This window comes from Acinetobacter sp. NBRC 100985, from assembly GCF_000241225.1.
Lineage (GTDB): Bacteria > Pseudomonadota > Gammaproteobacteria > Pseudomonadales > Moraxellaceae > Acinetobacter > Acinetobacter venetianus.
In genome coordinates this window covers 1-56,940 of the sequence record NZ_BAEB01000025.1, presented here as the reverse complement: position 1 = coordinate 56,940, position 56,940 = coordinate 1, and the positions used below count along the sequence as shown (strand labels likewise).

63 protein-coding genes and 2 pseudogenes (1 of these 65 only partly in view) are annotated in these 56,940 nt (G+C 38.2%); 46 read left to right on the top strand and 19 right to left on the bottom strand.

All coding sequences use genetic code 11. The features are described 5' to 3' along the window. Both ACT4_RS10145 and ACT4_RS10140 read left to right on the top strand, forming a co-directional pair. Window positions 1–206: the final stretch of a formylglycine-generating enzyme family protein gene (locus ACT4_RS10145; protein ID WP_007481973.1), read on the top strand. 1,225 nt of this gene lie to the left of the window's left edge; the window shows 206 of its 1,431 coding nt (coding positions 1,226–1,431); the start codon falls outside the window, past its left edge; the stop codon is at window positions 204–206. Window positions 207–369: 163 nt separating this feature from the next. After that, the gene (locus tag ACT4_RS10140; protein ID WP_007481971.1) at window positions 370–1,830 is read left to right on the top strand and encodes an aminoacyl-histidine dipeptidase; all 1,461 of its coding nucleotides are present in this window, start codon (window positions 370–372) and stop codon (window positions 1,828–1,830) included. An 18-nt stretch (window positions 1,831–1,848) separates the two neighbouring features. On the opposite strand, the gene rtcA is transcribed toward ACT4_RS10140, so the two are convergent. From rtcA to ACT4_RS10115, 5 genes are all read right to left on the bottom strand, one after another. Continuing rightward, window positions 1,849–2,910, bottom strand: a complete 1,062-nt coding sequence (gene rtcA, locus ACT4_RS10135) for an RNA 3'-terminal phosphate cyclase (protein ID WP_007481970.1) — start codon at window positions 2,908–2,910, stop codon at window positions 1,849–1,851. Between the two features lie 261 nt (window positions 2,911–3,171). Next, on the bottom strand, window positions 3,172–3,630 hold the full coding sequence (locus ACT4_RS10130) for a DIP1984 family protein (RefSeq protein WP_007481968.1): 459 nt from the start codon (window positions 3,628–3,630) through the stop codon (window positions 3,172–3,174). A 26-nt stretch (window positions 3,631–3,656) separates the two neighbouring features. Beyond that, window positions 3,657–4,202 carry a hypothetical protein gene (locus ACT4_RS10125; RefSeq protein ID WP_007481966.1) on the bottom strand — a complete coding sequence of 182 codons (546 nt, stop codon included), beginning with the start codon at window positions 4,200–4,202 and terminating at the stop codon, window positions 3,657–3,659. Between the two features lie 29 nt (window positions 4,203–4,231). Further along, window positions 4,232–5,503: an RtcB family protein gene (locus ACT4_RS10120; protein WP_007481964.1), complete on the bottom strand. Its 1,272-nt coding sequence runs from the start codon at window positions 5,501–5,503 to the stop codon at window positions 4,232–4,234. A gap of 249 nt (window positions 5,504–5,752) precedes the next feature. Continuing rightward, on the bottom strand, window positions 5,753–6,043 hold the full coding sequence (locus tag ACT4_RS10115; protein WP_007481962.1) for a hypothetical protein: 291 nt from the start codon (window positions 6,041–6,043) through the stop codon (window positions 5,753–5,755). Window positions 6,044–6,151: 108 nt separating this feature from the next. On the opposite strand from ACT4_RS10115, the gene ACT4_RS17525 reads away from it, so the two are divergent. Beyond that, window positions 6,152–6,442: a hypothetical protein gene (locus tag ACT4_RS17525; RefSeq protein ID WP_081105939.1), complete on the top strand. Its 291-nt coding sequence runs from the start codon at window positions 6,152–6,154 to the stop codon at window positions 6,440–6,442. Between the two features lie 19 nt (window positions 6,443–6,461). Here ACT4_RS17525 and ACT4_RS10110 read toward each other — a convergent pair. Beyond that, window positions 6,462–7,424 (bottom strand): annotated as a pseudogene (locus ACT4_RS10110) (ribonuclease Z). 67 nt (window positions 7,425–7,491) lie between these two features. Between ACT4_RS10110 and rtcR the strand changes: the two are divergent. Then, the gene (gene rtcR, locus ACT4_RS10105; RefSeq protein ID WP_007481954.1) at window positions 7,492–9,090 is read left to right on the top strand and encodes an RNA repair transcriptional activator RtcR; all 1,599 of its coding nucleotides are present in this window, start codon (window positions 7,492–7,494) and stop codon (window positions 9,088–9,090) included. Here the strand turns inward: rtcR and ACT4_RS10100 are convergent, their stop codons facing one another. Together ACT4_RS10100 and ACT4_RS10095 are read right to left on the bottom strand one after the other, a co-directional pair. Next, window positions 9,091–10,161: a DUF2157 domain-containing protein gene (locus ACT4_RS10100; protein ID WP_007481952.1), complete on the bottom strand. Its 1,071-nt coding sequence runs from the start codon at window positions 10,159–10,161 to the stop codon at window positions 9,091–9,093. 89 nt (window positions 10,162–10,250) lie between these two features. After that, window positions 10,251–10,880: an alpha/beta hydrolase gene (locus ACT4_RS10095; RefSeq protein WP_007481950.1), complete on the bottom strand. Its 630-nt coding sequence runs from the start codon at window positions 10,878–10,880 to the stop codon at window positions 10,251–10,253. Between the two features lie 124 nt (window positions 10,881–11,004). Here ACT4_RS10095 and yaaA point away from each other — a divergent pair, with 124 nt between their 5' ends. Genes yaaA through ACT4_RS10075 form a run of 4 tightly spaced genes read left to right on the top strand, consistent with a single transcriptional unit; the run spans window position 11,005 to window position 13,182 of the window. Beyond that, on the top strand, window positions 11,005–11,787 hold the full coding sequence (gene yaaA / locus ACT4_RS10090; RefSeq protein WP_007481947.1) for a peroxide stress protein YaaA: 783 nt from the start codon (window positions 11,005–11,007) through the stop codon (window positions 11,785–11,787). An 18-nt stretch (window positions 11,788–11,805) separates the two neighbouring features. After that, window positions 11,806–12,069 carry a hypothetical protein gene (locus tag ACT4_RS10085; RefSeq protein WP_007481945.1) on the top strand — a complete coding sequence of 88 codons (264 nt, stop codon included), beginning with the start codon at window positions 11,806–11,808 and terminating at the stop codon, window positions 12,067–12,069. Window positions 12,070–12,079: 10 nt separating this feature from the next. Continuing rightward, window positions 12,080–12,697, top strand: coding sequence for a hypothetical protein (locus ACT4_RS10080; RefSeq protein WP_007481943.1), 618 nt, complete (start codon window positions 12,080–12,082; stop codon window positions 12,695–12,697). 29 nt (window positions 12,698–12,726) lie between these two features. After that, window positions 12,727–13,182 (top strand): NUDIX domain-containing protein, encoded by a 456-nt coding sequence (locus ACT4_RS10075; RefSeq protein WP_007481941.1) that lies wholly within the window; start codon window positions 12,727–12,729, stop codon window positions 13,180–13,182. A 55-nt stretch (window positions 13,183–13,237) separates the two neighbouring features. On the opposite strand, the gene ACT4_RS10070 is transcribed toward ACT4_RS10075, so the two are convergent. The 5 genes from ACT4_RS10070 to ACT4_RS10050 all read right to left on the bottom strand — a co-directional run bounded on the left by ACT4_RS10070 (window position 13,238) and on the right by ACT4_RS10050 (window position 15,968). After that, on the bottom strand, window positions 13,238–14,023 hold the full coding sequence (locus ACT4_RS10070) for a thiazole synthase (protein WP_004653899.1): 786 nt from the start codon (window positions 14,021–14,023) through the stop codon (window positions 13,238–13,240). Between the two features lie 23 nt (window positions 14,024–14,046). After that, window positions 14,047–14,244 (bottom strand): sulfur carrier protein ThiS, encoded by a 198-nt coding sequence (gene thiS / locus ACT4_RS10065; protein WP_004879934.1) that lies wholly within the window; start codon window positions 14,242–14,244, stop codon window positions 14,047–14,049. Between the two features lie 10 nt (window positions 14,245–14,254). Continuing rightward, entirely contained in the window at window positions 14,255–14,620 is a 366-nt protein-coding gene (locus tag ACT4_RS10060; RefSeq protein WP_004879931.1) for a DUF423 domain-containing protein, read from the bottom strand. A 107-nt stretch (window positions 14,621–14,727) separates the two neighbouring features. Continuing rightward, on the bottom strand, window positions 14,728–15,597 hold the full coding sequence (gene rpoH / locus ACT4_RS10055; protein WP_007481934.1) for an RNA polymerase sigma factor RpoH: 870 nt from the start codon (window positions 15,595–15,597) through the stop codon (window positions 14,728–14,730). A 131-nt stretch (window positions 15,598–15,728) separates the two neighbouring features. Further along, on the bottom strand, window positions 15,729–15,968 hold the full coding sequence (locus ACT4_RS10050) for a sulfurtransferase TusA family protein (protein WP_004879926.1): 240 nt from the start codon (window positions 15,966–15,968) through the stop codon (window positions 15,729–15,731). Window positions 15,969–16,323: 355 nt separating this feature from the next. On the opposite strand from ACT4_RS10050, the gene ACT4_RS10045 reads away from it, so the two are divergent. The 3 genes from ACT4_RS10045 to fba all read left to right on the top strand — a co-directional run bounded on the left by ACT4_RS10045 (window position 16,324) and on the right by fba (window position 19,031). After that, window positions 16,324–16,536, top strand: coding sequence for a cold-shock protein (locus ACT4_RS10045; protein WP_000126912.1), 213 nt, complete (start codon window positions 16,324–16,326; stop codon window positions 16,534–16,536). A gap of 101 nt (window positions 16,537–16,637) precedes the next feature. Next, window positions 16,638–17,789 carry an ATP-dependent RNA helicase RhlB gene (rhlB, locus tag ACT4_RS10040; protein ID WP_004879923.1) on the top strand — a complete coding sequence of 384 codons (1,152 nt, stop codon included), beginning with the start codon at window positions 16,638–16,640 and terminating at the stop codon, window positions 17,787–17,789. A 204-nt stretch (window positions 17,790–17,993) separates the two neighbouring features. After that, window positions 17,994–19,031 (top strand): class II fructose-bisphosphate aldolase, encoded by a 1,038-nt coding sequence (fba, locus tag ACT4_RS10035; protein ID WP_004879920.1) that lies wholly within the window; start codon window positions 17,994–17,996, stop codon window positions 19,029–19,031. A gap of 91 nt (window positions 19,032–19,122) precedes the next feature. Here fba and ACT4_RS10030 read toward each other — a convergent pair whose 3' ends face one another. Both ACT4_RS10030 and ACT4_RS10025 read right to left on the bottom strand, forming a co-directional pair. Then, window positions 19,123–20,439 carry a peptidylprolyl isomerase gene (locus ACT4_RS10030; protein ID WP_034604922.1) on the bottom strand — a complete coding sequence of 439 codons (1,317 nt, stop codon included), beginning with the start codon at window positions 20,437–20,439 and terminating at the stop codon, window positions 19,123–19,125. Next, window positions 20,439–22,892: an LPS-assembly protein LptD gene (locus ACT4_RS10025; protein WP_007481857.1), complete on the bottom strand. Its 2,454-nt coding sequence runs from the start codon at window positions 22,890–22,892 to the stop codon at window positions 20,439–20,441. Before ACT4_RS10025 ends, ACT4_RS10030 begins: the two co-directional genes overlap by 1 nt. 118 nt (window positions 22,893–23,010) lie before the next feature. Between ACT4_RS10025 and ACT4_RS10020 the strand changes: the two genes are divergently transcribed. The 27 genes and pseudogenes from ACT4_RS10020 to ACT4_RS09890 all read left to right on the top strand — a co-directional run bounded on the left by ACT4_RS10020 (window position 23,011) and on the right by ACT4_RS09890 (window position 44,944). Continuing rightward, window positions 23,011–24,024 (top strand): aminoglycoside phosphotransferase family protein, encoded by a 1,014-nt coding sequence (locus ACT4_RS10020; RefSeq protein ID WP_034604920.1) that lies wholly within the window; start codon window positions 23,011–23,013, stop codon window positions 24,022–24,024. Continuing rightward, window positions 24,024–24,713 (top strand): N-acetylmuramate alpha-1-phosphate uridylyltransferase MurU, encoded by a 690-nt coding sequence (gene murU, locus ACT4_RS10015; protein WP_007481855.1) that lies wholly within the window; start codon window positions 24,024–24,026, stop codon window positions 24,711–24,713. Before ACT4_RS10020 ends, murU begins: the two co-directional genes overlap by 1 nt. Before the next feature lie 175 nt (window positions 24,714–24,888). Beyond that, window positions 24,889–25,524 (top strand): 16S rRNA (guanine(527)-N(7))-methyltransferase RsmG, encoded by a 636-nt coding sequence (gene rsmG, locus ACT4_RS10010; RefSeq protein ID WP_007481854.1) that lies wholly within the window; start codon window positions 24,889–24,891, stop codon window positions 25,522–25,524. An 18-nt stretch (window positions 25,525–25,542) separates the two neighbouring features. Further along, window positions 25,543–26,325, top strand: coding sequence for a ParA family protein (locus tag ACT4_RS10005; protein ID WP_004879909.1), 783 nt, complete (start codon window positions 25,543–25,545; stop codon window positions 26,323–26,325). Next, complete coding sequence (locus ACT4_RS10000; protein WP_004879906.1) at window positions 26,322–27,209, top strand: ParB/RepB/Spo0J family partition protein; 888 nt, start codon at window positions 26,322–26,324, stop codon at window positions 27,207–27,209. The genes ACT4_RS10005 and ACT4_RS10000 overlap by 4 nt, the downstream gene beginning before the upstream one ends. A 47-nt stretch (window positions 27,210–27,256) precedes the next feature. Further along, window positions 27,257–27,886, top strand: coding sequence for a MotA/TolQ/ExbB proton channel family protein (locus ACT4_RS09995; protein WP_004879905.1), 630 nt, complete (start codon window positions 27,257–27,259; stop codon window positions 27,884–27,886). Between the two features lie 15 nt (window positions 27,887–27,901). Further along, the gene (locus ACT4_RS09990) at window positions 27,902–28,330 is read left to right on the top strand and encodes a biopolymer transporter ExbD (protein WP_007481852.1); all 429 of its coding nucleotides are present in this window, start codon (window positions 27,902–27,904) and stop codon (window positions 28,328–28,330) included. Further along, window positions 28,327–30,054 carry a lipid A export permease/ATP-binding protein MsbA gene (msbA, locus tag ACT4_RS09985; protein ID WP_007481851.1) on the top strand — a complete coding sequence of 576 codons (1,728 nt, stop codon included), beginning with the start codon at window positions 28,327–28,329 and terminating at the stop codon, window positions 30,052–30,054. Before ACT4_RS09990 ends, msbA begins: the two co-directional genes overlap by 4 nt. Before the next feature lie 2 nt (window positions 30,055–30,056). Further along, on the top strand, window positions 30,057–31,064 hold the full coding sequence (gene lpxK, locus ACT4_RS09980) for a tetraacyldisaccharide 4'-kinase (protein WP_007481850.1): 1,008 nt from the start codon (window positions 30,057–30,059) through the stop codon (window positions 31,062–31,064). Between the two features lie 9 nt (window positions 31,065–31,073). Further along, window positions 31,074–31,835, top strand: coding sequence for a 3-deoxy-manno-octulosonate cytidylyltransferase (gene kdsB / locus ACT4_RS09975; protein ID WP_007481849.1), 762 nt, complete (start codon window positions 31,074–31,076; stop codon window positions 31,833–31,835). Between the two features lie 6 nt (window positions 31,836–31,841). Continuing rightward, window positions 31,842–32,825 carry a DNA polymerase III subunit delta' gene (locus tag ACT4_RS09970; protein WP_007481848.1) on the top strand — a complete coding sequence of 328 codons (984 nt, stop codon included), beginning with the start codon at window positions 31,842–31,844 and terminating at the stop codon, window positions 32,823–32,825. Window positions 32,826–33,137: 312 nt separating this feature from the next. After that, window positions 33,138–33,482, top strand: coding sequence for a PilZ domain-containing protein (locus ACT4_RS09965; protein WP_004879891.1), 345 nt, complete (start codon window positions 33,138–33,140; stop codon window positions 33,480–33,482). Between the two features lie 25 nt (window positions 33,483–33,507). After that, the gene (locus ACT4_RS09960; protein ID WP_007481846.1) at window positions 33,508–34,281 is read left to right on the top strand and encodes a TatD family hydrolase; all 774 of its coding nucleotides are present in this window, start codon (window positions 33,508–33,510) and stop codon (window positions 34,279–34,281) included. A 40-nt stretch (window positions 34,282–34,321) separates the two neighbouring features. After that, window positions 34,322–34,930 carry a TetR/AcrR family transcriptional regulator gene (locus ACT4_RS09955; RefSeq protein WP_017196661.1) on the top strand — a complete coding sequence of 203 codons (609 nt, stop codon included), beginning with the start codon at window positions 34,322–34,324 and terminating at the stop codon, window positions 34,928–34,930. Window positions 34,931–35,236: 306 nt separating this feature from the next. Further along, entirely contained in the window at window positions 35,237–35,812 is a 576-nt protein-coding gene (locus tag ACT4_RS09950) for a type II secretion system protein (RefSeq protein WP_007481844.1), read from the top strand. Further along, complete coding sequence (gene gspI, locus ACT4_RS09945) at window positions 35,802–36,308, top strand: type II secretion system minor pseudopilin GspI (RefSeq protein ID WP_004879884.1); 507 nt, start codon at window positions 35,802–35,804, stop codon at window positions 36,306–36,308. The genes ACT4_RS09950 and gspI overlap by 11 nt, the downstream gene beginning before the upstream one ends. After that, window positions 36,308–37,045 (top strand): type II secretion system minor pseudopilin GspJ, encoded by a 738-nt coding sequence (gspJ, locus tag ACT4_RS09940; RefSeq protein WP_007481843.1) that lies wholly within the window; start codon window positions 36,308–36,310, stop codon window positions 37,043–37,045. Before gspI ends, gspJ begins: the two co-directional genes overlap by 1 nt. 2 nt (window positions 37,046–37,047) lie before the next feature. Continuing rightward, window positions 37,048–38,004, top strand: a complete 957-nt coding sequence (gspK, locus tag ACT4_RS09935) for a type II secretion system minor pseudopilin GspK (protein ID WP_007481842.1) — start codon at window positions 37,048–37,050, stop codon at window positions 38,002–38,004. Window positions 38,005–38,111: 107 nt separating this feature from the next. Continuing rightward, window positions 38,112–38,708 carry a 6-carboxytetrahydropterin synthase gene (locus ACT4_RS09930; protein WP_007481841.1) on the top strand — a complete coding sequence of 199 codons (597 nt, stop codon included), beginning with the start codon at window positions 38,112–38,114 and terminating at the stop codon, window positions 38,706–38,708. 44 nt (window positions 38,709–38,752) lie between these two features. Further along, a complete protein-coding gene (gene ung / locus ACT4_RS09925) occupies window positions 38,753–39,466 on the top strand; it encodes a uracil-DNA glycosylase (protein ID WP_004879875.1) in 714 nt (237 codons plus the stop codon). Continuing rightward, window positions 39,466–40,587, top strand: coding sequence for an enoyl-CoA hydratase/isomerase family protein (locus ACT4_RS09920; protein WP_007481840.1), 1,122 nt, complete (start codon window positions 39,466–39,468; stop codon window positions 40,585–40,587). Before ung ends, ACT4_RS09920 begins: the two co-directional genes overlap by 1 nt. Before the next feature lie 6 nt (window positions 40,588–40,593). Then, window positions 40,594–41,102: pseudogene (gene tadA / locus ACT4_RS09915) on the top strand (tRNA adenosine(34) deaminase TadA). Window positions 41,103–41,168: 66 nt separating this feature from the next. Further along, entirely contained in the window at window positions 41,169–41,609 is a 441-nt protein-coding gene (locus ACT4_RS09910; protein WP_007481838.1) for an SRPBCC family protein, read from the top strand. Between the two features lie 13 nt (window positions 41,610–41,622). Next, window positions 41,623–42,303, top strand: coding sequence for a (d)CMP kinase (gene cmk / locus ACT4_RS09905; protein WP_007481837.1), 681 nt, complete (start codon window positions 41,623–41,625; stop codon window positions 42,301–42,303). A gap of 114 nt (window positions 42,304–42,417) precedes the next feature. Then, on the top strand, window positions 42,418–44,100 hold the full coding sequence (rpsA, locus tag ACT4_RS09900) for a 30S ribosomal protein S1 (protein WP_004879865.1): 1,683 nt from the start codon (window positions 42,418–42,420) through the stop codon (window positions 44,098–44,100). 157 nt (window positions 44,101–44,257) lie between these two features. Next, entirely contained in the window at window positions 44,258–44,560 is a 303-nt protein-coding gene (locus ACT4_RS09895; protein ID WP_004879864.1) for an integration host factor subunit beta, read from the top strand. A gap of 18 nt (window positions 44,561–44,578) precedes the next feature. Then, on the top strand, window positions 44,579–44,944 hold the full coding sequence (locus ACT4_RS09890) for a lipopolysaccharide assembly protein LapA domain-containing protein (protein ID WP_004879862.1): 366 nt from the start codon (window positions 44,579–44,581) through the stop codon (window positions 44,942–44,944). A 70-nt stretch (window positions 44,945–45,014) separates the two neighbouring features. On the opposite strand, the gene ACT4_RS09885 is transcribed toward ACT4_RS09890, so the two are convergent. After that, a complete protein-coding gene (locus ACT4_RS09885) occupies window positions 45,015–45,341 on the bottom strand; it encodes an AzlD domain-containing protein (protein ID WP_007481834.1) in 327 nt (108 codons plus the stop codon). Next, a complete protein-coding gene (locus tag ACT4_RS09880; RefSeq protein WP_007481832.1) occupies window positions 45,338–45,994 on the bottom strand; it encodes an AzlC family ABC transporter permease in 657 nt (218 codons plus the stop codon). The genes ACT4_RS09885 and ACT4_RS09880 overlap by 4 nt, the downstream gene beginning before the upstream one ends. Before the next feature lie 89 nt (window positions 45,995–46,083). On the opposite strand from ACT4_RS09880, the gene ACT4_RS09875 reads away from it, so the two are divergent. Both ACT4_RS09875 and pyrF read left to right on the top strand, forming a co-directional pair. Then, entirely contained in the window at window positions 46,084–46,632 is a 549-nt protein-coding gene (locus ACT4_RS09875; RefSeq protein WP_007481830.1) for a helix-turn-helix domain-containing protein, read from the top strand. 108 nt (window positions 46,633–46,740) lie between these two features. Then, window positions 46,741–47,421, top strand: a complete 681-nt coding sequence (gene pyrF / locus ACT4_RS09870) for an orotidine-5'-phosphate decarboxylase (protein ID WP_007481828.1) — start codon at window positions 46,741–46,743, stop codon at window positions 47,419–47,421. 72 nt (window positions 47,422–47,493) lie between these two features. Here the strand turns inward: pyrF and ACT4_RS09865 are convergent, their stop codons facing one another. Next, window positions 47,494–48,411, bottom strand: a complete 918-nt coding sequence (locus ACT4_RS09865; RefSeq protein WP_007481827.1) for a lysine exporter LysO family protein — start codon at window positions 48,409–48,411, stop codon at window positions 47,494–47,496. A 47-nt stretch (window positions 48,412–48,458) separates the two neighbouring features. Then, window positions 48,459–49,973 carry an NAD(P)/FAD-dependent oxidoreductase gene (locus ACT4_RS09860; protein ID WP_007481825.1) on the bottom strand — a complete coding sequence of 505 codons (1,515 nt, stop codon included), beginning with the start codon at window positions 49,971–49,973 and terminating at the stop codon, window positions 48,459–48,461. Window positions 49,974–50,130: 157 nt separating this feature from the next. Here ACT4_RS09860 and ACT4_RS09855 point away from each other — a divergent pair, with 157 nt between their 5' ends. From ACT4_RS09855 to ACT4_RS09830, 6 genes are all read left to right on the top strand, one after another. After that, window positions 50,131–51,150 carry an AraC family transcriptional regulator gene (locus tag ACT4_RS09855; RefSeq protein WP_026094098.1) on the top strand — a complete coding sequence of 340 codons (1,020 nt, stop codon included), beginning with the start codon at window positions 50,131–50,133 and terminating at the stop codon, window positions 51,148–51,150. A gap of 118 nt (window positions 51,151–51,268) precedes the next feature. Further along, window positions 51,269–52,414 (top strand): cell division protein ZapE, encoded by a 1,146-nt coding sequence (gene zapE, locus ACT4_RS09850; protein ID WP_004879846.1) that lies wholly within the window; start codon window positions 51,269–51,271, stop codon window positions 52,412–52,414. Window positions 52,415–52,709: 295 nt separating this feature from the next. Further along, window positions 52,710–54,872 carry a malate synthase G gene (locus ACT4_RS09845; RefSeq protein WP_007481823.1) on the top strand — a complete coding sequence of 721 codons (2,163 nt, stop codon included), beginning with the start codon at window positions 52,710–52,712 and terminating at the stop codon, window positions 54,870–54,872. Window positions 54,873–55,050: 178 nt separating this feature from the next. Beyond that, complete coding sequence (locus ACT4_RS09840) at window positions 55,051–55,425, top strand: hypothetical protein (RefSeq protein ID WP_252316389.1); 375 nt, start codon at window positions 55,051–55,053, stop codon at window positions 55,423–55,425. A 91-nt stretch (window positions 55,426–55,516) separates the two neighbouring features. Continuing rightward, window positions 55,517–56,137 carry a 2OG-Fe(II) oxygenase gene (locus tag ACT4_RS09835; protein ID WP_007481818.1) on the top strand — a complete coding sequence of 207 codons (621 nt, stop codon included), beginning with the start codon at window positions 55,517–55,519 and terminating at the stop codon, window positions 56,135–56,137. A gap of 68 nt (window positions 56,138–56,205) precedes the next feature. Next, a complete protein-coding gene (locus tag ACT4_RS09830) occupies window positions 56,206–56,868 on the top strand; it encodes an SOS response-associated peptidase family protein (RefSeq protein ID WP_007481816.1) in 663 nt (220 codons plus the stop codon). The last annotated feature ends 72 nt before the right edge of the window (window positions 56,869–56,940 follow it).

Here is a 56,940-nt window from a genome sequence, read left to right as displayed (position 1 = left end):
ATTGCTGGCATTCAAATTATGAAAATGCACCTGTAAATAACCGTATTTGGGGTGAAGAAAATAACGGACAGTGTAATTTCCCTGTATTGCGTGGAGGTGCATGGATATACAACACCTATAATGCTCGAACCGCTTATCGAAATGCTTATGTAACATCACAAGCGCGTTCGATCATGTGGGGATTTCGTTTAGTTCGTGAAATTTAGTTTAGCGTCTTTAATTCTATAGGAATTACGATCCTTTATTAATAAAAATCAGCGTAAGTTTTCACCTGAAATTTGAATAAACTTACGTTGATGGAATATTTATTTTTAAATGATCTAAGTATACTCAAATGTATTGTATGAATTAGTTCGAGAGTATAACTGTATGATGCAGTTTGATTTTTCTAAATTATCTCCCCAAGTGGTTTGGCAGCATTTTGAAACACTATGCACGATTCCTCGACCATCAAAGCATGAACAACAATTAAGACAGTATCTAAAAGCTTGGGCGGAACAGCGCAATTTGGAAACTTATGTCGATGACATTGGTAATTTGATTATTCGGAAAGCTGCCACAGCAGGCAAAGAACAAGTTGCAGGTGTGGTTTTGCAAGGGCACTTAGATATGGTGACTCAGGCAAATCGCGGTACGCAACATGATTTTTTTAAAGACCCTATTCAACCTGTCTTAAAAGATGGCTGGCTAATTGCTGAAAATACCACTTTGGGTGCAGATAATGGCATTGGTGTCGCATTGGCGCTAGCGGTATTAGAATCAAATGATATTGCACATGGTCCAATTGAAGTATTGCTTACCATTGATGAAGAAGCAGGAATGAGCGGCGCTCGTTTGCTTGAGTCGGGTGTTTTAACAGGGCAATGGCTATTTAATATTGATACTGAAGAGTGGGGTGAATTATATCTTGGTTGCGCGGGAAGTATTGACCTTGAAGTGGGACAGTCACTTGAATATGAACCAGTACCTGAAAATTTGATTTATGTTGATTTGTTGGTATCTGGATTAAAAGGTGGTCACTCTGGCGTTGATATCCATCTTGGTCGTGGTAATGCCAATGTGATTTTAGCCAATTTCCTGAATGATTATTTGGCGCTTACAAATGGTAGACTGGTTGAATTTGTCGGTGGGTCGGCACGAAATGCCATCCCACGTGAAGCTTTGGCAACTATTGCAATTAAAGCAGAGCAATTACCAGAGCTAGAAAATGCCGTTGCTGTGATACAAGCTGAATGGCAACAAAAATTAAATGGGTTTGATGAGCAGTTACAAATCACCGCACAGCAAAATACCAATCAGATAAATGAAGTGATTGCCTTGCAGCAACAGCAAACTTGGTTAAAAGCATTGACAATTTGTCCATATGGCATTGCTCAATGGAGTAGCACTTTACCCGATGTGGTTGAGACTTCGAATAATATTGGTGTGGTCAAACTGACTAAAGATGAAGCGAAAACTTTAATTATGGTTCGTTCGATGGTGAACCAAGAAGCAGTGACATTTGCACAAAATATTCAACAACACTTTGCAAATTTCCAGATTCAATCTGAATTAACGCCGTTGGTATCGGGTTGGACACCAAACCCAGATTCGGCTGCATTGAAATGTTTGCAGCAAGCTTATCAATCTGCATTTAAGATCGAGCCAAACTTGAAAGTGATTCATGCTGGTTTGGAGTGTGGCATTATCGCTGAACATTATCCGAATTTACAGATGGTGTCGTTTGGCCCTGATATTCAAGGGGCGCATGCGCCGGGTGAGCGGGTTAAAGTGGATACCGTAGAGAAATGCTGGGCGTTGTTGGTGACAGCTTTGGAATCGATTAAATAAGCTCTCAATAAAAGAAGCTCATGAATGAGCTTCTTTTACCTTAACAGTGACCTGAAACAGGTTTTTGTTTAGTTCGATAAACTCAATTTCACAATCAACAAATTTTTCAATCATAGAGGCCTGAGTACGGGTGTGTTCACTAATACATTGTGCGGTAAATTCACCGCCTTGACCCAATGCCAAAGGTAACAAGAGCTGATCTGTTAGATACTCATCAACGGCTGCTTTTGAGTTCAGATAATATTTGACTTCCTCACCTAAATTGTTCGCAATTTGTTCTGCACTTTTACGCATTTCACCTAAGGCTGTAAATACTTGGGTGTGATGCTGATGTTTAACTTTGACATATGCCGTATTGCCTTGGCTAATGCCATTTAGGTGGAATTGCTGCTGTGTATCCAGCTTTAGTCTTTTGTTTAAAGTCGCTAATTCGCGTTGTGCAATTTGTGCTTCTTCTGAAAGGTTTAATACCGCTGCAAAAGCCTCAGTACTTTGTAAAGCGCCACGATCTAATAGATTTAACTTGTTTCGATGTAGCCATGGCTGAATCTTGATTTGAATTTCACCTGCACCAATTGGGAAGAAGCCTGCTTTATTTAACTTGAATTCACTTTCGATCCCCAGCTTTGTGAGCGTAGGCAAAAAGCAATGCTCAATAAAATCAGCTGTTGGTGCAAGCGGATTGTGAGTCCCACCTGTGATGGTGAGTTCACTGGCGTCATTTTGCAATAACAAAGCAGGTAAGAGGGTTTGCAAAACCAGTGTTGTGCTTCCTGCCGAACCAATCTGGAATTGGTATTTTCCACTTTGTACATGCTGTGGTGCAAAGTATAAACGCTGGCTATGGAGCTCAGCACCTTCTACATAAGCTTGGCTGATGTCTTGAGATGCCTGTACACAGACTAAATGCTGACGCATTAAGCCTGATTTTTTACGCCCAGCACGAATATTGGTTAATTCAAATGCTTGACCTGTAATCATCGAAAGGGCAAGGGCGGTTCTTAAAATTTGCCCACCACCTTCACCTTGTGAACCATCAATCTGGATGGTCGCTGGCATATTTGCCAAAGCTTTATTCACTTCAATTTTCCTTATTTTCTAATTTAATGAACATACTGTCAGTACATGGTAATGCTAAGTAACGCGTGACTTTGCTTTTGGCAAAGGTTTGCTAGGTACATGGTGCTGAGCCTAATCAGTGAATATTGATGCACGGCTCACATGCTGCCATAGCCGCCTGAATTATTTTCAATCCCTCAGATCGGAGTAATGCAGGATCTTGTACTCGCCCAGTATGTCCAAACTGGTATTGTGAAATGATTTCACAAAATCTTTTGATGTCTATTCAACTAAATCAATCTGCCAATTGGCAGCCTGAATTTTAATATTTAAATCGCGTAGTTTCGCGCTGATATTATCGGCTTGTTTTTGCAAGCTAGAAACAGGGATAACTTTTTGCCATTTAATCTCACGTGAGCTATAACGATCAGGTTCACGATGGGTATTGGCAATCGCATCAACCAGAATCTTATGCTGTTCAGCATAACTATCACGCAAGCTTAATAGGGACAGCAGAATTTTTCCATCTTCCAACTTTGCTTGCGCATTGGTCAAATGAATACGACAAATCAATTGATTGCTTTCTTGGGTTAAAGCAAACACTTGTTTGATCAGTTCATTTGGATCTTCGCTTGGTTCATCACCATCTTGTACCAATACATTAGCGTTGATCCGTTGTTTTAATGAAGCGAGCTTTTTTTGTTGATCGCTTCGCAGTAAAAGTGCTTCTGCGAGTTTCATTTTTTATTTTCCTAAAAACTTATTCTTTAATCTGTTGAGCTTGCAAGTAGTAAACAGCCTTTATTTTGCTCTGGTGAATAGATGGTTAAGCACCAATTACCCCACCATTCTCGGCCAGGTTCAAAATAATCATTCCATTCAGAACTTTCTTCCCGACCACTACCTGGGTAGCCAACCCAATCATATATTTCATAGTCTTTCTCCGTAAAAAGGCATAGCTGCAAGAATGCTGCCCGATGAGACGGGGTAAGGGTTGTTCCATATGGTGGATCAATGATTGCGTCTAATAAGCTCAAAAGCCAATTATGTCCAGAAAATAAATCGGGTCTGTCCAAACGATCAAGATTTATAAGGCTGCGATCTAGTTGCTCTATGGCCAGTGAGTTCAAGTCTAACGTTTTTTCCAACGCTAAACTGTCACAATTCAATAGCATCTGTTGATGAATAGCCAGCGTATTTGAAGATTCCGTTTGATGTATGACATCAAACAAAAAAACTTCAAATACGGCTTGTATGGCATCAAGATCAGATTGTAACCCTTTGGTCTTCAAATGATCTAATTGGACAAACATATATGCACCTTCTGGTTGTGCTCAGGTATTTAGCCCTTAACACAAACAACTTGTCTTAATGTATAAACCACTTCAACCAAATCTTTTTGTGCATTCATTACATCTTCAATCGGTTTATAAGCTGATGGAATTTCATCAATCACAGCAGCATCTTTACGGCATTCCACACCTTCAGTTTGTACAATCTGATCTTCAACCGTAAAGCGTCGTTTGGCTTCCGCACGGCTCATCACACGACCTGCACCATGCGAACATGAGCAAAACGATTCCTGATTTCCAAGACCACGAACAATAAAAGACTTAGCACCCATTGAACCAGGAATAATTCCATATTGTCCAAGTTTGGCGCTGACAGCACCTTTACGAGTGACCATCACTTCTTCGCCGTAATGCTCTTCTTTTTGCACATAGTTGTGATGACAGTTTACTGCTTCCAGTTTTGCATTAAACGGTTTTGGAATAATTGTTGCTAAAGCCTTGATCGCGGCTTGCATCATAATTTCACGGTTTTTCATCGCGAAACGTTGTGCCCACCCTACGGCAAACCAGTAATCATCAAAATGCTCAGTACCCTCAACTAAATAAGCTAAATCTTTATTGGGTAAATTAATAAAGTGTTTTTGCATATCTTTACGTGCCAGCTCGATAAAATGATTACCTATGGCATTACCCACACCTCGCGAACCTGAGTGCAACATAATCCAAACATGATCATGTTCATCCAAACAGATTTCCACAAAGTGGTTGCCTGTTCCTAACGTTCCCAATTGTTTACGGTTATTGGTGTTTTTGAGGCGAGGGTGCTTGGCACAAATCAATTCAAAATCTGAGACTAAATTAGCCCAAGCTTGATCTACCATTTTAGGTGGATTTTCCCAAGAACCTCGATCTCGTCCACGTCCTTTGGTCATTCCGTGTGGAATCAAACGTTCAAGCTCGGTACGCAAAGCATGTAAATTATCAGGTAAATCCGATGCGGTTAAGCTAGTACGTGTTGCCATCATTCCACATCCGATATCGACACCGACCGCAGCAGGGATAATTGCACCTTTAGTTGGAATCACACTTCCGATTGTTGCACCTAAACCAAAGTGAACATCAGGCATAACAGCCATCCATTTATAAATAAAAGGCATTTGCGCGGTTTGTAGCAATTGTTGTTTTGAGTTGTCATCAACAAGTACTCCGTTGGTCCACATTTTGATCGGCATACTTTTTTCATTTTGAAGAACCTGATAAGCACGTTGTTGCTGTTCTTGTTCAAATTGAGCTTGTTGGTTGATTTGTTCAACGAGAGACATTTTCATTTTCCTTTCAAAGCCTGCCTGCCAAGCGTTTGCAGGCAGGTGATATTCACAAGATCCCAATGATATTGTGTGCTTATACTATTGCAGTGACTGTGCCAACTTTTTTAAAAATGTAGTAATTTTAATTTAATACATTGATATTTATTAATAAAATTTAATATTAAAATAACATTATTCATTTTGATAATTAAAATTTCAATAAATAGGATATAAAAATATATATTTTTTTATCTTAAATTCTATTTAATAACCCGCTGCATTTTTACCTGTTCGAGTGAATTGTTGTTCTTTTTCAATTTTTAACCACAAAGTATTCTTAGGTGAAATGTGCGTTAGGAGTGATAAGCTGTGATTTCGATAGCTTAGAATTGCTTTCATTTTCTTTCGTTTACGATTTAAGGTCGATGGTTTTTCAAAATAGCCATATCTTTTTTTATACCAACGAGTAGCTCGTAGTTGATAATGCTTTTGATTGAGCAAATATAAGGCTTGATCAATGTCTTGATCATCTTGAAGATAGACTGTAATGGACATGCTTTGCGTTTTTTAGACTGACACCTGTCTTTTAAGAAAACGTTGTATAGGTCTTTGTATAAAGACATGTTATAACCATAGCAAAATAGAAATAAATTGCCAATTCCTATGGGTATTTTGCGTTATTTGCTCTCGATTCTTTTATTTATTACTGGGATATTTTGTCTTATACATTTTTTAGTAGACGATTTTAATCTTATATTTCTAGCGATAAGTTTGGTCTGTTTTCTGCTTGCTTATTGGGTAAAACCAAAACGAGAAAGCCATCGCCATCGAGATAATGGTTGGAATTGGCTAGATTTAATTGATTTTCCTGTAGAGATTATTTACTGGATCATCACTTTACCATTTCGCTTGTTACGAGGTCTGTTTGACTTTTTATCTCCAGACATCCCTTAATTAAAATGCCGTATCTCATTTATTTCGGATTTACTTTACTTAGTTGTCCTGTCGCATCTAACGTAAATTGATCAAAATCATCAGCTAAATAGAAATTGCCTTGATAATATTGATGGACTTCATCAGCAATCGCTTGCTGTCCAGCACAGTCTTGATGGCGTGGGCTAAAGTGTGTCAGGATCAGATTAATTAGACCTTGTTGTTGAGCAAATTCTGCAACGATCTTTGCGGAACTATGCATTGGGCCTGACCCAACTTTATCTAAAATAGCTTGCGTGTAGGTGCTTTCATGAATCAAGAGTTGGGCATCTTGGCAAGCTTGTGCCAATAAATCGGGATGATCATTGTCACCACCGACAATCGCGTGAACACGATGTCTGAGTGTCTGAATAAAATCAGCCGCTTTCAATGTTTGCTTGTTAAACTGAACGTCTAAGCCTTGCTGTAAATCGCCCCAAGCTTTGCCTTTTGCTACGCCGAGTTGAATTAAGGCTTGTGTATCTAACTTCTTCTGGGTTTATTGCGCAATAATACTAAATGCAAAACTGGGTACGCGATGACTGAGTCGATGGGATTGAATCGAAAGTTGATCAGTTATTTGCTGTATTTGAGTGGACTCTTTTACATCAGTGAAATTAAGTGGATAGGGTAAATGCAGATCGGTCAGCTGTGCGGTGACTTCAATCCATTGTTGAATTTCTTTGGGGGCGATAATGGTTAAAGGTGCGGTACGAGCATTCATACCTGCACTCGCCAATAAACCAATTAATCCATAACAGTGATCGCCATGGACATGGGTAATGCAAATGGCAACTAGGTTTTGTAATGAGAGTTTAGCTTGTTGAATGCGATGCTGTGTGCCTTCACCAGCATCGACCAATATCCAGTCTTTATTCTTGCTGTTGCGGATGGCTAAACCAGAAACGTTACGTGTCAGTGTGGGTACACCAGATGATGTGCCTAAAAAAGTAAAATGAAGCATCTTGTTGGCATTTTTCATCGAATTGCGTATTGTATATGATAGATATATATAAAATATTATAGAAATTATGCTGAATGCAAAGAAAACCGTTGTAATTGGTTTTGTTGGTTCTACTTTGGATCAAGGGAAACGTCCTGATCGTTGGCAGCGTTGGCGTCCAACGCTGAGTCTTCTAATGCATAAAGATCTGATCGTGGATGAACTGGTACTATTACATGATCGACAGCATCATAATTTAGTCAAATTTATTGCTCAAGATGCTCAGAGCGTGTCACCATCTACTACGGTGTCAGGTCAGCGAGTGAGTATTCGTGATCCTTGGGATTTTGCTGAGGTTTATGGCGCATTGTATGACTTTGTGAAAAGTTATTCATTTGATACCGAAAAAAATAACTATCTTTTGCATATCACCACAGGCACGCATGTTGCTCAAATCTGTTGGTATCTCTTAGTTGATGCCAATTATTTACCTGCTAAACTAATTCAAAGTGCGCCAAATCAACAAAAAACACCCGAAGGTGAATATCGCATCATTGATCTGGATTTGTCTCGCTATGATGTTCTTAAACAGCGTTTTGAAGATGAACAGCAACAAAACTGGCAACAATTGAAAGCCAATATTTCAACCTATAACCATGAGTTTAATGAGCTGATCACAGAAGTTGAGCTGGTTGCGACACGTTCCAGCGCGCCGATTTTGATTATGGGCGCAACAGGTGTAGGTAAATCCCATCTAGCCAAACAAATCTTTCAATTAAAGAAAGATAAGTTTCATTTAAGTGGGCGTTTTGTTGATGTGAACTGTGCGACGTTGCGTGGTGATAGTGCTATGTCGAGTCTATTTGGTCATATCAAAGGTGCGTTTACAGGGGCAGCAGCTTCACGGACAGGATTATTGAAAAGTGCCGATCAAGGTATCTTGTTTTTGGATGAAATTGGTGAGCTTGGACTAGATGAACAGGCGATGTTGCTTAAAGCGCTTGAGGATAAATCCTTTTTTCCTGTCGGAAGTGACAAAGAGGTTCAGGCCGATTTTCAATTGATTGCAGGAACGAATAAAGACCTGAGAGCAGAAGTGCAAGCAGGTCGTTTTCGTGAGGATTTATGGGCTAGACTAAACACATGGACTTTCTTTTTGCCGAACCTAAAAGATCGAATTGAAGATATTGCTCCAAATGTTGAGTTTGAATTACAACGCTTTGCTGTGAACCATCAAAGACAATTACGTTTTCAACGTGATGCACTCGATGTGTATTTAAAATTTGCTAAATCAAGAGAGGCATCGTGGCAGGGAAATTTCCGTGATTTAACCGCTAGTGTGACAAGATTGGCGACATTATCCAGCGGCGAGTTAATCCGCTCAGAAACGGTGGAAAAAGAGATTCAGCGTTTAAAGCAGTTGTGGTCGCTTCAAACCACACAACATCAATCTAATAAAGATATTTTACTCAAATATTTAGATCAAACGCAGTTGAGCGAGATTGATGAATTTGATCAAATTCAACTACGAGGAGTGCTTCAAGTCTGTGAAAATTCCAAGTCGATGGCAGATGCTGGACGTCAACTGTTTGCTGCTTCACGCCAGCAACGTAATACCACCAATGATAGTGACCGAGTCAAAAAGTATTTGGCTCGGTTTGGTTTAAATTGGAGTGATTTTCAATAGTTATTCAACAGGATGATTTCTTTTGTTCTGAGATTGGCTCGATAGAAACTCTAAATTCCATAGTTTTTCAGCATGTCGACCAATCCACCAGAACGAGGCTGCGAGCACAATAAAGAAAATTGCTTTATGCATTCCATTCCAGAAAAACTCAAAATATTTGGTATAAAGATTTAGAAATAAAAAGGTAATACCAAAGCCACGAGATGTTGCATCATCATGTTTTAAACCATATACGATTGCAATAATCGCAATAAAACCAAATAAGATGCCCCAGTGTAAGAGTTCATATTGTTTAACACTGTACCAACTATTCAAGTCGCCATAATTTCCAAAGATTGACAGAATCCATAATGCAATAAATAAATACAGTAATCCCATCACGTAAGTTGAGTGTGCAAAGTTTTTAAAGTAAGTATATCTTTTAAACAGTAAACTCAAGCCAATCAGTACTATGCCGAACATGACGAAGCGTAAAGGAAAATTCATGCCTAGATAGTATGCGCCCCAACCTGACATATAGCCTGTCTCTGCACCGAACCATGAACCTAAGGAGAGAAGTGAAAAGACCCAAATGAGTTTGGATGGAAACCAAAATGCGAGCGCAGCATAAATGACAGTGGAGAGTAAAAATAATAAAGAAAAATGCCCGCTGCCCGTGTCGATTGCTTGTCCAAAATAAGCAACAGAAGCTGCAGTGGAAATTACGCCAGCAAAAATAATGGCCTCATTACTAAATTGATGTAATGGTTTTGTTTTGCGTCGACGATAGGCAAAAGCATAAAAACCAGTTGCCACGCCAGCAAAAATCAGACATGGGATGATCTTTGAGTCAACGAATATTCTCGCAATCAAATCTAATAAGAATTTATCGGCAGTGATTGCAGCAATTGCTATGACTGCACAGATCATTGAAATCCAAAAAGAATATTTAGCTAGCCGTTCCCAATCAAAGGAGCGAACAGAAAAGCTATTTTGTAAATCCTTTGCAACATCAGGGGTGATCGTACCTTGTTGTTGCCAATACTCAATGGTTTGCTTTAAAAAAAGTCCCTGTTTTTTATTTAACTTCATATAGAACCCTAATGCCTATTCATCTTTACTGATATAACAGACATCGGATTCAAAACAAGTATACTTTTTTTAATAATTTGTTGTTAATTCTACAGTTTTAAAAAGCGAGAAATTACTTGTCTTAATTGTTTTAAATAACCTGTAAAAAAGTGGTTAGCGCCTGGCAGAATAGTAATTGGATGTTTTTGCGGTTTTGCCCAAGTGATCATGTCTGAAAGCAACGTAATATCATCTTGTTCACCATGAACAAATAGAATATCTCCGTCAATTGCTGGCGTTTTATAGTGACGTAGGTCTACGACTGAACCTGTTGGTAATCCACATAGAATCATTTGTTTTGGGCGTAAGTTTTCACTCAACTGGGCTTGGCATTTCGCTAACACATGAGAACCAAAGCTGAAACCACCTGCGTAGAATGTTAAGCCTGCATGCTTTGAACGTGCGTATTCAATGACAGTCATAATATCATCAGTTTCGCCGTGTCCTTGGTCATGCGTGCCTTCACTACCTGATAGACCGCGAAAACTAGGGCGATAAACAACGCAGCCCATTTCATTAAATATCTGAGCCAATAGGACGGGAACTTTGTGGTGAGGTGTTCCACCTTGTAAAGGATGAGGGTGGCAGACGACAGCAAAGCCAGTAATTTCACCTTTGGGTTGATCTACAAACATTTCGATTTGACCAACAGGACCTTGGATGAAGATTTGCTCAGACATAAGATAAATAATAAATAATGGAAGAATCCACTATTTTACCGATAATGATCAATGAAAACACGAATTGGCATTAAAAATTATCAACTGTTATAGTTTCACTAAGATAAATTGATATTGATTGAATATGCTTGCTTTAATTTCTCCAGCGAAAACACTAGATTATGAAACTGCTTTACCGACAGACACATACACACAGCCTCGTTTATTAGAACAATCACAACAATTGATAGATGTATGTCGTAAGTTATCTGCAACCGAAATTGCCTCTTTGATGAGTGTAAGTGAGAAAATTGCCAACTTAAATGTTGATCGTTTTCGTGACTGGAATGCGGATTTTGATTTTTCTAATGCACGCCAAGCTTTGTTTGCATTTAAAGGTGATGTGTATACAGGTTTAGATGCATATCATTTAAAAGATCAAGATATTGATTTTGCCCAACAGCATTTGCGTATGTTATCTGGTCTTTATGGTTTGTTGCGTCCGTTGGATTTGATGATGCCGTATCGTTTAGAAATGGGTACAAAACTAAAAAATGCACGAGGTCATAATTTATATGAATTTTGGGGAAATATGATCACGGATCAAATTAACCAAGATTTGAATGAAATTGATGCGAAAGTATTGGTAAATTTAGCTTCTGACGAATATTATAAATCTGTGAATGAAAAGAAAATTCAGGCAGAAATTATTAAACCTGTATTCTTAGATCAAAAAAATGGAAAATATAAAGTCATTAGTTTCTATGCGAAAAAAGCGCGTGGCTTAATGGCAAGATATTTGATTGAAAACCAATTGAATCAAGCAGAACAATTAAAAGCGTTTGATAGTGAAGGTTATTACTTTGATGCCGAAAGTTCTTCAAATAAAGAATTGGTATTTAAAAGGGATGAGCAACACGCATCTTAAAAAAAGGGGAAAGGTGAGATGTTAACTAAAGAACATTTATTAAAACATGCAATCTCACCAGATCAAGTCACTATCAAAGGGCATCTGACTGAACCACGTAGTTATGGTGTTTATGCCTTACCTTTAGATGCTGATGGAACAAGACGTTTTCGTTTTGGAAATCACCCAGTACGTCAACAGGAACTTAAACATGAGTTTGGTTCCTGTAAGCTTTATCAATTATTTCTCGATCGAAAACAAGCAGAAACTTTAGCGAAGTGGTTGAATAAAGAAATTCAGTGATGGGGCTATCATGCAACAATATTTAGCGATCCTAGAAAACTCATGGTTCGATTTAGATCGACATTATCAATTTTCTGAACCGAGAAAAGTTTTTAATAAATTAATAGTTGCTTATAGTGAAAAGCATCGCGCTTACCATACAATTCAGCATTTATATGAATGTCTGGTTCTAGTTGACTCGATTCGAGCTGATTTAAATGATGCACATGCTGTTGCATTGGCGCTCTGGTTCCATGATGTAGTTTATGATCCGCAAGCCAAAGATAATGAGTTAAAAAGTGCTGAACTGTTCGAGCAGTATCTGGCTCAAGATTTACCCATAGATATCATTCAGAAAATAAAGCGATGGATTATTGCCACACAAAAGCATGAGGTAACAGATGAGCTAGATTTACAGTTTTTACTGGATATTGATTTGGCGATTCTAGCTGCTTCACCAGAGCGTTTCGATGAATATGAACAGCAAATTCAACAGGAGTATGCTTGGGTAGATCCAGATGTTTATTCGATTAAAAGAAAACAAGTTTTAGCTCATTTTTATCAGGCTGAACCGCTGTATCAAACTGAATATTTTCAGCAGAATTTTGAGCGAAAGGCGAAAGGGAATTTAAAAAATATAATAGAATAAATGATTAAAACGAAGCCTTTGAGTGATAAGTGAAAGATTTAACATTAGAGATAGCTGAGGGGAAGCTTAATATCCGTGTGGCTGCTTGGATAGAATATGAAGATCAGATTTTGGTTTCTACATTTCCTGATGGAAGTATTTCTTTAGTGGGTGGTCGATTAAAGTTTTCAGAAACTACTTTAGAAGGGGTTCAGCGAGAAGTATTGGGGGAAACTGGGGAAGATTTTAATTCACCTGTGCTTTTCGCGATTGTTGAAAACTTTTTCTATGATCCTATCGTAGATAAACATTTCCATGAATTTCTTTATATTTATAAAGGTCAGATCCAAACAAAAGCTAGTTATGTTGATGACTCTAGTGCTGCTCAAGTGATTTCATGGATGCCAAAGAGTGAGATCAAACTGCTAAAGCCAGATGTTTTAAGTGATCTTGCTTTACGATCAAGTGATCATGTTGTTCATCTTGTTAATCTCGAATCAAGATAAAATCATCATCGCATTAAAAAAGGGAGCTAAAAAGCTCCCTTTAGTATTTCTTTTCTTACTTAAAGAAATAACCCGTTTCAGGCGAGCTGGCATTGGCCATACGCTTACGCGGCATACGACCCGCCAAGAATGCTTCACGACCTGCTTCAACGGCTTTTTTCATCGCAGAAGCCATCAAAATTGGATTTTGAGCCGCAGCAATCGCCGTGTTCATCAGCACGCCATCACAGCCAAGTTCCATTGCAATGGCTGCATCACTGGCGGTACCCACACCAGCATCCACCAATACAGGAACTTTGGCATTTTCTTTGATGATGGAAATGGTATGTGGATTCAGAATACCAAGACCAGAACCAATCAAACTACCTAAAGGCATGATGGCAACACAGCCCATACTTTCAAGCTCCTGAGCGACAATCGGGTCATCCGAGGTATACACCATGATTTCAAAACCATCATCAATCAAGGTTTGCGCTGCTTTAAGCGTTGCTGTCACATTCGGGTACAAGGTTTTTTCATCACCGAGTACTTCCAGTTTTACCAGATTGTGACCATCAAGCAGTTCACGCGCCAGCATACAGGTACGAATCGCGCTATCGGCATCGAAGCAACCTGCGGTATTTGGCAGAATGGTGTATTTCTCTGGTGGAATCACTGAAAGCAGATTCGGCTGATCGGCATGCTGACCAATGTTTACACGACGAATTGCAACGGTGACAATTTCAGCGCCACTGGCTTGAATAGCTAAATCTGTTTCATTTAAATCTTTATATTTGCCTGTTCCGACCAACAAACGAGATTGAAAAGTTCGTGAACCAACAATTAAAGGGGAATCTTGCATGGGCTTACTCCATTTTTAGCCGATTAGCCGCCACCAACAGCTTGAATAATTTCAATACGATCTTCAGGAGCAATTGCAGTTTGCTCTAGTCTACTTTTCGGGATAATTTGTTGGTTCTTTTCTACAGCAAAGCGTTTGCCTTCTAAAGCTAGTGCTTGAATGAGTTGCTGAAGGTTTTCGCAAGGCGTGTCTGTTGACTCACCATTTAAATAGATGTGCATGAATCAATCCTTATTTCGCATGCTTGATTGCCTGCCATGCAAGCATTACCCATCCAGCAATCATAAATGCACCACCAATTGGCGTAATTGCACCTAAGATTCTAGGTAGGCCAAGTGCCATAATGTATAACGAACCACAGAAAAAGATGATGCCAATTTGGATCAAAATAAAAGAGATTTTTATGGGGAAACTAGGAGAGGTGTTTTTTAACACGCTTAAAATAAGTAAACCAATTGCGTGATAGAAAAAATACTGTGTTGCTGTACTCCACCAAGCAAGCTGCTCAGGTGTAGCAAAAGATTTAAGTCCATGAGCACCAAAAGCACCTAACATAACTGCAAGTGCAAGATTAAGCGCAGAAATTGCTATCCACATAATGAAAATGGAACTTGAAAATTGATGAACAAAGTTAACATATTCGAAGCTTTTAACAAAGCTTGATAAAACAAAAGGGCGTTGTCGCCCTTATGTTTGTCTTGATTTTAACTTGCAGACATCGCAGTTTTGATTTTTTCCATTGCATTTTTTTCAAGTTGGCGAATACGTTCAGCAGAAACGTTATATTCAGCAGCAAGTTCATGCAGGGTTGATTTGTCATCATCTAACCAGCGGCGTTGTAAAATATTACGTGAACGATCATCAAGCTGATCCATGGCCTCATGCAAAGCAGATGTGCTTTGTGCTTCGTAATCTTCTTCTTCAACTAAACGCGCAGGATCGTAACGATTATCTTCCAAATACAAAGCTGGAGCAGTATGTGGGGTATCGTCATCGTCATCGCCTTGAGCTTCAAAAGCAGCATCATAAGCAGTTAGACGACCCTCCATCTCAAGTACTTGTTCTGGAGTCACATTCAAATCATTAGCAATTGCTTGAGCTTCTTCCAGCGTTAGGCGTTTGCTTGATTTTTTAAGACTGCGTAAGTTAAAGAATAATTTACGTTGCGCTTTAGTGGTTGCAATTTTGACAATACGCCAGTTACGAATCACATATTCATGGATTTCAGCTTTGATCCAGTGAACTGCAAAAGAAACTAAACGAACGCCCATATTTGGGTCGAAGCGTTTAACGGCTTTCATTAAGCCAAGGTTGCCTTCTTGAATTAAATCGCCTTGAGGTAGGCCGTAACCCGCATAACTACGTGCAATATGTACAACAAAGCGTAAATGAGACATTACCAATAATTTGGCAGCATCTAAGTCTTGATCATAATAATAACGTTCAGCAAGCTCTTTTTCTTGCTCGGCAGTTAAAATTGGAATTTGATTGACAGTACTGATATATGCACCGAGATTTACACCTGGCGCAGACAATGACAGGGGCATCAATTGATTGCTGCTGTCAGTAGTCATGGATTCTCCTTATAGGATGGTATTTAAGTCAACAATTTCATCTTAATGTGAATGTTCTTCATCACTAAGGAAATTTGAGTATAGAAATGTAAATTTATCTATCTAGTCTTTACCAAGAGTTTAGCAAAGAATCACATAGATTCAATTAAATAGTGAAATTCATTCTCTGAAATTTTTTGAGGCTGGCATTGAAGTTGCTGAATTTGGCAATATCGTGTTACATCAATTTCACTATGTGGATCAGATGATTTCAATAAATATTGTCTAGGTGCATTAGCTTTTTTCAAAGCACGTTTCAGCATCAATAATGGCATAGGGCATGGTTGTCCCATTGCATCAATGATTTCAGGTGAATGAGATGTATCTGACATAATAATTCGTGAAGCTTAATTGCAAATTATCTTAACAAACTTTTTTGTAATTTTAGAGTGGAAAATTACAGCAGAAAAACAGCTAAATTATTGAAAAAAACAGATAGAAATATTTGAAATAGTCTAAATAAATCTATTAATTGTCATAAACCCATGTTAAGCTCGATGCGTTTTAGGATGTGTTTGATATAATTTATTGTAATAAACCCTATAACAAATGGATGTAACCGGAAATTGTTGATAGTTTTACAGAATGATTACAAGCTTTAAAATTATAAAAAATTTTAAAACCTTGTTGGCTCTGCTGTTTGCAACACCGGAAGGTCCTTATCTTTCAATATCTGAGGATTGACTTATGACAGCTCGTGAACAAGGCGTAGTAAAGTGGTTTAACGACACTAAAGGCTTTGGTTTTATTCAGCGTAATGGTGGTGATGACGTATTTGTTCATTTCCGTGCAATCGTTGGTGATGGTCACCGTTCATTACGTGACGGCCAACGCGTTGAATTCAGCGTAGTTCAAGGACAAAAAGGTTTCCAAGCTGAAAACGTTCAGCCTTTAGACTAATTTGTTGCCTTAACGCAATATAAAAACGCTCCAATGTTATTTGGGGCGTTTTTGTTTATAATAGCCACTTTCTTTTGGTCATTGATGGTTCGAGAGCATATATGACATCTGGTTTTGAAACCTTAAATTTACATCCGCAGTTGAAGAAAGCAATCGATGCTTTGGGTTTTACGAAAATGACCCCGATTCAACAAAAGGTTTTAAAATATACATTAGCAGGGCATGATGCTATTGGTCGAGCACAAACAGGTACAGGTAAAACTGCAGCCTTTTTAATTAGTGTGATCAATGATTTATTGAATAACCCAGTTCAAGATCAGCGCTTCCGTGGAGAGCCGCGTGCTTTAATTTTAGCGCCAACCCGTGAATTGGCACTACAAATTGAAAGTGATGCAAAAGCATTAACCAAATTTTCAGACTTACATCTCGTAACATTGTTAGGTGGTGTAGATTTTGATAAACAAAAGAAAATGTTAGATCGTAACTTTGTTGACATTATAGTGGCGACACCGGGTCGTCTAATTGATTTCGTTGAGCAAAAAGAAGTTTGGTTGGATCGAATTGAATTTTTGGTGATTGATGAAGCTGACCGATTGCTTGATATGGGTTTTATTCCGTCGGTAAAACGAATCGTTCGTTATTCGCCATTTAAAGAGCAACGTCAAACTTTAATGTTCTCAGCAACATTTAGCTATGATGTTTTGAATCTTGCGCGTCAATGGTTATTTGAGCCTGTAACGGTGGAAATTGAGCCTGAGCAGAAAACCAATAACGATGTTGAGCAGCGTGTATATGTTGTAGAAAATAAGGATAAATACAAACTTCTACAAGAAATTTTGAAAGATGAGCCAATTGATAAGGTAATGATTTTTGCGAATCGTCGTGATCAGGTACGTCGTCTTTATGATCATTTGAAACGTGATGGTTATAAGGTAGGAATGTTGTCAGGTGAAATTGCGCAAGACAAACGTCTAAAAATGCTCGATCAATTTAAGCAGGGTAAAAATAATATTATGATTGCAACTGATGTTGCGGGTCGTGGTATTCATGTTGATGGTGTATCGCACGTCATTAATTTTACTTTGCCTGAACAGTCTGATGATTATGTACATCGTATTGGCCGTACTGGTCGTGCAGGTGCACAAGGTGTGAGTATCAGCTTCTTGTCAGAAGATGATGCATTTTATTTGCCAGAGATTGAAAAGGCGATTGGTAAGAAATTACCTCTAACACGTTTAGAAGGTTATTGTTAAGTTAAACAAAATCTATCATTTGACTTAATAAAAACATTTATAAAAAGATCAAATCATGCTGTGATTTGATCTTTTTTATTTTTAAATACAATTTAGTACTCAAATTACACAAAAGATTGAGGATTTTTTTTGATTTACTGTGATTAGTTGCTGAATTGAAATAAATCAACATGTAGAATATGGCGCATTACCTGGGAGGATATTATGGCACTCATCTCAATGCGCCAGCTCTTGGATCACGCTGCAGAACATAACTACGGCGTACCAGCGTTTAACGTAAACAACTTAGAACAAATGCGCGCAATCATGCTCGCAGCAGATGCAACTAATTCACCTGTAATCGTGCAAGCATCAGCAGGTGCGCGTAAATATGCGGGTGCACCTTTCTTACGTCATCTTATTCTAGCTGCAATTGAAGAATGGCCACATATTCCAGTGGTAATGCACCAAGATCATGGCACAAGTCCTGATGTGTGCCAGCGTTCTATCCAATTAGGTTTCAGCTCAGTGATGATGGATGGTTCATTAGGTGCTGATGGTAAAACACCAACTTCATATGACTACAATGTTGATGTAACACGTCGTGTTGTTGCTATGGCGCATGCATGTGGTGTTTCAGTTGAAGGTGAGATCGGTTGCTTGGGTAGTCTTGAGACTGGTATGGCTGGCGAAGAAGATGGTGTTGGTGCAGAAGGTGTGCTAGATCACTCTCAGTTGTTAACTTCTGTAGAAGAAGCAACTCAGTTCGTTGCTGATACAAATGTTGATGCTTTAGCGATTGCTGTGGGAACATCTCATGGTGCGTACAAGTTTACTCGTCCACCTACAGGCGATATCTTGGCAATTGATCGTATTAAAGAAATTCACGCCGCATTGCCAAATACGCATCTTGTAATGCATGGTTCAAGCTCTGTACCACAAGAATGGTTAGCGATTATTAACCAATATGGTGGCGATATTAAAGAAACTTACGGTGTGCCTGTAGATCAGCTTGTAGAAGCGATTAAACACGGTGTGCGTAAGATTAATATTGACACTGATTTACGTTTGGCATCTACAGGTGCAATGCGCCGTATGATGTCTGAAAAACCAAGTGAATTTGATCCACGTAAATTCTTTGGTGAAACAGTTGAAGCAATGAAAGATATCTGTGTTGCTCGTTACGAAGCATTTGGTACGGCTGGTAATGCAGATAAGATTCGCCCAATCTCTTTAGAGAAAATGGTTGATCGTTACAAATAATCATTTTGTAATGCAAAAATAGCGGCAATCGCCGCTATTTTTATTTTTAGGGGTGAGATGAAAAAGCCAGCAGATTGCTGGCCTTTTTCTGTTATTTATTCTGTTGAGCTTTGGAATCTAAGCTCACGTCTTTGATTTCAACATAGGCATTTGCACGAAGCTCACGCATCCAGCTATCAACTTCGGTATCAAACTGACGTTCACCAAGAATTTGACGAGCCATACGTTCTTGAACTTCTTTGGTCATGTCTTGTTGGCGTGTATCGCTCACTTGCAGAATGTGCCATCCAAACTGTGTTTGGAATGGTTTGCTGACTTGACCAACAGGTGTGTCTTTCATAACTTGTTCAAATTCAGGAACCATGGTGCCTGGGCTTACCCAACCTAAGCTACCGCCATCACGTGCAGAGCCAGTGTCGTTTGAATATGTTGCAGCTAGAGTGCCAAAATCTTCACCAGCTTTAGCACGATTATATAAGCTGTCGATCATTTGTTTAGCACGATCAAGGCTAACAACTTCTGATGGCTGAATCAGGATATGACGTGTTAGATATTGAGGCACAAGCGCTTTTTGATCATTTTGTTTGCGATCAAGTAATTTTAAAACATGCACACCATCACGAACACTAATAAGTTCAGTGGTTTGACCAACTTTCAATGGCGCAATTCGTGCAGATAGTTCAGTTGGTATTTCTGATAATGAGCGGAAGCCCATGTCAGCACCATCAACAGTTACTGTAGAAGAAGAAAATTTAGAGCTAATTGCTTTAGGGTCATCATTGTTGGCTAAAGCTTGCTTAACTTCTTTTGCTATTTTTTGAACTTCTTCAGTGTTGTCACCTGAAATCCGCATATGAATTACGTGTGCTTGTGTACCAAGTGCAGCTTGACCTTCAGGTGAGTTTAAAAAGTTTTCAACATCGTGATCGCTAATTTTAATACGTGACATTACTTGTTGTTGGCGTAAGCGACCAATCGAAAGATCTTCTGCAATACGAGCACGTAGACTCTCGTAAGTACCCGGAGCAATCGCATCTAATTTTTGTTGGAATGCTTCTAGGCTATTTGCGCCTGATTGATTTGCAACTTTTAGAACAGCAGCATTTAAACTTTTCTCATCAGGTTTAATACCATATCGTTTTACTTGCTCTAACTGAGCTTGACGAACAATAAGCTGGTCTAGAACCTGCATTTGCAAATATTGTAATGGGGGAACAGTTTTGTTTTGCGCTTTAAGCTGGTGTTCTGTTTCTGCAATCCCTTGTTCTAAATCACTTTTAAGAATGACACTACTATCAACAATTGCAACAACCTCATCCGTAGGTTGCGCAAAGCTTTGCATTGATGAAGAAATTAGGGCAGCTAGAACAGTGGCTCTAAAGATATGTTGAAAAGATTTTATCTTCATTAACGTTGTGTCCAAGATTGATTAATTTTGTTGAAACCCAAAACTCTATTTTCTAACAGAGATGCAAGTTTGTTGTTTAAAGCACCTAGCCCTTTAAGAGTAAACTCCGCCATGATGGCTTTCTTTCTATGAACGTCAGGAAGCGTGGGATCATCCAAATCGTTATAGTAAGAACGACCATAAACGGAAACTGCCCAACAACAAGACTCATAATTTACACCGAGTAAATATTCGCGCATTAAATTATTATCTAAATCATATTGAGCGTGACCCATAATACGCCAATTATCTTTCACGGGTTGTATAAAGGATGCAACAGCTTGGTCGTATGCATCTTGGCGATCTGGAATGTATTTACGGTAGAAGTAACCTAGGTTATACAGGTTGCCTTTATCACCTACATAGTAAGCTTGGAAATCTCGTTGAGCATTATCACCACTATCCATCCATGCTGAATTCGCAGCAATAGTGAAGTTTTGGTTGAGTTGGCTAGACAAGCTTACAATAGGGCCAGTACGACGTTGTTTGTCGAATTCATCTGGCTCTTGATTTAGTGTTACGCGTCTATCACTAAAATAATAACTCTGCCCAATACTCGCTTTGATTCGCTCTAAGCCTTCGGTATCCAATAGGCTGTATGTTACGCCTAGAGACAAAAAGTTATTGTCATCTAAGCGGTCATGTCCGTAGAAGCGATAAGGATTGAAGAGTTGATCATAACTAATTGAAGCTGTTGTTGAGTCAAAGTTAGGGTAATCTTCTTGATTTTTGTAAGGTGAATATGCGTAAAAGGCACGTGGTGAAATGCTTTGTAAGTATTTACCGTCTTTTTCGAATGTTACACCTGTTGCAAAAGTAAATTGTGGAACCACAACTGACTTTTGTAAATCATCAGATCCACGATTTACTTGGGCGTCCTGATCATAATAAGTGTTGATGCTTCTTACAGAAACTTCGGGAATCGCATAGAACCAAGATGGAGTTAGATAATTATATCGAACTGCAAATTGGTTGTAGATACGTGTACCACTTGACTCTAAAGCTGAGCCATCATTAATCGATTTTTTGAAGTAAGCTGTATCATTGTTAAATTCGTATTGAAGACCTTGAGGGTCGCCAGTGACGTAATTTAATAAGAATTGTGGAAGACGCGCATAAGGTTTATCTGCATCTTTAATTGTTTCATCCAGTGTTTGGAAGTCTTCGACTTTCAATTGTGCCTTAAGCCCAGGAATACCATTTTGGTAGTTTAGCTCCCATGCGCGGCGTAAGTTCAAGTCCGTTTTTGAATTTGGGCTTGTATTAAAGTCAGAGAAATAATCTTTATCAGAAGCGTGGTTGTATTCTAGGTTTGTAGACCATTGATCGTTAATTTTCCAGTTATGCAGGAAATGTAAATCTTCACGATCTTTGTTGTCGTATTGATTGTCAGTTGGTAAATAACCACCCCAAATACGACCAGAACCAAAGTTTTCAGTCATGTATCTAAATTCGGCATCTAACTTGACACCGCGTTTACTCATGTAGCTTGGGGTTAATGTTAGATCATAGTTTGGTGCAAGGTTTAGATATACTGGAACAGTAAGTTGAGCACCACCATCATTACTATAACCAAAGTTTGGATTTAAAATACCAGTCGTGCGGCGATCATCAATCGGGAAGTTAAAGTAGGGCACAGCGAGAACTGGAACATCCTTAACATATAACTTTGTACCGCGAGTTACACCTCGGCCTGTATCTTGATTCAACTCAATTTCTTTAGCTTGAATTCGCCAAGCTGGTTTCTGCTCGGGTGGGCAAGCCGTATAGCTCGCATCTTTTAAAATAACAAGATTTTCATTCGCACGTTTGATCTGACTTGCATGGCCATGTGCATGTTGTTGTTCAGAAATATAAAAACTATTGTTTAAATCGCCAGTTTGGGTCTTTAAGTTATAGTTAATTTGGTCACTTTGCGTTAATAAACCTGATTGTGCAAGCTGAACACGACCTTGTGCATTTGCATATGTTTGAGTTGAATCAATCGTCACTTGATCTGCACGAATGGTTCGTCCTTCTTGGTCGATTATAACGTTGCCTTGTAGGACTGAATCACCTTCAGGATTGTAGTGGCCATAGTCAGCCGTGATGACAGAGGTTGTGCTACTAGCATCAACAGCTTTGGTTTCGGGGTTAATCGGTGTAACCCATGTTCCTTGGCAGAAAGAAGAGCTTAAGTAACGGTTATCACGTAACTGTGCTTCTGGTGCAGATTTATCAACGTAATACTGTTGAAAAAACTTTTGACCAGGAAAGCTTTCTTGGTCTTGTTGAAGTTTAGCTTTAAGCTGGGCATTGTCTAAAGTCGAGACATGAGACGAATCTGTTGCTGCGAAACTTGATTGAATCGAGCCGCCACACAAGAGTGTCAAAATAGCAGTTGCTAAAGGATTAAATTTAAACTGATGTTTCATTGTCTCATTAACCAGTACGCTAATTCACAATTAATTATTGTCGCATCATAGAGAAAAAGTTGATAAGTGGCTACACTTAAGCTTTCAAAATCTCAGCTAGTTTTAGATTTTATTGCAAATGAATACACAACGTGAACAATTGATACAAACTTGGCTTCAAGCCACTCTCCAATCAGATCAATTTGAGATCAGCTTTTTGGCAGGAGATGCGAGCTTTCGTCGTTACGCACGAGTTAAGTTACAAAACAAAACATATATGCTTATGGATGCGCCGCCTGAAAAAGAAGATTGTGTTCCATTTGTGACCATTGATGAGTTTTTTGACAAGCATGGTGTGCGTGTTCCGCATATCGTTGCAAAAGATCTCGATCAAGGACTGTTGCTGTTGGAGGATTTTGGTGATGTGGTTTTATCTACATTGTTAAATGATACGACGGTAGATGAATATTACGCTCAAAGCTTTAAGCAGTTAATTGAGTTGCAGCAAATTGATGGTACAGAACGTTTGCCTGAATATTCATATGACAAACTGATGTCAGAAATGCGTTTGTTGACGGACTGGATGTTACCATCATTGAATATTCAGCCTTCTGAACAGCAGTTAGAAACAATTGAGCAAGCATTTGATTTCCTTGCTGTAGAGGCAACTCAGCAACCGCAAGTCATTGTGCATCGTGATTTTCACAGTCGTAATTTGATGAAAATTGAAAATGAACAAGAATTAGGGGTGATTGATTTTCAGGATGCTGTGATTGGCGCAGATACTTATGATCTGATTTCCATTACGCGTGACGCCTACGTGCAGTGGAATGCTGACCGTGTCTATGAATGGTTTGGAGTTTTCTATAACTTATTGCCAGCAGCAGCGAAAGAAAATCGTAATTTCGAACAGTTCAAGCGTGATGCGGACTTAATGGCAATTCAACGTCATTTGAAAATTTTAGGTATTTTCGTTCGTTTGTTTGAGCGTGATGGAAAATCGGGATATTTAAAAGATTTACCGCGTGTAATGTGGTATCTGCTAGAAGAAAGCCAAGGTTATGATGAACTAAATGATTTTATGCAGTTTATCCGTGATGTAGTTATGCCAAAGTTTATTATCAAATATGGTGACTATGAGGTTGCAGCATAATGAAAGCAATGATTCTAGCTGCTGGTATGGGCAATCGTATGCGTCCGCTGACATTGCACACACCTAAACCTTTACTAGAAGTTGGTGGTAAACCATTAATTGTTTGGCATATTGAAAAGTTACAAAAGATTGGTGTAACTGAAATTGTCATCAATACAGCATGGTTGGGTGAAAAACTTGCAAATACTTTGGGTGATGGCTCTCAATTCGGTGTCACGATATTATGGTCTCATGAAGGTGAGGGGTTGGAAACGGCAGGAGGCATCATTAATGCTTTACCATTGCTAGGAACTGATCCTTTTATTTTGGTCAATGGTGATGTCTGGACAACAATGGATTTTTCTACATTGTTGGATGTTGATTTAAGTGATAAGCAAGCACACTTGGTGTTGGTTGATAACCCGCCACAACATACCAAAGGCGATTTTATTCTAGCGAATGATTTGGCTTACACTTTTGAGCAAGATCAACTCGGTGAAGCACTTACGTATAGCGGTGTTGCTGTATTAAAGCCAAAAATGTTTGTGGGTTTAGAAAATGGCAAACGACCGTTAGCACCTTTACTTAAACAAGCGATGCAACAACAACAAGTTTCAGCTGAAAAAATGCAAGCAATTTGGGTTGATGTAGGGACACCAGATCGCTTAGAACAACTTGATCAGCAAATCAAACAAGGTGTAATCTGCTAATAAAATTAATTTTTGTCACTCTTTGATTTGTATAAGGAAAGACAAAAAACTGATGGATTGTGCAGTTTATCATGAACATAGATGTTTAACTGCATAATCGTTCAACAAGTCCTACTGTGTCTTGTATCAGAAATCGGTATACTGCACAGCAAATTTATCGAGATGTTACACCGTTATGCATCCTTTTTTTCAAGAATTAAAGCAAGGTAGCCAAGCACTAGGTTTAGATCTAAGTGAAGAGGCTTTAACTCTCTTATTGAAATATCAAGATGCACTCGTGCTTTGGAATAAGGCTTATAACCTCACGGCCATTCGCGATCCAAAAGAAATGTTGGTTAAACATTTATTAGATAGCTTAAGTATTTTAAAAGATTTGCCAAAAGGTCGTTTGTTGGATGTTGGTACGGGTGGTGGTATGCCCGGCATGATCATTGCATTATGTGAACCAGAGCGTTCATGTGTCTTATTGGATTCAAATGGAAAAAAGATTCGTTTCTTGAAGCAATTTATTGCTGATTTAAAACTAACAAATGTAATTGCAGTTCAAACACGTGTTGAAAATGAAGATAGCATTGGTGAACTTGGTCAGTTCGATGTCATTACAAGTAGAGCCTTTGCATCTCTGACAGATTTTGTAAATGCTGCACAGCCGTATATGCATCAACAAAGCATTATCGCGGCGATGAAAGGTCTAATCCCAACGGATGAGGTTGAACAAATGAAGGATGAATATTCTTGTAAGGTTGTTGAGCTTCGTGTACCGAGATTAGATGAACAACGTCATTTACTTTTACTTCAACGTATTCAATAAAAAATATTAAGGGTAATCATGGCTCAAATTATTGCGATTGCAAACCAAAAAGGTGGTGTAGGGAAAACCACAACAGCAGTGAATCTTGCTGCGTCTTTGGCGATCTTAAAAAAACGTGTCTTGTTAGTCGATATGGACTCGCAAGGGAATGCCACCATGGGGTCTGGTGTTCAAAAGAATGATTTACTTTATTCTGTAACTGATGTGCTGTTAGGCGAGGTGCCAATCGAAACAGCAATTCAAAAAGCTGAAGTAGGATATAAAGTTTTAGGTGCAAATCGTGAACTTGCTGGTGTAGAGCTTGCAATTGCTGAGCAAGAAGGGCGTGAGTTCATCCTGAAAAATGCTTTGAAGGAAGTCGAGTCAGCATTCGATTATATTATTGTAGATTGTGCACCAAGTTTGAGTCTAATCACCGTGAATGCCTTGGCGGCTGTGAATGGTGTTATTATTCCAATGCAATGTGAATATTATGCTTTGGAAGGTTTAGCAGATCTAACGCAAACAATTGATCGTATACAAAAAGCCCTCAATCCAAACTTGGAAATCGTAGGGGTATTACGTACCATGTACGATGCACGTAATGCATTGACGCGTGATGTTTCGGCTGAATTAGAACAATATTTTGGTAAGAAACTTTATGACACAGTTATCCCAAGAAATATTCGTTTAGCTGAAGCGCCAGCGCATGGTTTGCCTGTTATCTATTTTGAGAAAAGCTCAAAAGGCGCAGTTGCATATTTGAATTTAGCAGCAGAAATGTTGAAGAAAAGTAAAGTGAAAAAAGGAAGTGCGGTATGAGCATCAAAAAACGCGGATTGGCTAAAGGTCGTGGTTTAGATGCGCTGTTGGGTTCAATTCAAAAAGAAAAATTGCAACTTGAAGCACAAGCCTTAGATCATGGTCAACTCAAGCAAATTGATGTTAATTTATTAAAACGTGGTGAGTATCAGCCACGTCGTTTTATCCAAGAACAAGATTTACAAGAGCTTGCATCATCAATTGAAAAGCATGGTGTAATGCAACCAATCGTCATCCGTCCAGTTGATGATGAACAACATCCTTACGAAATCATTGCAGGTGAACGTCGTTGGCGTGCTGCCCAACTCGCTGGCTTAGCAGAAATTCCTGCGATTGTACGAGATCTAAATGATCAGGTTGCAATTGCTTTAGCGTTAATTGAGAACATTCAACGTCAAGATTTAAATCCGATTGATCAAGCGCTTGCACTACAACGTTTCCATGATGAATTTGGTTTAAGCCATCAGGAAATTGCGGATACTGTTGGCAAAGCTCGTACTACAGTAAGTAACTTATTACGTTTGTTAAGCTTAGCTGATCCAATTAAAGATTTTATGCAGCAAGGTCAAATTGATATGGGGCATGCCCGTGCCATTCTAGCTTTGAAAGCAAAAGATCAATTGGAAGTCGCTAAAATCGTAATTGAAAAAGATTTGTCAGTGCGTCAAACTGAACAATTAGTTCGTGAGTGGAGTGAACCAAAACCTGAAAAGGAAAAGGTGCAAGTTTCTCCTGATATTGAGCATTTAACTCAGAGACTTTCAGAGCGTTTCGGAGCAAATGTGAAAATTGACCATAATCAAAAAGGCAAAGGGAAAATGGTCATTCATTACCACTCATTGGATGAGTTGGATGGTATTTTGAATATTTGTTTACCTAACTAATATTTAGGATGCGTCCTGTTATATTTTAAATATTATTGGGGAATAATATGTGGGAACTCGTAAAGGCTGGCGGTTGGTTAATGCTGCCTCTCATTCTCTCATCAATTTTTACGGTTGCGATTACATTAGAGCGTTATCTTAGATTAAAGCGCTCACAAGTTTTACCACAAGATTTACTTGTAAATGGTGCTGATTTAGAAACACTTGTTGCTAAGTTAGAACAAGAACAGGCAATGCGCAGTCCATTAGGACGAATCCTAAAAGCTGGTTACGATCATAGGGATCAAGGTGAACAGTTTGCTCGTGCTCAAATGGAAGCAGCAGCATCTCAAGAAATTACGCATCTAGAAAAGAATATCAATTTTCTCGGTACACTAAGTGCAATTGCACCGTTACTTGGTTTGTTGGGTACTGTATTAGGTATTATTGAGTCATTTCTAGTGATCGATGTTGGTTCAGCAGGTAATGCAAGTACAATGATGCCAGGTATTTCTAAGGCGCTAATTACAACTGCTGTGGGGATGCTTATTGCAATTCCAGCGATGATTGCTTATCGATATTTCCAACGAGTTGTTCATGAGTATGTTGCTGAACTCGAGCAACAATCAACTTTGTTTCATGCAGCACTTTTCTATAAAAAAGTACCACATGTTCAAGAACATCGCCGTGCAAGCTAAAGCATAGGTGATCTCATGAAATTTAAACGTTCTCAAGTTGAAGATATTCATATTAATTTGACACCAATGATTGACTGTATGTTATTTATTTTGGTGTTTTTATTACTTTCAACGACTTTTAGTCAGCAAAGCCGTATAAATCTAACATTGCCAGATGCTCAGGGTGTTCCACCTAAACAATTCGATCATAAAATTGAAATCATGGTAGACTCCACAGGGCATTATTCCGTGAATGGTCAAGCATTATCCTCCAAAGATATTGCTGATCTCAGCACTGCAATTAAGCAAGTTGCACAAGACCGCAGAGATTTTATGTTTATTATCGCGGCGGATGCTAAGGCAACTCATCAAGATGTAATTCGAGTTATGGATGTTGCAGGCCAACTAGGTTTTGTAAACGTCAATATCAGCACAAAAGTTCCAACTAGAGGTTTCACTGAGTGAATCAAGATTTTAAGGTTTATGTTCGCCTTTTAGCTTATTTAAAATCTTATTGGGGCGTAGCCTTATTTGTATTGATCGGTTTTGGAATCAACGCTGCTACAGAAGTTTCTGTTGCGAAACTCCTTAAATATATTATTGATGCGATCCAAAATGGTAGCCGTGAAAACTTAGATTGGTTTCCAGTGCTCATTGTTTTGTTGATGTTTTTTCGTGGTGTGGGTTTATTCCTCGGTGGGTACTTTACAGCGGTTATTTCAAGACGTTTGGTATTTAGTATTCGTCAAGAAGTCTATGCAAAGCTATTAAGACTTCCTGCACAGTATTATTTAGATAATACCTCAGGCCATATTAGTGCTAAGTTGATGTACAACGTTCAACAATTGACAGCCGCATCTTCTGATTCATTACAAACCCTAGTTAAAGATGGCTTGATCGTCATTGGTCTATTAAGTTATTTGCTTTATACCAATTGGCGTTTAACACTTTGTATTATCGTTTTCATGCCTGTGATTGGAATCCTTGTTCGTGTAGCAGCTAAACGGATGCGTAAGCTGTCTGTTCAAGTTCAAAACACGATGGGTGATGTAAACCATGTCGTGCAAGAAACGATTAACGGTAACTCTGTTGTAAAGAGTTTTACTGGCGAAGCATTTGAACAACAACGTTTTTATAAATCATCTGAAGAGAACCTTCGTCGTGGTTTAAAAATGGTTGTTGTTCAGAATATTAACAGTCCAATTGTCCAATTGATTCTGTCGTGTGCGATGGCTGTAATTCTTTGGCTAGCTCTGAGACCACAAGTGTTTGGTGACACCTCTGCAGGCGAATTTGTTTCATATATCACTGCCGCTGGTTTAATTTCAAAACCAGTTAAAAACTTAACTGATATTAATGAAAAATTACAGCGTGGACTAGCAGCGGCACATTCTGTTTTTGAATTACTCGATTTGCCTGAAGAAGAAAACAATGGTCAGCTTAAACCTGAGCTAAAGGGGAATATTCGCTTTGATCAAGCAAGCTTGCAATATGAGGATGGCACGAAAGCGATTAAAGATTTTTCTTTAGATATTCGTGCAGGGCAAACAGTTGCGCTAGTCGGGCGGTCTGGTGCAGGAAAAACTTCTCTAGTAAATATGTTACCTCGCTTCCAAGAGTTGAGCAGTGGGCAAATTTATTTTGATGATATTCCTGTAAAAGATATTGAATTGCTTTGTCTGCGCTCACAAATTGCCATGGTGAATCAGCAGGTTGTACTTTTTAATCGTTCAGTTCGTGACAACATCGCGTATGGTCAATTACAAGATGCAAGTGATGAGCAAGTAATTGCTGCAGCTAAAGCAGCTTATGCACACGACTTCATTATGAACCTGCCACAAGGTTATGACACTATTTTGGGTGCGCAGGGTCTAAACTTGTCTGGTGGTCAGCGTCAGCGTCTTGCAATTGCGAGAGCTATTTTAAAAGACTCTCCAATTTTAATTTTGGATGAGGCAACGAGTGCCTTAGATAACGAATCTGAATATTTTATCCAGCAAGCATTTGATGAGGCAATGCAGGGCCGTACTACGATTGTGATTGCACACCGTTTATCTACTGTTGAAAATGCCGATTTGATTGTAGTGATGGATAGAGGACAGATTGTTGAACAAGGTACACATGCAGAATTACTTGCAAAAAATGGTATGTACTATCAGTTGCATGAACGTAATTTTGAGGAAAACTAAGGATGTCTTTAGCGCAACATATACAGGATGCTTGGAATAAACAAGCCTCATGGTTAATTGTGTTGCGTCCATTATCATGGCTGTATCAACTCGGATTTAATCTGAATAAATCTCTGTATGCATCTGGCATTAAAACTGTTTATAAAGCGCCAGTACCAGTGATGGTGATTGGTAATATTACTGTAGGTGGTAGTGGTAAAACGCCTTTATTAATCCAGTTGGTTAAATACTTACAACAGCATAATATCCGCGTTGGCGTGATCAGCCGTGGTTATGGGGGGCAAGGGCCTTTCCCAGCATTAGTTAATCGATTGTCAGAACCAGATACTGTTGGTGATGAACCAGCATTGATTGTGCAGTCTACTAGTGTGCCTATGGCTGTTGGGCCTAAACGCCAAGCCTCTATTGAGTTGTTATTGCAATCTCATGCATTAGATTTAATTATTAGTGATGATGGTCTTCAGCATTGGGCACTTGATCGTCAGATTGAATGGATCGTGCTAGATCAGAATCGAGGTTTGGGTAATGAAAGATTATTACCTGAAGGTTATTTGCGTGAACCAAAAGCTCGTTTATCGCATAGTACTGTTATTTACCATACCAAATCTGCTCAAGTTTCCAATAATATGCATTTACAAATAGGCTTACCTTATTTGTTAAATAAAAATCTTGATTCTGTTTGGTTTGACCGAGAAAAATATTTTAATGCTGTCGTAGGAATAGGTTTTCCTGAACGTTTTTATCAAACATTGAGTCAGATTGGCGTGATTCAGTACCAAGCACATGAATTCCCAGATCACCATGATTATGAGATTTCAGATTTAACTTTTGACAATCAGGATGCAATCATTACGACTGAAAAAGATGCTGTGAAATTTAAGGCATTATTATCACAAAACCCTAATTTTAATATCCCGATTTGGGTTGTTCCTGTTGAAGCAGTTTTATCATCCGATTGTTATGAGTTGTTGAAACAACAATTACAACAAGTCGGTATTCAATTTTCTTAGAGCACTATCATGAAACATATTGTTATTCCTGCTCGTTTTGCGAGTTCACGTTTGCCAGCGAAGCCATTGTTACTAATTCATGGTCGTCCAATGATTTTACGTGTAGTGGATCAAGCTAAAAAAGTAGCAGGGTTTGATGATTTGTGTGTTGCTACGGATGATGAGCGAATTGCAGAAGTTTGCCGTGCAGAGGGGGTAGATGTTGTATTAACAAGTGCGGATCATCCTTCTGGCACAGATCGTCTCAGTGAAGTTGCTCGTCTAAAAGGCTGGGCGCAGGATGATATTATTGTCAATGTACAAGGTGATGAACCATTATTACCTGCACAACTAGTACAACAAGTATCTCAACTCTTGGTTGATAATCCGCAATGTTCGATGTCTACTTTGTGCGAGTCGATCCATAGTTTGGATGAGTTTCATCGTGATAGCATTGTAAAAGTCGTCATGAGCAATCGTAATGAAGCATTGTATTTTAGTCGAGCTACCATTCCTTATGATCGTGATGGCGCAAAAGAAACAGAAGCTAAACTACATGATCAAGCATTTCGTCATTTAGGCCTATATGCCTATCGTGTGAAATTGCTACAAGAGTATGTGACATGGGATCAAGGTAAGCTTGAAAAGTTAGAAAGTTTAGAACAGCTACGTGTATTAGAGAATGGTCATCGTATTGCAATAGCCGTAGCTGAGGCTAACTTACCGCCAGGTGTAGATACGCAAGCTGATTTAGATCGTCTAAATGCAATGCCTGAAAGCTTATTTGAATAATATATAATGGTCGATTTACAACATTCTATGATTTATCCATGGCATGAACAAACTTGGGAACTGTTAACAACACGTTTTCCTGACATTGGGCATGGCTTACTTTTCTATGGCAAGAATGGCTGTGCAAAACGAGAGTTTGCACAACGTTTTGTCGCTTGGGTACTGTGTTTAAATAAAAAAGCTCAATCAGCGTGTGGTCAGTGTAGCAGTTGTCAGTGGTTAAAATCGGATACGCATCCTAATTATGTTCACATCACAACAGATGAAGAAAATAAGAAACAAAATGCAAAAATAAAAATCGAAAAAATTCGAGATTTACTTCCATTTGTTCAACAAACCGGTGAAGGCTGGCGTGTGGTTGTGATCGAACCAGCTGAAGCACTCAATATTGCATCCTCTAATGCTTTACTAAAAACATTGGAAGAACCTGGTGAGCGCGTTGTTCTTATTCTATTAGCAGATCATTATTTAAAATTACCTGCGACGATTCGTAGTCGTCTACAGCATTTTTCTTTAGATCGTTTAACGATTCAGGATGCTCAGCAGTTTGTTCAGCAGCAATTACCAGATATTTCCGCAGAGCAAGTTTCATTGCTACTAAATTTGGCAAATGATATGCCATTAAGCGCAATCGAACTTCAACAAAGTGAATGGCTTTCTAAGCGAAGTAACTTTTTAAGTGATTGGCTGAAACTAGTCTCTGAAAAAAATATGCCTTTGAACTATTCTGCTAAGTGGTCTAAAGAGCTGAATTTCTCAGAGTTTGTCACCATGTTTGAATATCTGCTAGGTGATTTGATTAGTTTGAAGCTCAATCAATCAACGCGTAACTATGATTTGGATTTTCAAGCATTAGCCGAATGCTATGATTTAGAAAAACTTTTTGAGATTTATAGTGATTTACAACATAAAAAGCTGATGTTAGAGCAAAATGTTCAAACTCAATTGGTTATGGATGAGTTGTTTATCCAACTTATGAATGTTTCCTAGAATGATTGTGTTATGAGTTGTTAAATAAGAACAGAGCATAGGCTCTGTTTTTTATTTCACTAGATGTGCTATGAAAAATATGTGTTTAATTGCTGTGCATATGCAGTTTGATGAGAGTGCTAGATGAAAAACATTGTTTGTTGTTTCATCTAATGTTTCTTATAATCAAATCAAGAAATAACGTAATTTTTGTCTACGGTTTTTTGCAATCTGATTATTCATAATCAATCAAATGGCACATGTATTTGATCGATTTTTAGAATATTTAGTTATATAAAAATGATTTAAGTTTAAATTTAACAGGGGAATGTTATGCAACCGCAAATGATGGGTGGGATTATACAGGTAAATATTCCTGATAAAGCAACCTTGCAATCTAGCTATATGCCTTTTGTTCAAGGAGGTGGTTTATTTGTTCCAACTAAACAAGCTGTGAAAATGGGGCAAGAAGTTTTCGTGTTGGCGACCTTACCAGAACAATCTCAGAAAATACCACTCACAGGCAAAGTAATTTGGATTTCTCAAAAACATACACATTTTAAACCACAAGGCTTTGCAATCCAGCTTGTGGGAGAAAAAGGTGTGTATTATAAAAATGAAGCTGAAAAATTGTTGGCAGGATCTAAGGCTTTAGATCGCCCAAGTTATACAATGTAATTATAGTCGTAGATAGGAAAAAATAGTGTTTGTTGATACGCATTGCCATTTAACCATGTTGGATTTAAGTCCTTATGAAGGAAACTTAGATCAAGCACTTGAACAAGCTCGACTTGCAGGTGTTTCGAAGTTCATGGGGATTTCAGTTGATCTTGATGATCATATTAAATTGGCAGAAATCGCATCTCGTCATCACGATGTTGGATATACCGTAGGCGTGCATCCTTGTGAAGATGATCATGTGATGGCAAGAGCAACAACAGACTATTTGGTTGAACTAGCCCAATCTGAAAAAGTTTGGGCGCTAGGTGAAACTGGCTTGGACTATTATCACAGTACAGATTTTATTACAGAACAAAAACAATGCTTTGCTCGTCATATACAGGCTTCAAAATTAGTAAAGAAACCAGTTGTTGTACACACCCGATCAGCTAAACACGATACCGTTGATATCATTAGAGCTGAACAATCGACACATGGTATTTTACATTGCTTCACTGAAGACTGGGAAACAGCCAAAGCTGTGCTGGATTGTGGCTACTATATTTCTTTCTCAGGCATTATTTCATTTAAAAGTGCCCAAGATTTGCGAGATGTTGCAAAACAAGTACCACTTGATCGAGTGCTAATAGAAACAGATAGTCCTTATTTAGCACCTGTGCCATATCGCGGTAAAACGAATGAACCAAAATATGTTCCTTATGTAGCAAAAGCACTGAGTGATGTATATGATAAATCGCTTGAAGAGATTGGCATGATTACCACACAAAATTTTGAGAATCTCTTAAATTTGAAATAAACGGTTATTGTTGTACTAGGAAGAGAGTTATCACGTGAAAATGGATCGTCAAGCTCAGTTTAGAGCACGAGAAGTATTAATTTTTCAAATCGCTGAGCAACTCCTATTAGAAAATGGTGAAGCAGGCATGACCTTAGATGCTCTTGCAGCAGAGCTAGATCTTGCCAAAGGCACATTATACAAACACTTTCAAAGTAAAGATGAATTGTATATGTTGTTGATCATTCGTAATGAGCGAATGCTTTTGGAAATGATTCAGGACACTGAAAAAAGTTTTCCTGAACATTTAGCTTTCTTTATGTTGCATCATTTACATCATCCTGAACGCACAGCATTATTTCATCAGATAGAAGAACGTTTATCTACAACAGGTCAAGGTATACAGCTATTATTTAGTGAGTTATATAAAGTTCGTCGACAACGTTTACGCATTATTATTCGTATGACAGAAAGCTATTTGTTGGATATTAATAGCACGATGACAACGCGTGATTATTTAGCATCCATTTGGTCTTTGACTTATGGCGCTGCCGTTATTCTCAATTCAAGTTTTTACCAGCGTTATCTTGGTTCAAGAGATACTCTGCGAGTTGCATATATCGAACAAGCTTTAGCCATGCCGAAGCAACTTGAAACAATTACGACATAGTTGGTCAATACAATGAACTGCTCGCAGCATAGTCGACAAACAAGCAAACGACATCTTATTTCTCGGTTTGCTAAAGTTTCAAGCTATGCTCGATTTAAATGCGTCAACCCTGAGCATAGTTCTATGTCTAATACCCAGACAAAATTTCATCTTGTTCATCCTCACACTCGAAGTGTAGCTTCTTGTGCAGTAGAACCGCGCGTTGTTAGACGAAAATTTGCTCACTTCGAGCATAGAGCTTTGCCTTCTTGCGAAGCTAGGCTTCTTAGAGAGAAACGTTGTTTTACTCATCCTGTAACTCAAAGCATGGCTTCTAGTCTTGCGACACGATCGAGTGTTGCTCGATTTAATCGTGTCTCAGGATTTACCTTGATTGAGGTCATGGTCGTTATTGTGATCATGACGATTATGGCATCTTTAGTTGTATTGAATATTGGTGGTGTTGACCAACGTAGAGCGATGCAAGCCCGTGAGATGTTTATTTTAGATCTAAAAAAGATTAATAAAGAAGCAACGGATCAAGCTAAGGTATTTGCTTTAAATACCCAGAATGCGACTGATGTCGCACCGTTTAGCTATAATTTGTTCGAATATCACGATCAGAGCAAAGAACAAATTCAACAAGAAGATCGGACTTGGCAGCCTTATGTAGAATTCAAAACACGTCAGCTACCTGAGCAAGTTTCATTTAGCATTGAAAGTCTGGATAATGAGAGTTATCCAAAAGCTAACAATGAAGATTTGTTGGGTGGTAAGGCACCTCAGTTAATTTGGTTTGGCAATGGTGAGGTTAAACCTGTTCGGATTCAGTTTTATTATCAACAACAAGCAATTGGGCACGAATTCGAGTTAGATCACTTGGGTAAAGTAAATGAAAATTAGATACTCAAAACATAGTGTTCTTTCAGGTACTCAGACGAAATTATGTTTGGCTCATCCTGCAACTCAAAGCATAGCTTCTCGTCTTGCGACACGATCAAGCGTTGCTCGATTTAATCGTGTCTCAGGATTTACCTTGCTTGAAGTTATGGTCGCATTGGCTATCTTTGCAGTCGCAGCAATTGCTTTAACAAAAATAGCGATGCAATACACTCAGTCGACTTCAAATGCAATTTTACGGACCAAAGCACAGTTTGTTGCTATGAATGAAGTTGCCACGATGGAAATGAACCAAGAGTGGCTAGATGGAACTCAATCTAAACAAGTGACCTCTCAAGGTGAAACGTGGCAAATTGATAAAAAAGCACAATCAACGATTAGCCCCAAAATACAACGTATTGAACTGCAAGTTAGCTTATTTAATGCTGATCAAGGCAAAGTAGAAGCGGGAATTACTAATGTTGTATTTTTTAATTATCCAGCAAAAGCTAGAACATAATGAATAATAAAAATGTGTTTGGTATTTCATCAATTTCTAGTGCTCAACCAAAGTTTGGCTTGGTTAATTCAAACACTCGAAGCTTAGCTCTCGGCTTTGCAGTAAGGTCGAGCATTGCTCGTCAGAAATCAGTTTTAGGATTTACCTTAGTGGAGCTGTTGGTTGCGATCGCAATTTTTGCTGTGCTTTCAATGATGGGTTGGAAGGTTTTTGATTATCTGCTTAAAGTCAAAGATCGTAATGCTGAACATGAGACACATTTATTTGAATTGCAAGATGCGTATCAGCAAATTTTAAGAGACAGTTTGCAAATTATTCCTTTAACAGCAAATGATGGGAGGCAAATACAGGCTGCTTTGGTGCTCAACGATAGAAGTTTTATGTTCAGTAAGGCGGGTGTCTCAGATCCTCTAAAGCAAGGTTTGTCACCTTATGAGCGAATAGAGTATCGTTATGATTCGGCACAGAAAAAAGTATATAGACTTAAATATTCAAACTTGAATATCCCAAATCGTATTCAGCCTGTTTCAAGTACTTTGCTTGAAAATGTAGATCAATTTAAAGTAACTGTTTTGAATCCTCAAGAATTAACCCAATGGCCAGAAAATCTCAATGATCCAAATAATGTAGTAGAACTAAAAAAGCTACCATTAGGATTGAAAATCCAGCTTACGGTAGCAGGAACAGATTATGAATGGATTTATAGTCTGCTTCGTACCAATCAGGATGGTCAATAATAATGATAAAGAATCAATCACAACATGGCGTTGCATTATTAACGATTTTGGTTATGGTTGCTTTAGCGACTATTTTGGCTGCAACTATCGCAAAACGACAGTCTAATACTGCTGAAAATACAGGATATTTGATGCGGCAAGATCAGTCTTTACTATATGCCAAGAGTGCTGAAGCTTTTTTTTCTGAGTTATTGATTCAAGACAGTGATAACGGCAGCAGTATTGATCATTTACAGGAAAATTGGGCAAAGCCTATGCCCCCATTTTCAGTTGAAGATGGTGCTGTATCTGGTCGTTTGTTAGATGAATCTGGTAAATTTAACCTGAATAATTTGGTTAAATCTGATGGTAAAGTTGATGAAGCAGCCAAGCGTTGGTTTGAAAAACTTTTGCAGCGAGTTGGGCTTCCAGCAGAATTAAGTCAGGCTGTAATTGATTGGCAGGACAGTGATGATGAAACGACTGGTGCAATGGGTGCCGAGAGTAACTACTATCAAGGTTTAAATCCGCCTTATTTGGCATCGAATACAATGTTTCATAGTGTTGATGAATTGAAGCTTGTCAAAGGCTTTGAAGGTAAAAACTATGATTTGATTAAGCCTTATGTGACGGCTTTACCAGAGCAAACCAAAGTCAACATGAATACTGCATCGGCCTTATTATTGGCAAGCATAGATCCAAGAGTGGATGTAAACGCACTCGATCAAGAATTAAAAGCAAAACTCTCTAATTTAACTTATTTTAATAATGTTGATGATTTGTGGAAGTTAAATGCTTTTTCTGGGGTTGAGGATCAGACAAAAAATGATGTTGCAGGGCTGTTAGATAGCAAATCAAATTATTTCGCTGCTCAAATTGAAGTTGTTTTAAGCGAACGGAAACGTCAATTTACTAGCTCTATGGTGAGAAAAGATAGGCAAGTCACTGTTTACTCAAGAAGTCTTGCACCTTTTAATTAATTTTCATCATTGAGTTTGCAAATGGTGACAAGATTTAAAATCAATCCCAATGCTAGTTCTTTTGCTTTATAATAAAATTCGTTTGCAGATAAAGATTAGCTTGGTGCATGTTAATTCGTAAATTATTTAAGTTTGAAAATGCTCATATTGTACGAAATTGTACATCGGATCGTTGTAAGCGTTCGATTCATGGGCATAGTTATAAAGTTGAATTATTATTAAAAGCGTCAAAGCTTGATCATGGACAAATGGTTTATGATTTTGGTCTTTTAAAAGGCGTCATTAAAGAGTTGTTTGATAGTTTTGACCATGCGATTTGTTTCTGGCAAAAAGATGATGCCGCGTACATAGATGCATGTAAAACGTTTAGTGCTCGCTGGATTTCTTTACCTGTTTCACCTTCGGCAGAGCAGTTCTCACGTATTTTCTTTTTCCTTGCTCAACAAGTATTAAACTCGACTGCTACTCAGAATGGTGAGGGTGATGTTGAGGTGTATTCTGTGATCGTGCATGAAACAGATACGGGCTATGCTCAAAGCTTTCAAGAAGATATTAATAATGAGCAAATGGGCTTGTTGAATTTAGAGCAAATCATTTTTTCTGAACAAGTACAGTCTGAGTGGAGCGATACACAGATGTATGAAAAACTGAAAAAAGGTATGAAGTTTCAAAACCCGAATGTAGAACTACAAGTAAATATTTAAATACTTTATCAATTTATTGAGCGAATTAATTTCAAGGAATTTTGATGCAATTTACTGAACAACAGCAGGACAAATTAAATAAAGTTCAGTTGGATGACTCATGGAAAACTTCACTATCAGATTTTCTTCTCAGTCAGAAGATGGATAATTTGCGTGAATTTTTGCAACAAGAGATACTTGCACAGAAAACGATTTATCCGCCAAGTAAGCAAATTTTTAATGCATTCAACACTACGCCGTTAAATAATGTGAAGGTCGTAATTTTGGGACAAGATCCTTATCATGGCCCAAATCAGGCGAATGGCTTAAGTTTTTCTGTACAAAGAGGGGTTGCATTACCTCCATCTTTGCGTAATATTTTTCATGAGTTACATACTGACTTAGCTGTGCCTATTTCTCGTCATGGAGATTTAAGTAAATGGGCGGCTCAGGGTGTATTGTTATTAAATAGCGTACTTACAGTTGCTGCTGGGCAGCCGACATCACATCAAAAGCAAGGATGGGAAGACTTCACCGATGCTGTGATTGATACGTTAAATGAACAACGTGAGCGAGTTGTCTTTATCTTATGGGGTGCTTATGCGCAACGTAAAGGGCAACGCATTGATCGCAATAAACACCTTGTGCTGACTGCAGCGCATCCATCTCCGCTTTCAGCGAATAGAGGTGGTTTTTTTGGTTGTAAAGTGTTTTCAAAAACAAATGATTATTTGAAACAACATGGCATTGAGCCTATAGACTGGCAATTGGACGCATAATGACTTCTCCCGATTTAAGTAGCTATCATCCTGATTTAGTTATCGAACAGGCAAAAAATGGTTGGCGTATTGTTCGCCTTAACAGACCAAAATCTTTACACGCATTAGATGAATCTATTGTTAGTGCCTTGTTGAAAGTGTTTGAAGACTTTCACGTCGATGAAAGTGTAAAAGCGATTTGGTTTGATTCAACAACGCCTAAAGCATTCTGCGCAGGTGGTGATGTTCGTAAACTTCGTCAATTAGTTATTAATAATGAAGTTGATACTGCAAACAAATTTTTTGAGCAGGAATATGCTTTAGATTTATTACTTCATAATTATGCTAAGCCAATTGTCGTTTGGGGTGAAGGCTATGTGATGGGTGGTGGTCTTGGGTTGTTTATGGCAGCTCCATTTCGTCTAGTTACGCCATATTCACGTTTGGCAATGCCAGAAATCAATATCGGTTTGTATCCAGATGTAGGCGGTAGCCGCTTTTTAGCTGATCGTGGACAAATTGGCTTATTTACAGGGTTGACGGGTTCGATCATGACGGCTGCTGGTGCATTTAGCATTGGCTGGGCGACACATATTTGTGAGGCTCAACGAGATAACGTGCTTCAAAAAGTTCTCAATGTTGACTGGAATCATTATCCAGCAGGCGCATTTCGTGCAATTGATGACACTTTAAATAGTTTACACAGACCTGTAGCTTCTGGGCCATTGCAAAATTCTATTGATGTTATTCATAGCGTATGTCGTGGACAAAGCTTTGAATATGACTATCAAGCCATCATCGGTTTGAGCGAAGCGAGTAGTGACTGGTTACGTCAAGCAAGTGAGAATTTACAGAAGGGTTCTCCAAGCACTGCCGCAATCACATGGTTGTTATGGCAGTGGGGTAAGCAAGGTCATGCTTGGGATGAAGTTTTTGCATTAGAAGCACAAATTTCAGATTGGAAAATTCGCCATCCAGACTTTGTAGAAGGCGTCCGTGCCCGTTTGGTTGATAAGGATCTTTCACCAGAATGGAAAGCTGCTGAAAAAATTACCTTAAAAGATATTTTGTCTGATCATCCACCAGTAACAAATATTGATAGTTGGAATGCGCTTTTAAGACAATATGGCGTTGTTTCATAATTTATCATGACTGAAATAAATACAGATGATGAATACTGGATGCAGTTTGCTTACGAGCAGGCTGCATTAGCTGCGGCAGATGGGGAAATTCCAGTTGGAGCAGTGATTGTAAGTGATGGTAAGATTATTGGTGCAGGTTATAACGCTCCGATTAAACTGTCTGATCCGACAGCTCATGCTGAAATTCAAGCATTACGTTCTGCTTGTGCATCAATTCAAAATTACCGCCTTCCTGATGATGCTGTTCTTTATGTAACCCTTGAACCTTGTACGATGTGCGTAGGTGCATTGATTCATGCGCGTGTGCAAAAAGTTGTTTTTGCAACAACCGAACCTAAAGCTGGTTCTTTAGTGAGTGCTCGACAGTTACTAGAGAACGGATATTACAACCATAAGTTTACGTTTGAGCATGGCTGTATGCAGCAGCAATGCTCAAATCAATTAAGTCATTTTTTCAAGAAAAGAAGAGATGAAAAAAGAAAAATCGTTTATCTAAAACGTCCTTAAATGATTAAAAATGTTTCATTAGTTGTGGCACACTAAGCCTCCCATGATTTTGGTTAGATCAAAAAGGCGAAGTTATGCGTAATGCAATCACTGTAAAAAAAGAATTTAATGCTCCGATTTCTGAAGTTTTTGAATTATTGTCAAAACATTCAACTTACAACAAAGCTTTCGCTCCAGTTCAAGTGGTACGTGTAAAAGATTCTGCTGATCCGCAACGCCCTGATGGTGTTGGCTCTGTTCGTCGTATGGGTTTTGGTCCAATTAAGCCGCTGCAAGAAGAAATTACGTTATTAGAAGAAAATAAACGTATCGAATATAAGTTGATTAATAACCCATTGGTAAAACATCATTTGGGACAAATTGACTTTAAAGAAATCACGCCATACATCACGCTTGTGACTTATAAGATTGAATTAACAGCAAAAGCACCTTTTGTAAGCAAATTAGTTCTTGCACAACTAAAAGCAGCCATTACACTAGGATTCTCTAAATTAGCCAAATCAGTTGCTTCATAAAAAAGAGATTGGAATGACAGTTCATATTATTACGATTGATGGTCCGAGTGGATCTGGTAAAGGTACATTGGCTGCAAAAATTGCCGCACATTATCATTTTAATTTATTAGATTCTGGCGCACTCTATCGTTTGCTTGGGCTGTCATTGTTTCAAAAAGAATTGTTGGATCAGCTTGATACAGCACTTAGCCAATGTGTTGATTGTGCATTGAATTTAAATATCGAATTCAAGTCAACTGAAAACTCGATTTTGGTTTTCCTAGATGGAATTGATGTAACAAATACGATTAGAACTGAACAAGTGGGCGAGTACGCATCTAAAGTTGCTGCTGTTCCTGAATTGCGTAAAGCATTATTTGAACGGCAACGCGCATTTATTCAAGCACCTGGTCTAGTTGCTGATGGCCGTGACATGGCAACTTCTATTTTTCCAGAAGCCCAAGCGAAAATTTATTTAACTGCTTCGGCTGAGTCTCGGGCTGAGAGACGCGTAAAACAGTTGCAGGGCATGGGCCTTGATGCTAAAATAAGCGACATTTTATCTAACATACAAGCTAGAGATAAGCGAGATATGGAGCGCACAGTTGCTCCTCTCAAGCCAGCTGATGATGCGTATATCATTGATAGTTCTAGAATAGGCATCGATGAGGTGTTTCAGTTAATGGTTGACTATATCAATAGCTGTATAAAATAGATACACAGTTTTTTATCAGTTGAAGCATTGCTTGATCAGATTTTTTGGACAATGTAACAACTTAACTAAACCGGCCTTGTCTGATCCAAGACCGCGGACTTTATCAGGTATATCATGACCGAATCTTTTGCAGCCCTCTTTGAAGAAAGTGAATTAAACCTCAACGTTGAAAAGGGTGCAGTCATCCAAGGTACTGTTGTTAGTATCGATTCTGACTGGGTTACTGTTGACACTGGCCTTAAATCTGAAGGCGTAGTTGACCGTGCTGAATTTTTAAATGAACAACGTGAACTTGAAGTTCAAGTTGGCGATACTGTTGACGTAGTTGTTGAAGCACTTGACAACGGTATGGGTCAAACAGTTTTATCACGTGAAAAAGCGAAGCGTGCTGAAACTTGGACTAAACTTGAGAAAATCTTTGAAGACGGCGAAATCGTTACTGGTGTTATCTCTGGTAAGGTTAAAGGCGGTTTCACTGTTGACATCGGTCCTGTACGTGCATTCTTACCAGGTTCTTTAGTTGACACTCGTCCTATCCGTGACACAACTCACCTTGAAGGTAAAGAGTTAGAGTTCAAAGTAATCAAACTTGATGCTAAACGTAACAACGTTGTTGTATCTCGTCGTGCAGTTATGGAAGCTGAATCTTCAGCTGACCGTGAAGCATTACTTGCTCAACTTGAAGAAGGTCAAACAGTTACTGGTACGATCAAGAACCTTACTGATTACGGTGCGTTCGTTGATCTTGGCGGTATTGATGGTCTTCTTCATATCACAGATATGGCTTGGAAGCGTATTAAGCACCCTTCAGAAGTGGTTGAAGTTGGTCAAGAAGTTACTGTTAAAGTACTTAAGTTTGACCGTGAGCGTAACCGCGTATCATTAGGTCTTAAGCAATTAGGCGAAGATCCATGGTTAGCGATCATGAGCCGTTATCCTAAAGGTTCTATCGTTAAAGCACGCGTAACTAACTTAACTGACTACGGTTGCTTTGCTGAAATCGCTGAAGGCGTTGAAGGTTTAGTACACGTTTCAGAAATGGACCACACAAACAAAAACATCCACCCATCTAAAGTAGTTCAGATCGGTGACGAAGTTGATGTTATGGTTCTTGAAGTTGACGAAGAACGTCGTCGTATTTCTTTAGGTATCAAACAAACTCGTGCTAACCCATGGGAAGAGTTTGCTAAGTCTAATGAAAAAGGCGAAAAAGTTTCTGGTACGATCAAGTCAATCACTGACTTCGGTATCTTCATCGGTTTATCTGGTGGTATCGACGGTTTAGTACATTTATCTGATATTTCTTGGAACGAACAAGGCGAAGAAGCTATCCGTCGTTACAAGAAAGGTGACACAGTTGAAGCAGTTATCTTATCTGTAGACGCTGAAGGTAACCGTATCAGCCTTGGTATCAAGCAATTAAACAGCGACCCATTCAATGACTTCTTAGCTGCGAATGAACGTGGTGCTTTAGTTAAAGGTACTGTAACTGCTGTTGACGCTAAAGGTGCTACAGTTAAGTTAGCTGATGACATTGAAGCAACTCTTAAAGCATCTGAAATCAACCGTGATCGCGTTGAAGATGCGACTAAATTCTTAGAAGTTGGTCAAGAAGTTGAAGCGAAGATCATCAACGTTGATCGCAAATCACGCTCTATCAACTTGTCTATCAAAGCGAAAGACGAAGCTGAAGAGAAAGAAGCTGTGAACAACGCTCGTCAAGCTGCTGCTACTCAAGCTGCAGAAAGCAATGGTCCTAAGACTATTGGTGACTTAATTAAAGCTCAAATGAAGTAATTTGTTAAAAGGTACGTTTCTTGTAACAGAGACGTACTTTTTTATACAAAAATACTGTAAACGGTAGCGTAGTATTGATGTACTGCGCTACCGTTTTGTATTTAAACAGGTTATTATTAAAAACATTGAGAAGTAGCAATAATTAAAGAGGTCATCAATGACGACTGAAGCACTTAATAAATCTGATTTAATTGAACGGATTGCACTTAAAAACCCACACTTAGCTGAGCCTTTAGTTGAAGATGCAGTTAAGATCATGATTGATCAGATGATCGAAGCACTTTCGAGTGGTGATCGTATTGAAATTCGTGGTTTTGGTAGCTTTGCTTTACATCACCGTGAACCACGTTTAGGTCGTAATCCTAAAACAGGTAGAGCAGTTGATGTTGCGGCAAAAGCAGTTCCTCATTTCAAACCTGGTAAAGCACTTCGTGATGCGGTAAACGAATCAGCTAAATAAAAAAGAGAGGTGCAGCTTATGCGCTATGTATTAATTGCATTACTCGTTGCTATTTTTGGCTATGCTTTAGCCTTGGTTCTTCAGAATCCAGCGGAATTACAAGTAGATCTATTATTTACTCAAGTTCCTGCAATGCGTTTGGGTTTATTACTTTTGTTAACTCTAGCATTAGGAATTGTTGTTGGTTTATTGTTGGGTGTTCAGGTTTTCCGAGTGTTCCAAACAAGTTGGGAAATCAAGCGTTTACGTAAAGATATTGATCACCTTAGAAAAGAGCAGATTCAACTTGCACAACAGGCTGCTGCTGAAGCTGCCGCAAGTGTAAGGCATGAGAAAACTGTTCTAGATATTAATCCTGAAGGTCAATCTCGCACTCCACTGTAATTAAAGAATTCTAAGATTATTTATAATCTAAAAAATAGCTCTTTGTGTTAATCAAGGAGCTATTTTTTTACTAAGAAAAACCTAAATATCTTAAAGTTGCTGTTACTACGATTGCGACTAAAATAACAACAATCAAAGAGTATCTTTTCCAAGCAAATAAAATTGCAACCGAAACGCCAATTATTTTGCTTATTCCACTAAATTCATTCTCTGTAAAAATTGTATTGAATACAGCTAGTGTAAATAAAAGAATGCAAGCTGAATCTGAAAGCATTTGTCGATGATGCTCTTTAAAAGCAATTCGATTTGCAAGGTAAATGCCAGAATATCGAATGAGATAAGTTCCGATTGATAAGATCGCAATTCCAGCAATTATATAAACAGTGTCGTATTTCATTTTGATTTTCTTCCTAAGAGTAAACCAAACATAGAAATTAAAACTGGTAAGCCTGTCGGTAGAAAAGGAATAGAGGCTAATGATAAACTACTTCCGAAGAACACCCTGTTTCGAGTCGTTTTATTTTTCAACAGAGGGAGTATCAATGCAAAGAGAATGGCAGGAAATGCCGCATCAATTCCGAAGGCATAAATATTTGGAATATTCTGACTCAATAAATAACCAATGATTACGCCGACTGGCCAAAGAATAGCGATACCTATTCCACACATCCAATATGCTGATTTTTTTATAGCTGGTTGTTGTTGGCTCAATCCAAACATAACACTTTCATCATTCATGATGTGACATGCAATAAAACGGAAAGCATTTTTTTCTATAAAGTCAGCAACAGATAACCCAAAGGGTAAGTGACGTAAATTAATCAGAATCCCTGTGAATGCAGCAAAAATGGGGTTTGCACCCGTTGCAATCATACCAATAAAAGTAAATTCAGCAGCACCAGCGAGAACTGTCAAAGAAAGCGCGAGTGGAATCCAAAGCGGAATATTAAAACTAGCAGCAACAGCACCTAATGAAATCCCGACGATGCCCGTAGCTACAGAGATCAAAACAATTGCTTTGATTAGGTCGTATTGTGTTTTATTAGACATATCTGATTTCTATATCAAACGAACGTACGATATAATAATGCATTGTCATGCTGTTCGTCAAAGCGAACAATCGTTTTTTATGGTGTACTATGTCATTGCCAATTGAAATCGTTGCAAAAGGTTTGCAGAGAGAGAGACAAAAAGCTGGATTATCATTAGCAGAAGTCGCTAGACGTGCTGGTATTGCAAAATCGACTTTATCTCAGTTAGAAGCCGCACAAGGAAATCCTAGTTTAGAAACCTTATGGGCATTGTGTGTAGCTTTGGACATTCCATTTGCTAAATTAATGGAAAGCAATATTGCTCAAACCCAAGTCATTCGTTTCGGCGAAGGCCCATCTGTTTCATCAGAAGTAGCACATTATCAAGCAATCTTATTAGCAAACTGTCCAACAGGTGCAAGACGTGATGTTTATATCTTGACAACTCAGCCCGGTGAGCCGCGTTGCAGTAAACCGCATCCGATTGGTAGTGTTGAGCACATTATTATTATGAAAGGTAAAGCGAAAGTCGGCTTGATTACTGAGCCAATGATATTGGAGGAAGGAGATTATATTTGTTATCCTGCTGATCAAGATCATATTTTTGAAGCATTAGAATTAGATACACGTGCAATATTAATTTCCGAACAAAGATGATTTAGGTTTGATAGAAATGCTTTTTTTCATTAAGCGTGTTTTCATACTTTGTTCATTTTATTATTCACTCTATAATTAAGCCGATTTTTATGTGATGGAACTAGATTCGTGAGTATTATTGTTGCCTTAGACGCAAAAAGCCAATATGACGCCTTAACAATTGTAGAACAGCTTGATCCGTCACTTTGTCGCGTCAAAGTTGGTAAAGAATTATTTACGCATGAAGGGCCATCGGTTGTTAAAAATTTACAAGATAAAGGCTTTGAAGTATTCCTTGATTTAAAATTCCATGATATTCCAAATACGACAGCCCAAGCTGTATGCGCTGCTGCTGACTTAGGTGTGTGGATGGTCAATGTACATGCATCTGGTGGTCGTAAAATGATGGAAACCTGTGTAGAGCGTTTAAAAGCAGGTAACTATAAGACTCAACTCATTGCAGTCACAGTTTTAACTTCAATGGGTCGTGAGGATTTACGTGATATTGGTTTAGATATTGAACCAGTCGAACACGTAAAACGTTTAGCGAAATTAACTCAAGAAAGTGGTTTAGATGGTGTTGTATGCTCAGCACAAGAAGCAAAAATTCTACGTGACATGTTGGGTCAAGAGTTTGCATTGGTGACGCCGGGTATTCGTCCTGAAGGTTCAAATGCAGATGACCAAAAACGCATTGTCACACCTAAACAAGCAATCTTAGATGGTTCTACTCATCTAGTGATTGGTAGACCAATTACTAAGGCTGAAAATCCTACTGAAATGTTGAAATCGATTTTAGCTTCTATCTAACTCATTTGTTTTATAAAAATAGGTGGTATGAATTGCCACCTATTTTATTTGAATTGCATAGTTTTTTAGTAATTAGAAATTTAAGCTCAAAAATAAACTAATTAATAATGGTGCAAGTAACGATAAAATTAATCCACTCATCATCGCATGAGGAACATAATGCGTACCGCACGATTGTTTTACCATCGCAAGTGTAACGTCCATTGAGGTGGCACCTGCACTCGAAATTGCAGAGCGAGGGAAACGCCAACCTAGGCAATACATCAATAAAATTGCAAAAATTTCTCTAAATAAATCTGTTAATAATGCAATTCCACCTAGCTTAGGTGAGTGCAATTCAGTGAATAAAATTCCAGACATTGAATACCAGCCGTAACCTTGGGCTAAGGCCATAACTTCATTTAGATGATACTGCTTAGACAAGAGTAAATAATTAAAGAGTGCTGCAAGGCAAGAGCCGATAAAAGCGGCTAGAGGTACTAAGAGAATTCGCCAGCTTAACCAGCTACGGTCAAATTGTGTAAACGCCAGTTCGACACCGATGAGAAAAATAAAAATGAGTAATAAATACCAACTATTGAAGTCAATTTGTATTTCAGACCTATTTATTAATATACCTAGTAGAATACCGATAATTAGCGCTAGAAATGCTTTGGCTATATTTTTTAAAGCATCCACAAATAGGTGTAATGAAATCTTGCCTTGTACGCTTTGCCGATCAATCAATTTGTACGTCAATAAACAAACAAAGAATGAACCAATCGAGGTCGTAAAAGCAATCAAGATTGCTGGCGGAAGGATAGTCGTAGGATGATCAATATGATTGAGCGCTTGGGCCAATTCAAATGCCACACTCACTAATAGGATATAAGAAAAATAAGGAAGAACTTTAAATACAAATTGCTTTAGATTTTTAGAAAGATAGGGTGCTATAAAATAGCCTAAGCTAATCGCAATAAATATTTGGAAGATTAGAATAAATGAATGCATAAAAAAAGCAGGTTATAAATAACCTGCTTATTATGAAGAATTATTGATTAAGCTGCATTGTTTTTTGCATTCGCTGTTGTGCTCATAAAGTTATAATCAGCAACATTCACTTTGCGAGTTTCTAGCCAATATTTCCAAGTATAAGTTGGCCATAAAGAGAAGTTTTTACCATCAGCTGCTTGATACCAACTGCTGCAACCGCCAGCTTGCCAAACGGTTCCTTTGAGCTGTTCTTGTACGCGTTCATTAAACTGATCTTGTACATCATGTTTGATTTCAACAGCTTGTGTGCCAGTTTTATCTACAGTTTGAATGAGTTGTAAGATGTAATTCACTTGTGACTCGATCATGAAGATTACCGAGTTATGACCAAGAATAGTATTAGGCCCTAAGAGTTGGAATAGGTTAGGGAAGTTCTTAGTACTTATACCATAATAACTTTCTGCACCACCTTTCCATGCTTGCTTAAGTTCGATCCCATTACGACCAACACAGTTGAAGTGCTTTAAGTAAATACGCGGGTCTGTAATAAAGCCTGTACCGTAAATCAAGCAATCAATTGGACGCTCTTGACCATCTTTGGTAATGATCCCGCTTGCAGTCACTTCTTGAATGCCATCAGTTACCAATTCAACATTTTTACGATTAAAGGTCGGGAAGTATTTGTTTGAGATCAAAATACGTTTACAACCCATAACAAAGTCTGGGGTTAGTTTTTTCGCCAATTCCTTGTCTTTCACTTGGAAATGGATAAATGCTTCAGCAAGTTTTTGTCCATATTTCATAATTTGTGGTTGTACAATCGGTACAACACGTGATTCATTGGTCCAGTACAGACGAGTACGGTGAATTTGACGATAAATATTTGAAGCTTTAAAGAGTGATTTACTCAGTTGTGAATATTTACGTTCGTCACGCGGAATCACCCATGCTGCTGTACGTTGAAACACATAAAGTTGTTTAACATCTTTTGCAATTTCAGGGATATATTGAATTGCACTGCCACCTGTACCAATGGATGCAACAGATTTACCTTCTAAACTATAGTCATGATCCCATTGTGAAGAATGGAATACTTTGCCTTTAAATTTCTCTATTCCTTTAAGATGCGGAACTTGAGGAACGTGTAAAGGTCCAGAGGCAAAGATAACAAATTGAGCTTCAAGAGTTGGCTGATCTTTTAACTCTAAAGTCCAAACATTACGAGTTTCGTCGAACTCGGCATTGGTCACTTCATGATTAAACTTACAATAATATTTTAGTTTATATTGCTCAGTAATATCTTGAATATATTTAAAAATTTCATCTGCTTCTGCGTAGCGCTTTGACCAGTCTGTTTTAGGTGCAAATGAAAGAGAATACATATGTGATTGAACATCACAAGCTGCACCAGGATATTGGTTTTCACGCCATGTACCACCGACATCATTGGTCTTTTCTAAAATCACAAAATCGTTGATTTGACTTTGTAATAGTCGAATTGCCATTGCTAATCCACCAAAACCAGCACCAATAATTGCAACTTTAGTTTTTTGAATCGCATTTTGGGATACTTCACGCATAGCCTACGCCCTATATACAGCTAAATTTTGCTCAATTTTAAAGGTTTTGTTGAGATTAAATATGATTGTATAGACGCAAAACTTGATCATTTCGGCAATTCATTTGCTCGTTCTTTTGTAGTACAACATTAAAGTTTTGAGAATTGTATTTGATGAGATGAAAAGATCTATCCTCGGATTGATGTATTTGATTCAAGGCATGCGGCATGTCGGTATTGATGTGGATGCTCGCCTCGCAGATATGGGAATTCAAGCTGATGCTTTAGATCCAAGCTCTATTATTCCAGATGCAATTGAATGGGATATTTTACAGCATATTAGTCAGGATCTTCGTGCTGAACAAGGTCTGTTTATCGGTCAGCATTATGCACTCGCAGGTTATGGGCCTTTTCTCATGTTGTTGGTAACAAGTGAGAATTTACATACTGCTTTGCACAATGGTGTCCGTTTTCAGCGTTTAACTCATCTTTTCGGTTCATTGGATCTCAATATTACTGAGCATCAAATCTATTTAGATTATCAGCCTGTTCAATTGGACACTCACTTAGGTCATTTAAGAGCACAATGTGAAATTTCAGGTACTTATAAGTTTTTGCAAGATATTTTCAAGATGATGGGGCTTGAAACGCCTAAAATTAAAATTGAATTACCATTTCAAAGACCTGCTGATTTATCATTATTATCTGCATATCAAGAATATTATGGACAAGATGTCAAATTCGACTGTAAACAAGCATCGTTTATTCTGAATGATATCGAAATTTTAAAAGTAAAAATTCCTTCTGCTGATGCGATTACTTGTCGTGTTTATGAAGAAAAATGCCTACAAGACTTAGCGAACTTGCAGAAAAGTGAAAAGCAAAAACTTACTGTTGTTGAGTATGTCGAAGATTATTTAGAGCTGCAAAATGGAATCATTCCAACGATGGCAGAAACGGCATGTGCTTTACATATTCCTGAGCGTACATTAAGACATCAATTACAGCAAATGCAGACCAGCTATAAAGAAATTCGTGAACGTCTGATCAAACAGAAGGCAATAAAATTTATAGAAGACAGTTCATATTCGATTGAACAAGTGGCAGAATTGCTTGGTTATTCTGAACCAGCAGCGTTTAATCATGCGTTCAAAAGATGGTTTGGACAGAGCCCAAGACAATATAATCGAAATAATTAAATGATTAAAAATGGTACATTATGATGTTTAAACTCTATGATAATTAAGCCTAAAATCTAATGTCTTTGAACTCAATGTTCGATATAATTTTCACCAATTAAAATTGCAATAACACCTTATGTCAAATTCTAAACCAGACTCATATAGCACTGCATTTATCCCAACATCACCTGCAGAGCGTTATGCTCAAGCACTTGATTCAGGACAATTCATGCCAGATGAAGCGCAAGCTGAGGCAGTGCAAGAGTTAGATCGAGTATGGAAAGAGTTACTCACTCGCTATAAAGCATCAAAGAAGGCATTTCGACGTTTCCGTCGTCAGACCTATCCAAAAGGTGTTTATATGTGGGGTGGTGTAGGTCGTGGGAAAACATGGCTAATGGATCAGTTCTATGATGCTGTTCCATTTCGTCGTAAAACACGTATGCATTTCCATCATTTTATGCAACATGTTCACAAAGAGTTGAACAAGTTATCTGGCCAACGCAATCCATTGGATTTGGTAGCTGATCAGATCTATAAAAATGCTGTTGTGATTTGTTTTGACGAATTCTTTGTGTCGAATGTTACCGATGCGATGATTTTAAGTGATTTATTTCAAAAGCTATTTGAGCGCGGAATTACTTTGATCGCCACATCAAATATTGCACCAGAAGGATTATATAAAAACGGCATTCACCGCGATCGTTTCTTACCAACAATTGAGCTAGTACAAAAAAACTGTACGGTTTTGAATGTTGATGCTGGTGTCGATTACCGTTTACGTGTTTTAAAGCAAGCACAATTATTTAAGTATCCATTAACCAATGATGCACAGTCTTGGTTATCGGATCGCTTTAAGGCATTGACGCAAACACAAGTTCAGTCGAATTCTCCAATCATGATTAATAATCGTATTGTAGAGACCTTAGGTCATACCGAAGATGTTTTGTGGTGTGAGTTTTCTGAACTATGTTTCAAACCAAGAAGTCCAGCGGACTTTATTGAAATTGCGAATATTTACAACACCGTTTTAGTGAGTAACGTACCTCATTTAACAGATTTCTTATCCGAAGGTACGCGTCGATTTATTTATTTGGTCGATGAGTTCTATGATCGTGGTGTAAAGCTTTTGCTTACCTCTGAGGACTCAATTATTGAACTATACGAAGGTTCAAAATTGGCTTTCGAGATTGAACGGACTAGATCACGTTTACTCGAAATGCAATCTGATGATTATTTACATTCTGAGCATCGACAAATACAAGTCGCAAAAACTTCATAAATGAAAAGGCGTTCTTCGGAATGCCTTTTTTTATAAATTCGATACAGAGAAGGCTTTATTCTTGGTTGAATTTTGTTATAAATAAATGGCTTTAATAGAAATAAGTAAATTACAAACTAGAAAGGGATCTTTCTCCGTATATTTGATGTTTTGTCGATAACATAAAGTTAAGCTTGTCAATACTTCTAATGGAGAAAATGCTTACTATTTAGGAATGTGATATTACTATTCAGGCTAGTATAAATCGGTATACTAGGTTTCTTGTTATAAAAAGTTAGCACCATCAGGAAAGACAATGACTGTACGTATTCAACAAGGCAAGCTAGCGATTGCTAAAGAACTTTACGATTTCATCGAAAATGAAGCTTTACCAGGTTCTGGTTTAGATAGTGAAACTTACTGGAAAAACTTCGAGCAAGTCGTTGTCGATCTAAGCCCAAAGAACAAGGCACTATTGGCTAAACGTGATGAACTTCAAGCAAAGATTGATGAATGGCATCGCAACAATAAATTCGAATTAAATGCATATAAAGCATTCTTAACAGAAATTGGCTACCTTGAACCAGAAGTTGCAGACTTTAAAGTAACGACTGAAAATGTAGATGAAGAAATTGCATTATTAGCAGGTCCGCAACTTGTTGTACCAGTACGTAATGCACGTTATTGCTTAAATGCTGCAAATGCACGTTGGGGTTCATTGTACGATGCGCTTTATGGCACAGATGTAATCTCAGAAGAAAATGGAGCAGAAAAGGGTAAAGGCTATAACCCTGTTCGTGGCGACAAAGTGATTGCATTCGCTAAAGATTTCTTAAATCAAACTTTCCCATTAGCGCAAGGCTCACATGCAGATGCGACTAAATACGCTGTTGTAAATAATGGTCTAGCAGTAACACTTAAAGATGGTTCTAATACATCTTTAGCGCATGAATCTCAATTTGTTGGTTTTAATGGTGATGCTGCTAATCCAACAGAAATCGTTCTGTTGAATAATGGTTTACACGTTATCATTGATATCGATGCAAATAGCCCGATTGGCAAAACTGATGCGGCTGGTGTAAAAGATTTAACACTTGAAGCAGCAATCACAACGATTCAGGATTTAGAAGATTCTGTTGCAGCTGTAGATGCAGAAGAGAAAGTTGAAGGTTACCGTAACTGGTTAGGTTTGATGAAGGGTGATCTTCAAGAATCTATCGAGAAAAATGGTAAAACGATTACTCGTACTTTAAATAAAGACCGTACAGTTCAAAACCTAATTGGTGGTACGACAACTTTACATGGTCGTTCGCTCATGCTTCTTCGTAACGTTGGTCACTTAATGACGAATCCAGCGATCCTTGTAGAAGGTGAAGAGGTATTTGAAGGTATCATGGATGCGTTGGTAACGCCGTTACTTACAATCGCTGATATCCGTGGTCAAAACGAGAACCACAACTCTCGTAAAGGTTCTATGTATATCGTTAAGCCGAAAATGCATGGGCCTAAAGAAGTTGCTTTCGCCGTTGAATTATTTGAGCGTGCTGAACAAGCACTTGGTTTACCAGCTAAAACGCTTAAAATCGGTATCATGGATGAAGAGCGTCGTACATCAGTGAACTTGAAAAACTGTATTGCTGCTGCTAAAGACCGTACCATCTTTATCAACACAGGTTTCATGGACCGTACAGGTGACGAAATCCATACATCTATGGAAGCTGCTCCAGTTGTTCGTAAAGAAGCTGTTAAAACACAAAAATGGATCGCTGCTTACGAAAATCGTAACGTTGCAATTGGTCTAGCATGTGGTTTACAAGGTAAAGCTCAAATTGGTAAAGGCATGTGGCCAAAACCAGACAGCATGAAAGATATGTTAGCAACTAAAACTGCTCATCCAAATGCTGGTGCGACTTGTGCTTGGGTTCCATCACCGACAGGTGCAGTACTTCATGCATTGCATTATCATCAAATCAACGTTAAAGCACGTCAAGATGTATTAGCTGCTGAAGATATGTTGACACTTGATGACTTGTTAACACCTCCATTTGCACCTGAAACAAACTGGACTGCTGAAGAGTTGAACAATGAGCTTGAAAATAACTGTCAAGGTATCTTGGGTTATGTAGTTCGTTGGGTTGACCTTGGTGTAGGTTGTTCTAAGGTTCCAGATATCAACAACGTTGGTTTAATGGAAGATCGTGCAACTTTACGTATTTCTTCACAACACGTTGCTAACTGGTTACGTCACGGTATCGTAACGCGTGCGCAAGTTGAAGAAGTACTTAAGCGTATGGCTGTAATTGTTGATCAGCAAAATGCGAATGATCCACTTTATACACCAATGGCGCCAAACTTTGATGGTATTGCATTCCAAGCTGCTTCTGACTTGATTTTCAAGGGTGCTGAGCAACCATCTGGTTATACAGAGCCATTGTTACACGCTGCTCGTTTAAAACTTAAAGGTTATAAAGGTGATTAAGTTCATTTTATAGGCTGATAAGAGGTACCTAGTCGATAGGTACCTTTTTTTATAAATAGAGGAAAAAATATATTTTTGGAACACAAAAAAATTAATTGATGATTTAAGAAATGACCGTTTAAGTGAGCAGAATTATAAAAACTACTATTTGGTAAGTAGTGTATTTATGGTCATCATCATGTTTGCTATGCGTTTGAATCCAATTGTTGATATTGGCCCAAGCCTGATTAATGCTTTTCAAAGTATTGTAATACTGATTGTTGGTACAAATTTCTGTTTTAAAGCTAATGGGGGAAATCAGGGTAAACAATTTTTAAATCGACTTATTTGTATTTTTTTACCGATTGGTGTGAAATTCTTTGTAGCCTACTTATTGGTTCTTATTTTTATTATCCTTGGTTTTGTTATCTCGGCAAGATTTATTGAACCCTCAATAATTCCAATTTTGATTGAACCCTATAAAAATTGGGTTAATTTTTTCATCTCAATTGTAATTCAGGTGATCATGTATTGGCGTTTTTGTATTGCACTCAAAGCAATTAACCGTATATAGAATTAAGTCGTAGAAGTAGGATTAAACATCTTACTCGTAAAATTTTTGCTATAATCTATTTTGATTTTTATCATTCAGTCGAATCATAACGATGTCACATATTTTAAAATTAGATGCTCTCAAAGAAGCGCAAGTTTCAACTTCACCATATCCTTATTTTGTAGTTGAAAACTCAATTGTAGACGATGAAGTTAAGGCGGTAATTCAAGATTTCCCTAAAATTGAGCAGGGTGGTAGTTATAACATTGCAGATGTAGAGTTAAAGCCAAATTTTGATCGTTTTCTCAAATCATTAGATTCTAAAGAATTTCGTCAAATTCTGACAGATAAGTTTGATGTGGATGTTATGGAACATCCAATGATGATTACTTTACGTGGCTATTCACGTCAAAAAGATGGTCGTATTCATTCAGATTCAAAAACCAAGCTTCTTACAATTTTGATTTATTTGAATGAATCTTGGGATGCTCCAACAGGTCGCTTACGTATTCTTAATGATGAAAAGAATATGGATGATTATGTTGAAGAAATTAATGCTGGCCCTGGGACTTTAGTTGCTTTTAAAGTGACAGATAATGGTTGGCATGGTTATGTACCTTATGAAGGACAACGTCAATCAATCCAAATCAACTTTTTAACCAGTGACAAAGCAAATGCTAAACATCGTTTTGTGCATGGATTAAGCGCGAAGATGAAAAAGTTATTTGGATAATTAGAGAATATATGAAAAGGAGGGCAACCTCCTTTTTATTTTTAAATCTGAGCTAAACGACATAACACATGTGTGCGAACTATAAACCATTAACCATCGAACAGTCTAAGCAACTCGAATTGCCACTGATTCCATTTGAATATGCAGAGGAAGTTTATCCTAGCTATAAAACGCCTTTGTTATTTAAATCTGATCATGGTTTGGAGTGGCGTGAAGTGTTGTTTGGATTGGTACCGAAATGGTCTGAAGATATCAACATTTCAAAGCATACCTATAATGCTAGACATGAGACAATCTTTCAAAAGCCAAGCTTTCAGGATGCTGCTTACAAATGCAAATTTGGTGTAATTCCAGTTTCGGAATTCTATGAAAGCAAGTATATCGAAAATAAGCCGCAACGCTGGGGTGTTCGACGCAAAGATGGTAAAGCATTTTATATCGCAGCGCTCTATGAAATTCGTAAGTTAAATGATCAAATTATCCGCTCAGCGGCGATGCTTACGATGGACGCAATTGATCATCCGATGATGAAAGATTTCCATGAACCAGGTGATGTAAAAAGATCAGTTGTTGTGATACCTGACACACGTTTGGATGAGTGGTTGAGCCTAAAGCAACCGTATCAACTTAATGAGTATATGCAAGGTTTTCCTGTTGAAGAGTTTGAGTGTTCACATGTACCAAAAGCAAGAATTGAAAAGATCACACCGCAGTTGAATATGTTTGATTAAATGAAGATTATTTCAAATAAAAAAAGCTACTTTAAGTAAGTACTTTTTATTTATTAGTTTAAATTAGTACTT

Bases quoted from the DNA above. Each gene is read 5' to 3' on its own strand.
- ACT4_RS09860 (WP_007481825.1), bottom strand. From the start codon at position 49,973: ATGCGTGAAGTATCCCAAAATGCGATTCAAAAAACTAAAGTTGCAATT.
- ACT4_RS09910 (WP_007481838.1), top strand. From the start codon at position 41,169: ATGCGTAATGCAATCACTGTAAAAAAAGAATTTAATGCTCCGATTTCT.
- gspI (WP_004879884.1), top strand. From the start codon at position 35,802: ATGAAAATTAGATACTCAAAACATAGTGTTCTTTCAGGTACTCAGACG.
- rsmG (WP_007481854.1), top strand. From the start codon at position 24,889: ATGCATCCTTTTTTTCAAGAATTAAAGCAAGGTAGCCAAGCACTAGGT.
- ACT4_RS10085 (WP_007481945.1), top strand. From the start codon at position 11,806: ATGTTAACTAAAGAACATTTATTAAAACATGCAATCTCACCAGATCAA.
- ACT4_RS10070 (WP_004653899.1), bottom strand. From the start codon at position 14,023: ATGCAAGATTCCCCTTTAATTGTTGGTTCACGAACTTTTCAATCTCGT.
- ACT4_RS09920 (WP_007481840.1), top strand. From the start codon at position 39,466: ATGACTTCTCCCGATTTAAGTAGCTATCATCCTGATTTAGTTATCGAA.
- ACT4_RS10115 (WP_007481962.1), bottom strand. From the start codon at position 6,043: ATGTCCATTACAGTCTATCTTCAAGATGATCAAGACATTGATCAAGCC.
- ACT4_RS10080 (WP_007481943.1), top strand. From the start codon at position 12,080: ATGCAACAATATTTAGCGATCCTAGAAAACTCATGGTTCGATTTAGAT.
- ACT4_RS10050 (WP_004879926.1), bottom strand. From the start codon at position 15,968: ATGTCAGATACATCTCATTCACCTGAAATCATTGATGCAATGGGACAA.
- ACT4_RS09965 (WP_004879891.1), top strand. From the start codon at position 33,138: ATGCAACCGCAAATGATGGGTGGGATTATACAGGTAAATATTCCTGAT.
- ACT4_RS09950 (WP_007481844.1), top strand. From the start codon at position 35,237: ATGGCTTCTAGTCTTGCGACACGATCGAGTGTTGCTCGATTTAATCGT.
- ACT4_RS17525 (WP_081105939.1), top strand. From the start codon at position 6,152: ATGGGTATTTTGCGTTATTTGCTCTCGATTCTTTTATTTATTACTGGG.
- ACT4_RS10130 (WP_007481968.1), bottom strand. From the start codon at position 3,630: ATGAAACTCGCAGAAGCACTTTTACTGCGAAGCGATCAACAAAAAAAG.
- rpsA (WP_004879865.1), top strand. From the start codon at position 42,418: ATGACCGAATCTTTTGCAGCCCTCTTTGAAGAAAGTGAATTAAACCTC.
- kdsB (WP_007481849.1), top strand. From the start codon at position 31,074: ATGAAACATATTGTTATTCCTGCTCGTTTTGCGAGTTCACGTTTGCCA.
- lpxK (WP_007481850.1), top strand. From the start codon at position 30,057: ATGTCTTTAGCGCAACATATACAGGATGCTTGGAATAAACAAGCCTCA.
- ACT4_RS10120 (WP_007481964.1), bottom strand. From the start codon at position 5,503: ATGTCTCTCGTTGAACAAATCAACCAACAAGCTCAATTTGAACAAGAA.
- ung (WP_004879875.1), top strand. From the start codon at position 38,753: ATGCAATTTACTGAACAACAGCAGGACAAATTAAATAAAGTTCAGTTG.
- cmk (WP_007481837.1), top strand. From the start codon at position 41,623: ATGACAGTTCATATTATTACGATTGATGGTCCGAGTGGATCTGGTAAA.
- ACT4_RS10005 (WP_004879909.1), top strand. From the start codon at position 25,543: ATGGCTCAAATTATTGCGATTGCAAACCAAAAAGGTGGTGTAGGGAAA.
- ACT4_RS09845 (WP_007481823.1), top strand. From the start codon at position 52,710: ATGACTGTACGTATTCAACAAGGCAAGCTAGCGATTGCTAAAGAACTT.
- ACT4_RS09875 (WP_007481830.1), top strand. From the start codon at position 46,084: ATGTCATTGCCAATTGAAATCGTTGCAAAAGGTTTGCAGAGAGAGAGA.
- ACT4_RS10060 (WP_004879931.1), bottom strand. From the start codon at position 14,620: ATGTGGATAGCAATTTCTGCGCTTAATCTTGCACTTGCAGTTATGTTA.
- ACT4_RS09865 (WP_007481827.1), bottom strand. From the start codon at position 48,411: ATGCATTCATTTATTCTAATCTTCCAAATATTTATTGCGATTAGCTTA.
- ACT4_RS10045 (WP_000126912.1), top strand. From the start codon at position 16,324: ATGACAGCTCGTGAACAAGGCGTAGTAAAGTGGTTTAACGACACTAAA.
- ACT4_RS09990 (WP_007481852.1), top strand. From the start codon at position 27,902: ATGAAATTTAAACGTTCTCAAGTTGAAGATATTCATATTAATTTGACA.
- ACT4_RS10020 (WP_034604920.1), top strand. From the start codon at position 23,011: ATGAATACACAACGTGAACAATTGATACAAACTTGGCTTCAAGCCACT.
- fba (WP_004879920.1), top strand. From the start codon at position 17,994: ATGGCACTCATCTCAATGCGCCAGCTCTTGGATCACGCTGCAGAACAT.
- zapE (WP_004879846.1), top strand. From the start codon at position 51,269: ATGTCAAATTCTAAACCAGACTCATATAGCACTGCATTTATCCCAACA.
- ACT4_RS10125 (WP_007481966.1), bottom strand. From the start codon at position 4,202: ATGTTTGTCCAATTAGATCATTTGAAGACCAAAGGGTTACAATCTGAT.
- rpoH (WP_007481934.1), bottom strand. From the start codon at position 15,597: ATGACTACTGACAGCAGCAATCAATTGATGCCCCTGTCATTGTCTGCG.
- rtcR (WP_007481954.1), top strand. From the start codon at position 7,492: ATGCTGAATGCAAAGAAAACCGTTGTAATTGGTTTTGTTGGTTCTACT.
- ACT4_RS09830 (WP_007481816.1), top strand. From the start codon at position 56,206: ATGTGTGCGAACTATAAACCATTAACCATCGAACAGTCTAAGCAACTC.
- yaaA (WP_007481947.1), top strand. From the start codon at position 11,005: ATGCTTGCTTTAATTTCTCCAGCGAAAACACTAGATTATGAAACTGCT.
- ACT4_RS09885 (WP_007481834.1), bottom strand. From the start codon at position 45,341: ATGAAATACGACACTGTTTATATAATTGCTGGAATTGCGATCTTATCA.
- ACT4_RS09890 (WP_004879862.1), top strand. From the start codon at position 44,579: ATGCGCTATGTATTAATTGCATTACTCGTTGCTATTTTTGGCTATGCT.
- ACT4_RS09835 (WP_007481818.1), top strand. From the start codon at position 55,517: ATGTCACATATTTTAAAATTAGATGCTCTCAAAGAAGCGCAAGTTTCA.
- ACT4_RS09970 (WP_007481848.1), top strand. From the start codon at position 31,842: ATGGTCGATTTACAACATTCTATGATTTATCCATGGCATGAACAAACT.
- ACT4_RS09995 (WP_004879905.1), top strand. From the start codon at position 27,257: ATGTGGGAACTCGTAAAGGCTGGCGGTTGGTTAATGCTGCCTCTCATT.
- ACT4_RS09855 (WP_026094098.1), top strand. From the start codon at position 50,131: ATGAAAAGATCTATCCTCGGATTGATGTATTTGATTCAAGGCATGCGG.
- gspJ (WP_007481843.1), top strand. From the start codon at position 36,308: ATGAATAATAAAAATGTGTTTGGTATTTCATCAATTTCTAGTGCTCAA.
- ACT4_RS09880 (WP_007481832.1), bottom strand. From the start codon at position 45,994: ATGTCTAATAAAACACAATACGACCTAATCAAAGCAATTGTTTTGATC.
- ACT4_RS09955 (WP_017196661.1), top strand. From the start codon at position 34,322: ATGGATCGTCAAGCTCAGTTTAGAGCACGAGAAGTATTAATTTTTCAA.
- rhlB (WP_004879923.1), top strand. From the start codon at position 16,638: ATGACATCTGGTTTTGAAACCTTAAATTTACATCCGCAGTTGAAGAAA.
- ACT4_RS10095 (WP_007481950.1), bottom strand. From the start codon at position 10,880: ATGTCTGAGCAAATCTTCATCCAAGGTCCTGTTGGTCAAATCGAAATG.
- ACT4_RS10000 (WP_004879906.1), top strand. From the start codon at position 26,322: ATGAGCATCAAAAAACGCGGATTGGCTAAAGGTCGTGGTTTAGATGCG.
- ACT4_RS10140 (WP_007481971.1), top strand. From the start codon at position 370: ATGATGCAGTTTGATTTTTCTAAATTATCTCCCCAAGTGGTTTGGCAG.
- ACT4_RS09895 (WP_004879864.1), top strand. From the start codon at position 44,258: ATGACGACTGAAGCACTTAATAAATCTGATTTAATTGAACGGATTGCA.
- gspK (WP_007481842.1), top strand. From the start codon at position 37,048: ATGATAAAGAATCAATCACAACATGGCGTTGCATTATTAACGATTTTG.
- murU (WP_007481855.1), top strand. From the start codon at position 24,024: ATGAAAGCAATGATTCTAGCTGCTGGTATGGGCAATCGTATGCGTCCG.
- ACT4_RS10100 (WP_007481952.1), bottom strand. From the start codon at position 10,161: ATGAAGTTAAATAAAAAACAGGGACTTTTTTTAAAGCAAACCATTGAG.
- ACT4_RS09840 (WP_252316389.1), top strand. From the start codon at position 55,051: ATGTTTGCTATGCGTTTGAATCCAATTGTTGATATTGGCCCAAGCCTG.
- ACT4_RS10025 (WP_007481857.1), bottom strand. From the start codon at position 22,892: ATGAAACATCAGTTTAAATTTAATCCTTTAGCAACTGCTATTTTGACA.
- ACT4_RS09930 (WP_007481841.1), top strand. From the start codon at position 38,112: ATGTTAATTCGTAAATTATTTAAGTTTGAAAATGCTCATATTGTACGA.
- ACT4_RS10030 (WP_034604922.1), bottom strand. From the start codon at position 20,439: ATGAAGATAAAATCTTTTCAACATATCTTTAGAGCCACTGTTCTAGCT.
- thiS (WP_004879934.1), bottom strand. From the start codon at position 14,244: ATGCACATCTATTTAAATGGTGAGTCAACAGACACGCCTTGCGAAAAC.